Here is a 56,587-nt window from a genome sequence, read left to right on the forward strand (position 1 = left end):
CGGGGCGCGCCGCCGAACGCCGCGGGTGCCGCGCCCGGCGCGGGCGGCGCCGCCATGGCGGGCGCGGCACCGAAGCCGGCGGTGTGGGCCGAGAGCCGCGCCCGCTCCGCCCGCAGCAGGCGCTCCCGCTTCCGCTCCTCCTCGCGCCACCGGGCCAGCGCCTCCGGCTTCAGCGGGAAGGACTGCAACTGGACACCGCCCCACACCTCCTCGCCGGTGACCTGGCCCTCGACGGTCGCGCCCAGCCCCAGTGGCACGGCCACGAACTGGCGGACCGTGCCCTTCCCGGAGTTGATGCCGTCCAGCCAGGGCTGCCGGGGCAGCACCAGGTAGTTCTGCGGGTCGCGAGCCGGCCGGTCGCTCCACGGGCGGCCGGAGACCGCGCACACCTTGCCGACCCCCACCTGCAACGCGGCCGGCTCTTTGGTGCCCGCGAAGCTCAGCCACATGGCCTCCCGCAGATACACCGGGAGCATCACACCGCCGCGTGCCCGCCAGGCTTCGGGCACCGACTCCGCGTAGTCCGCGACACGCCGTACCGGGAACTCGCCCAGGCCCGGCGGCAGGGCGTGCGTTCCCGTCTCCGGCAGCCGCAGCGTACGGATGAACCGCACCGCCGTACCGCCAGGCAGCCGCAAGGTGTTCCCGTCGATCCGCACGGTGGTGTCGGTCATCCGCGCGCCCCCTTCGTCTCCGTGGCCGACGGCGCGCACACCGCCGGCCGGTCCCGTCACAGAGAACGCCCGGCGGTACCCCGCTGGTTCCGGCGCAGCCGCTTCGGCACGCGCAGCCGCTCCCGCATCCGGGTGAGCCGCGGCAGGCGTTCACGCTGCTCGCGCGCGTGCCGGTCCAGCTCCTCCAGCAGCCTTTTCGAACGGTGCTCGATGTCCATCTCGTCGAGAATGCGGTTGACCTCGGTCAGCAGCGCGCCGTGCAACTGCCACTGACGGGCGTCCCGCCGCACCTCCTCCAGCAGCAGTCGGGCCAGCCGGTCGCGGGTCGTGGCGGCCTGCCGCAGCCCCGCGATGAGCCGCTCCTCCGCGGACTCCGCGCTCTCGCTGACGCTCGAGGTGACCAGCACCGAGAAGCTGACCACCGCGTCGGAGATCTCGGCCAGCAACTGTTCGACGGCGGCACCCGTCTCCGGCGGGAACAGGGGGTCCGGCTCGCGTTCCTTCGCGAGGTCGGTGAAGGTGCGTGCCAGCACCCGCAGGACGACCGTGCAGATCTCCAGGGTGTCCAGGCCGGTGCGCAGCACGACCCGGTGCAGCAGCCCCTCCCGCACCCGCGGGTTCAGCCGCAGGCTGTCCTCGGCCTGCCGGAGGTCCGCGTCCACCTCGGAGATGTCGTGATCGAGCCGGCGTGCCTCGTGCAGCCGGGCCGCCGCGCGATGGTGGGGGGTGCGCTCGGAGGCCTGCTCGCCCAGGCGCAGCATCAGCTGCCGCACCCGCCGGGCCAGCGACTCGATCGACTCACCGGCCTCCTCCACCCACACCGGAGGGGCCAGCAGGAGGTTGAAGGCGAGCCCGACGACGGCGCCGATCAGCGTCTCCACGATCCGCGCCCACGCGGTGTCCCCGTGGTGGGTCACCCCGAGCACCAGCATCGCGCTGATCGCCACCTCGGGTACGAACTCGTCCACGCGTACCAGGTGGCCGACGATCAGTGACGCCAGGATGAGCAGGCCCAGACTCCACCAGCTCAGTCCCACCAGCAGGCTGAAGAGGATGGCGACCACCACCCCGGTCACCACGGCGTTCACCCGGCGTACGCCGGTGGTGAGCGTGGAGAACAGGGTGACCTGGACGACGAGCAGAGCCGTCAGGGGGGCGGTGAGCGGGGCGGCTTCCGGGCTCAGCCGCAACGCGATGATGTAGGCGATCGTCGCCGCCGCCGCCGAACGCAGCGTCTGCACGGCCACGGGATCGCGCCGCTGCTTGACGAACTGCCTGGCCGGCGACACCCACTCACGAACCACTTGCATCCTCCGACGGTTCCCCGTCCCCGGACGCATCGAACGTGTTCAGGGAGGACCGTAGTCGGCCGGGTGATGAGCCGGGGCATCCACCGACCAGTGCTTACCAATGCCGACCGATGCCGCGACCGGGTGTCACACCTTGTCGAGGAAGGCGTGGAGGTTGCTCAGCGTGCGGGCGATCTGCTCCTCCAGGGTGAGGGTCTCCTCGAAGCGGGGGCCCGTCTCCGGGACCTTCTTGCCGCGCAGGTAGAGGGAGCAGGCGAGGTCGGTGCACATGTAGGCGCCGACCGAGTTGCCCTCGCGCCCGGCCGTGCCCGCCCTGCGCGCGGTCATCAGGGAGACGCCTCCGCGCGGATGGGTCGTCAGGCACAGCGAGCACATGCTGCGCTGCAGGAACCCGCGCCGGGCGGACTGGAAGCGCAGCGCCACCCCCACCAGGCGGCCCCGGTCCGCACGCTCGGTGACGAGGTAGCCGCGGTCGGGCGCACCCGGGTCCCGCCAGCCCAGGAAGTCCAGCTCGTCCCAGGTCCGCTCCCCGAGATCGTGGGGTACGAACAGGCGCTTGGCCTCACCCTTCGAACAGTTGACAAAGGAACCGCGGATGTCTTGTTCGGTGAGTGATCTCATGGGGTTCTCCCAGCCTGGCCTTTCTGAACCTGGAGGCTCTGGTTTCCGGCCCAGGGTAAGGATCCCGAAGGAGCGTGAGCCAGCGCTTTTCCCCGAGAGGGCCTCGCCGCGGGGCCGCGCGGGGCAAAGTGCGGGGGGCTGTGGCACGGTGACGAGGGCCGACAGTGTTGGTTCACAGTTAGTTCACTACATTAACTAAGGGTGGGGGGAAGTCGCGCCGATCCGGTCCTCGACGGTATGTTGCAGGTCGGGCAGTGTTTCGGGAGGAGCCATATGGCGGGGCGGAACGGGCGCACGGTACGCGACCTCAGACGGGCCAACCGTACGGCCGTGCTGCAGCGGCTCTACTTCGACGGCCCGCTCAGCCGCTTCGAGCTCGGCCCGGCGACCGGCCTCAGTTCCGGCTCGGTGAGCAATGTCGTCGCCGACCTGATCGGTGACGGCCTGGTCGAGGAGGCGGGCAGCGTCGACTCCGACGGCGGCCGCCCGCGCACCCTGCTGCGGGTGGCACCGGTCAGCGGCCACATGATCGGCGTCGATGTCGGCGAGACCCGGGTACGGATCGAACTGTTCGACCTGACCCTCACCGAACTCGCCCGGGCCGAGCGCCCGCTGGAGCAGCAGCGCTACGAGGTCGAGGTCATCGTCGACCACATCCGCGCCGGAATCACCGAGGTGCTCACCACCGCCGACCTCGACCCCGAGCGGCTCCTCGGCGTCGGCATCGGCGTCCCCGGCATCGTCGAGCACACCCCCGACCGGGGCGCCGTCGTGCACGGGCAGACCATCGGCTGGGACGCCATCGAGCTGGAGTCCCTGCTGCGCAGCGGTTCGCCCCTGCCCGAGGGCGTCCGCTACTTCATCGACAACGGAGCCAAGACCCTCGGTCAGGCCGAGATGTGGTTCGGGGCCGGACGCGGCGCCCGCAACGCCCTCGTCGTCCTCTTCGGCTCCGGCGTCGGCGCCTGCCTCGTCACGCCCGAGGTGGAGCACGGCCGCGCGGTCGAGTGGGGGCACCTGACCGTACGGGTGCGGGGCCGCCGTTGCCGCTGCGGCGCGCTCGGCTGCCTGGAGGCCTACGCGGGCGCCGAGTCGCTGCTCGCCCGGTGGCGGGAGGAGGGCGGCCGGGGCCCCGGCGGAACCGACGAGGAGACGGCGCTGACCTCGATGCTCGCCGCCGCCTACCCCGCCGACGGCACCGCCGCCGACCCGGTCGCCCTCGCGGTGCTGGAGGAGACCGCCGAGTACCTGGGTGCCGGCCTCTCCGACCTGATCAACCTCTTCCAGCCGGAGCGCATCCTGATGGGCGGCTGGGCCGGCCTTCAGCTCGGCTCCCGCTTCCTGCCCGCCGTGCGCAGGCACGCCCTGTCGTACGCGCTGCGCCACCCCGCTGAGAACGTGACGATCGAGCTGGGCAGTCTCGGCCCCGACGCCGTCACCGTCGGCGCCGCGATCCTGCCGCTCGCCGACTTCTTCACCTGCGGCGGACGGCGCCCCGATCCGGATCCGCAGTCCCCGCAGCCCGCCTGGCGCAGAGCGCTCCAGGAACGGGCGCCGCGCTGAGGTTTCGCAGCTCACAGCGCAGGTACCCGCGCGGCAGCCCGAGCGACGGCGTACGGACGCCCGTACGCGACGGCCGTACGTGACGGCGTGCGGAGGAAGGGAGAGGACCATGGCCGACCACCGCGACGAAGGACCGGACGAGAGCGGTCAGGGTGTCCCCCGGGACCTGCCCGACCAGCAGGCCGGTGCGGGCGAGGACCCCTGGGAGGTCGCACCCGCCGCCGCCGAGGAGGAGTCCGCCGGACCGGACGCGCCCGGTGAGCGGCAGCCCGACGTCCCCGACACGGACGAGGCCGGGACCGGCCGCCGGGGCGCGCCGCACTCGGCCTCCGCCAACCCGGACCAGCCGGTACCGGACGAGCCCTCCGCCTGACGCGCGGCAGGCCTGCACGGCCACCGCCGTACGGGAAGAACGGGGAAATGCGGGAGAATACGGTGGAATGCGAGGAATGCGAGGAATGCGAGGAAGATGGAAGCCCCGGCCGTGACGGGGGAATCACGGCCGGGGCGGTCAGGGGGTGGGCATGGGCACGGGCGGCGGTCGCCTCTCGGCGGACGGCTCCACAGAGCTTCAGTCGAACGATCGTCCCTGTGGGCGGAAGGTGAGGCCCGGGGACACTGTTCCCTCCGCACCCACGCCTCCTTCAACGGGGAACGGCCTCCGGGTGTTCCGTCCGCATGTCCGGTTCGGGGTGATGTGTGTCACCTCGAACCGCGCTCCCGGGCGCGGTCGCAGCCGGGAACCTGCGGGTCGAGCAGCCTCGGCGCGCACGCGTCGGTGTCGACACTCCGGGGCTCCCGGGTACGGCTGTCGGACTTCCTGTCTGCCGGGTGACTCCCCGAACCCGCGTTCGTCCGGTTTGCGTCCTACCCTTTGAGGCATGACGGAAAGCTGGAGCCTGTACATGACCCATCCACGGATCATGGTGCTCGGCGTACAGCCCGGTACGCCGCCGTTCCGGATCGTGGAGATCGACGGAGAGGTGATCGGCGAGGCAAGAGCGATCACGGACGTGCTGCGGGCCGCCGCCGCGTTCGGGATCACGGTCCATGATCTCGACGACCCGGACACGGTGCGCTGGGTGGGCGGAGACAAGTTCACCTGGACCGTTCGCCGGTAGGCGTGAGGAGAGCGACGCCCTCCGCCCCCGAGGCCGTGGTGGCGCCGCCCGGGTCACACCTGTTTCTTGCTCCTCGGCTCGGCCTCGGGCAGCGGCTCGGCCTTGCCCCTGGACTTCGGCTTCCCCTTGGCGCTCGGCCTCGCGTCGGCCTTCGGCCTCCGTGCGTGCACGGCGCGGCTGAGCCGCCGTCCGAGCAGCAGATACCCGATCAGTGCACCGCTGGTGTTCAGGATGACGTCGTCGATGTCGAAGGCGCGTCCGGTGATCATGGCCCCCTGCGCGAACTCCACCATGAGCATCACGCTCCCGGTCAGCAGCAGCACGCGCAGGAACCCGCGGGTGCGCGGGGCCACCACCGGCGCGAGGAGACCGAAGGGCATGCCCAGAAGGATGTTGCCGCCGACCTGGCGCACGGCGTCGCGCAGCGCGGGCTGGTCGAGATAGGCCCGCAGGGAACGGCCGGGACGCAGATTGGTGTGGATCAGCGCCTCCGAGGCAGGGGAGGGCTGCAGGGTGAGCCGGGCCAGCATCATCGCGAAGACGACCATGAAGGTGAAGGCGCACAGCATCGCGAGCAGCCGGATCGGAAGGGGCAGCGGTCGCGGCCCGCCGTTTTTGCTCCTGGCGCCGGGAGCGGTCCCAGGACCGCTGCCCGGCGTGCGGCGCCACCCGAAGAGCCGGTGTGAGGCAGTGCGGGGCATTCCGTCCTCCTATGGTAAACTGCTCTGCTGGATCGGTCAGTTACCCGGCTACACGACCATCAAGCCGACCCTGTGCCGGTACGGCTCAGTCGCCGTAGGCGACCTTCACCTTCTTGAACCCCAGGGAGCGCAGCAGCCCTTCGAGTATCTCCGTGGTGTTGCTCTCGGCGCGGGCGGTCAGCCCGCTCTCCTTCGCCGCGTCACCGATGTGCCGTACCGCGAGCTTCTGGACGGCCTGCTCGCTGTTGGGGTTGTCCGAGAAGAGGTCACCGAGCCGGTCGAGCAGCCCGCGCTGCTTGGAGACGGCGTAGGAGCGCTCGGGGTCGAGTGCCGGAGTGCCCAGACGGGCGTGCGGCAGCCGCAGGGTGGCGGACGTACGGTCCTCGTCGACCCGTACGTCCTCCTTGCCGAGCTTTCCGAGGTCGACATAGGCGTCGACGGTGCCCGCGCCCACGTACAGGGTGCGGCTGCCGCGGACCGCGTCGGGCAGGAACCTGGCGTCCTTCTCCAGATCCACTACGACCTGGAAGTTGCCGGTCGCCGCGTCGTACCGGCTGATGTCCTGGATGGACTCCAGGAGCGCGGGACCGGAGCGGTCCTGGGTCTCCGTGCCGAACAGGTCCTTCAGGCCCGGCAGTACGCTCAGCCGGACACCGGCGAACAGCACGGCGAGCACCACCACCACCGCGGTCAGTGCCTTCGCCCAGCCCGGTATGCGCCCGGGGAGGCGCCTGATGGGAGTCGTCATGGTGACGGCCCTCCTTCCTACTGACCGAATGCCCCCCACTTCCCCTGACAGACAGGGAAGTTGAGGTGCGGGGGGACAGCGTCGGGAGCACACGGGGGGCGCACGCCGTAGCGGCGCGGCGGGCTGGGTGAGGGCTCGTGGCCAGTAGCATGAGGCTCCCGGCCGACAGCTCATCGGAGGATCCGACCGTGCGAGACATCGCCGTGTTCAGCGGCAGTGCCCATCCGGAACTGGCGGCGGAGGTCTGCGCGCATCTCGGTGTACCGATCAGCCCGGTCCGCGCCAGCCGGTTCGCCAACGACTGCCTGGAGGTGCAGCTGCTGGCCAACTGCCGGGAGCGGGACGTGTTCCTGATCCAGCCCCTGGTCAAACCGGTCCAGGAACACCTCGTGGAGCTCCTCCTGATGTGCGACGCGGCCCGTGGGGCGTCCGCCTCCCGGATCACCGTCGTGATGCCGCACTACTCCTACGCCCGTTCCGACAAGAAGGACGCCCCGCGCATCTCCATGGGCGGACGCCTGGTCGCGGATCTCCTGGTGGCGGCAGGCGCGAGCCGCGTCCTGGCGATGACCCTGCACGCACCGCAGGTGCACGGCTTCTTCTCGGTGCCGGTGGACCACCTGCACGCACTGCGTGAACTGGCCGCGCACTTCCGCCAGTACGACCTGAGCCGCACCACCGTCGTCTCGCCCGACCTGGGCAACGCCAAGGAGGCAGCGGCGTTCGCCCGGCTGATCGGGGCGCAGGTGGCGGCCGGGGCGAAGCAGCGGTTCGCCGACGACCGGGTGCGGATCAGTTCCGTCATCGGTGAGGTGGCCGGGCGGGACGTCATCGTCCTGGACGACGAGATCGCCAAGGGCAGCACGGTGCTCGAACTGCTCGACAGGCTAAGGGAACTGGGCCCGCGATCCATTCGCGTGGCCTGCACGCACGGCCTGTTCGCGGCCGGCGCGCTCAAACGCCTGAGCGAGCAGCCCGACGTGCTGGAGATCGTGTGCACCAACACCGTTCCGGTGCCCGCCGACGAGCACACGGACAAGCTGCGGGTCCTGTCCATCGCCCCGGCGCTCGCCGAGGCGGTGCGCCGCATCCACAACGGTGAGTCGGTCAGCGCCCTGTTCGACGCCCCGCCGACCGCGTAGCGGCCCGGACGCTCACATCGGGCCGGGTGCGGCCCCGGGGTGTTCCAGGGCCGCGTCCAGGGTGGGCCGAGGGGGCAGCAGCCCGGCCAGGCCGGTGATCCGCAACAGGCGCAGGGTCAGCGCGTGGGTGCACACGAGGTGCAGCCGGCCGTGCTGGTCCAGCACCCGCTGCCGGGCGCGGTACAGCAGGCGCAGACCCGAGGCGTCCAGGAACTCGATTCGGGTCAGATCGAGCACGATGCGGCACTCGGGGTCCGAGGTCGCCGCATCGAGGTGCGGGACGACCTCCGCCTCCGCGGCTATGTCGATCTCGCCGTGGAACTCCAGCACGGTGTGTCCCCGGTCCTGGTGGACGCGGAGATACCGGGTAGGCGGTGCAGGTTGGTGCCGCACCACGCCATCGCCTCCAGCCTGCTCCATGCGCGGTGGGATCGGCCCAACGCCGCTCCCTGCCTTGCAAGTTACCCTTGGGCGGGCGGATGCGGGCATGTTTGAATGTCATATGTCTTCGAATTGCGGCCACGTTCTTCCGGGTGGCGACTGCTGTCGGATCCAACTGCCAAGCAAGTAAGGCCACTTGTGGATCCTCACCTCTCCTCCGGAGCGTGACGGAACCCTCACTTCCACCACCCCCCGAACTTGATCCTTTTGTGGTGGGAACCGATAAGCTCCTTGACAGCGCTGCGAGTTGAAGCGATCGCGCCGCGCTCGTTCGCGGTCCGTACCCCTGAGTGCGATCCCTTGCACACCCCCCTGTTCGATCGTGTTGCTTCGAAGGATGCAGATGGAACTCGCCACTCCGCCACCGGCGGCGCGGCCTCCTGTCGCCTGGTACAGCTGGTGGTTGATGCCGCTGGGCCTGGGCGGCGGGACGGTTGCCGCCACGTTCATGAGCTCGGAGCGAATAACGACGGCCGTCGCCGGCGCCGCCGCCACGGCGGCCGGTGCGATGTGCGTACGGCTGTTGCTCCGCACCCGGACCCGACTGGCCCGGACGGAGCACACCCTCCGTGCCGCACAGGCCGACCACGAGGAGCGGTTCGCCGAGCGGAACGCCGCACACGAACGGCTCCTCGCCGACCGGAACACGGCACACGAGGACCGACTCGCAGCCCAGGCGCAGTCCTTCGAAACGCGGATCGTTGAGCAGGCCGAGCGCCACGACGCCTGGCTGGCCGAACAGGCAGCCGGTCACGAAGCGCGGATCGCCGAGCAGCGTGAGGCCCTGCGGGAGCAGTCGGCGCACCAACTGGCCGCGGTGACCAGGCTCGCCGACGAGCAGTTGCCGGAGGCGATCGAGCGGCTGCGCGCCGGTGACGCCATCGACGACGTGCTGCCGAGCGTCGACCGGAGCGCCGAGGTCGGGGTCGAACTCCAGACCGAACTGCGCAGGACCCTGCGGATCGCCCTGATGGCGCTCGAGGAGGAGTTCGACCGCTCCACCTCCGCCGAACAGGCCGTCATCAGCATCGGCAACCGCATCCACGTACTGACCAGCAAACTCCGGGGCCGGCTGCACGAACTGCAGGGCGAGCACGGCCGCCTCCCGGTCGTCGCCCGAGGCCTGATGGAACTCGACCAGGAGATCGGTCCCGCCGACTGCCTCGCCGCCAGCGTCGGTGTGCTCGGCGGTTCGGACCGGCCGGGCAGGCAGTGGCAGGAGCCGCAACGGCTGCTGAGCGTGATGCGCGGCGGCATCGGCCGGATCAAGGACTTCCACCGCGTCCAGCTGCGCCGACTGCCCGAACTCGGCGTCGACGGCGGCCTGGTGGACCACCTCACGCTGATCTTCGCGCATCTGCTGGACAACGCGGCGCGCTACTCGCCGCCCACCGAGCCCGTGGTCGTCTCCGGCAAGGAGGTCCCGAACGGCGTCGGCATCGAGATCCAGGACTCCGGCAAGGGCCTGAGCGAGGAGAAGAAGCGCGAGGCCGAACACGCCCTCGCGGGCACCGCGCCCGGCGCGGGGATCGGCGGCATCACCGAGGACGCGAACATCGGCCTCAGGGTCGTCGGCGTCCTCGCCCGCCGCTACGGCATCCGCGTCACCTTCGCGGACTCGCCGTGGCTCGGCACCTCGGTGGTGGTCGTCGTACCGCACAAGTACTTCAGCCCGCTGCCCACGGCCGCCGCGGCGCCGACCGCTCCCGCGCCGAAGACCCCCGCCGTCCCGTCCGTCCTGCCGTGGACCGCGGTCACCGACGACGGGGAGGCCGACCGCCGGCCGGCCGAATCCGCCGTGTCCCCGGAGCCCGACGGAGAGCCGGCCACCACGCCCGGCGGACTGCCCCGCCGCCGCAGCGCCAGGCGGACCGAGGCGGAGCCGCAGCCGACGGGACGGCCCGAGCGCGGCGGGCCGAGCACCGTCACCCCCGTACCACCGGACGCGTCCTTCGTCGGCCTCGCCGCCTTCGCCACCGCCGGCCGCGACATCGCCGGACGCGACAGCGCGGCACACGACGCGGGGGCGCACGATTCCCGAGAACGCGACACCGGCGCGGCGCCCGAAGCGGCCACCACCGGTGACACCCCCGCAGGACGCGAGTCGTCCACCGAGCACCGCACCGAGGAGAGCGACCACACCCCATGACACAACAGGGAAACGACGTGAGCTGGGCGCTCCGTGATCTCGTCGAGAGCATCCAGGAGATCCGCTTCGCCCTCGTGGCCTCCAGCGACGGCAAGGCCATCACCTCCTTCGGGGCGGACGACCCCGACGACGTGGACCGCTTCGCGGCCGTGGTGGCCGGTCTGCAGGCGCTGGCCCAGCCGGTCGCCGAACAGTTCCCCTCCTACGCGGGGCAACTGCGGCTGGCGATGATCGAGGTCGACGGCGGTCACCTCTTCGTGGTCCGCGCCGGCGTGGAGACCTACCTCGGCGTCCTCGCCCGGGAGGGCCTCGACCAGGGCCTGCTCGGGCACCAGATGAGAGACCTCGCCCGCAGAATGGGAGAGCTCCTCGGCACCACTCCGCGCCTGGAGGAGCACTCTGGATGAGTGCTCCCCGCCGGCCGTCGGACCCGTCCGGTCTCGAGCGTTACTACGTCCTCACCGGAGGGCGCAGCGGACCGGGCGGTTCGGCGGCGAGTCTCGACGTGGCGACCCTCGTCGTCTCCCGCTCGGCCCCCGTCCCGGGGATGCAGCACGAGCACGAGGAGATCGTCCGGCACTGCCGCGATCCGCTCTCGGTCGCCGAACTCGGCGCCCACCTCGGACTGCCGTTCAACATTCTCGCCGTGCTGCTGTCGGACCTGCTGGACGAAGGCCACGTCGAAGCCCGTGACCCCATGCCGGCCCACGACGCCGGCCGCGGGCCCGACCTCGCGCTCCTTGAGGAGGTACTCAGTGGACTTGAAAGGCTTTGAGCAAGCCGGTCGGCATACGGCCGGGGACACCCGCTCGGTGAAGGTGATGATCGCCGGCGGCTTCGGTACCGGAAAGACCACGATGGTCCGGTCGGTCAGCGACATCAAGCCGCTCACCACCGAGGAGACCCTCACCCAGGCCAGCGCCGCCGTCGACCACCTCATCGGTGTCGCCGACAAGGCGGAGACCACCGTCAGCCTGGACTTCGGCAAGATCGGCATCAACGACAGCCTGGTCCTGTACCTGTTCGGCACGCCCGGTCAGGAACGGTTCTGGTTCCTGTGGAACGGACTGTTCAAGGGCGCGCTCGGCGCCGTCGTCCTGGTGGACACCCGGCGGCTTGCCTCCAGTTTCCGGGCGATCGAGGAGATGGAACGGCAGAAGGTGCCCTTCGTCATCGCCCTCAACATCTTCCCCGACTCCAAGCACTACCCGGTGGACGAGATCCGGGACGCCCTGGACATCCCCGAACACATCCCGGTCGTGGCCTTCGACGCACGGGACCGGGCCGCCAGCCGCGATGTGCTCGTCACCCTCATCCATCACCTGCGGGAACGCTCGGCCGTGGCCCTGGAGTCCCGATGAGCGACCCGACCGAGAACACCCCCGGCGCGACCCGCGGCTGCCCCGTCGCCCACCACGGCGCGGACCTCGCCCGGCTGTACGGGCAGGAGGCCGCCGGTGACCCGGGCGGCGTCCACGAGCGGCTGCGCAAGGAACACGGGTCGGTCGCGCCGGTGCTCCTGGAGGGCGACGTGCCGGCCTGGCTGGTGCTCGGCTACCGGGACAACCGCCGGGTGCTCGACAACCCCCGCCAGTTCACCCGGGACGCCCGGATCTGGCGGGACCGGCGTGAGGGGCGCGTCGCGGACACCTCACCGCTGGTCCCGATGCTCGGCTGGCGCCCCGACTGCGTCTCCCAGGACGGCGAGCCGCACCGCAGGCTGCGCGGAGCCGTCACCGACGGACTCCAGGCCGCAGCCGGCCGCGGTGTCCGACGGCACGCCACGCACTTCGCGAACAAGGAGATCGACGCCTTCGCGGATTCGGGCAGCGCCGATCTGGTGAGCGACTACGCCGACTACCTGCCGATGCTGGTGCTCACCCGCGTCCTGGGGCTGCCCGAGGCGGAGGGGCGCGACCTGGTCGAGTCCTGCGCCCAGGTCCTCAAGGGCGGCGAGGACGCCGTCACGCACGACAGCCGCATCCAGGAGATCCTCGGGGCGCTCGTCGTGCGCAAGCGGTCCGAACCCGGCAGCGACCTCACCACCGCCCTGCTGGCCCACCACGCCGGGCTCGACGAGGACGAGGTGGTCAGCCACCTGCGACTGGTGCTGATCGCCGGCCACACCACCACCAGCAACCTGCTGGCCAGGGTGCTCCAACTGGTCCTCACGGACACCGCACGGCTCTCCGGGCTGATCAGCGGTCGGCTGAACGTCTCCGCGATCGTCGAGGAGGTCATGTGGAACAGCCCGCCGCTGGCCGTTCTGCCGGGCCGGTTCGCCACCAGCGACCTGGAACTCGGCGGTCACCGCGTCCGCGAGGGCGACCTGCTGGTGCTGGGCCTCGCGGCGGGCAACCAGGACCCCGAGATCCGCCCGGACGCCGGGGTGTCCGTGCAGGGCAACCAGTCGCACCTGGCGTTCAGCGGCGGGCCGCACGAGTGTCCGGGCCAGAACATCGGCCTGGCCGTCATCGAGATCGCCGTGGACGTCCTGCTGCACCGGCTGCGGGACCTGCGCCTGGCGGTACCGCCGGGGGAGCTGTCCTCGACCGCCTCCACCTGGGAGACCCGGCTGGACCGTCTGCCCGTCGAGTTCAGTGTTTGACGCCGACGGTGCCGCCGGTGCCGCGACCGCCGACCGGGCCGGCCACCGTGACCGGTGGTGCTGCGCGGCCCCGCCACGGGGCCGCGCAGCACCACCGGCTCACACGGTCAGCAGGTCGTCGACCGAGCCGCGGCCCGCCTGTTCGGCCGTGGCCACCGCTCCCTCCTTCGCCGCCGCGTAGCGGCCGCTGGTCAGGGCCCACTCGTAGTTGCCCTCGATCCAGTGCTGAATGGCCTGTACACCCTTGTCCACCCGGTCGCGTTCCTCCGTGTCGAGCCCCAACTCGTCGCACATGTCGGGCACCCGCGACTCGAGGAGGAGATACTCGTCCAGGCAGGCGGTCGTCATGCGGTACGCCTCGGCGGCGGCCTCCTCCCAGGAGCAGCCGCGCTCCCGGTGCAGTACGGCGATCAGGTTGTGGCCGTCGCCGCGGCGCCGCTCCCGCTCGAAGGAGTGGATGTCGTTCATGAACCCGATGGTGTCCGCGGCCAGATCACGCATCCGCTCCATCAGCGGATGCGCCATCGCCCGTGCCGGCACCTCGAAGCCGCGGCTGCGCTCACCGGCGTCGATGCTGTGGTGGATGCCGACGGTACGGCGCCGGAACACGGTGTACTCGTCGAGGCCGAGCGTCCCGGCCAGCCCGCGGGCCGCCAGGTCGACCTCCTCGCAGTGGGCCACCAGGAACCGCCCCCAGGACGCCGCGAAACGGGTCTGCCAGGTCAGGGACATGCCATCCGAGAGGCGTTCCCAGACCTGAGCCCAGGCCACCGTGATCGGACAGACCACCCGAGGGGTGCTTCCCGCCGGCCGCAGCGGGGTGACGATCAGCTCCCGCGCCACGTCCGCTATCAGGTCCGCGCGGTCCGGCCGACCGGAGTCGAACTGGTCGTCGAAGAGGAAGGCCAGGGAGAACCAGTTCATCAGGACGACCATGTCCTCGGCCGAGGCGTACGGATAGGTACGGGCGGCGGCCTGCGGCAGGTCCCAGGAGCGGTACTCGTCGAACCCGTCCCGGCTGCGGACCAGGCCCATCTCCCACACCCAGCGCAGATGGCGCGCGCGGGCGTACTCCAGATGCTCGCTGACGGGGGTGTTGAAGGGGAGATCGAACCGGACGTCCTGAGACATGTGCTTCCTTTCGGGAGACGGAACGCAGAGTCCCCCAGCCCTGCGGGCGGGCCGTCCTCGCGACCGCCCGCACACTTGAACTCGGCTTCACGGAACGAAAGTTGAACCGGGAAGCGGTACGAAGCTGCCCAGATCCCAAATGATCTACACCGGGCGCCCCTCGTGATGTCTGTTACTTCACAGGTCACTTGAGGTGCTTACCGGCCCAAACACCCCTGAAGTCACTGGACTTGGTGCCCGGATTGAAACCGTCGAGCGGGGACAGGTGCCAGGTACGGGCCGGGGTGCCGCCCCGGGCCCGGACGGATCCGGACCCCGCGGAGGAAGACATGGCACTGGTACATGCCGGAGTGGTGGTGCTCGACTGCGCCGAGCCCGAGAAACTCGCCGAGTTCTACCGGGAACTGCTGGAGGCCGAGGTGGCCGACGCCAACGCCAACCGGGTGGAGCTCCGGGCCGCCGACGGCTTCCGGTTGGCGCTGCGCCGCGACGTCAACACCACCGCCCCAAGCTGGCCACGCCCCGAGAACTCGCTCCAGGCGCACCTGGAGTTCGTGGTCGAGGACCTGGATGCCGCGGAACGCCTGATCGTGGGCCTCGGCGGCCGTGCGGTGGAGACGAAGGACGTCACCGGGCCCCGGGAGGAACGCGGCTGTGCCGACCCGGCCGGGCACTCCTTCACCCTGCGCCGCGGGGTACCGGTGGGGCCGAAACAGGGCTGACGGACGCCTCCCACCCGGCCCCGGTGCCCGGCGCGCCCGGGGCCGGGCACCGGGGAGCAGAGGCGGGGTGCGACCTCAGTCAGTCACGTCCGCCCTTGTCCGGGACCGGCCAGTAGCCCGTCGAGCGCTCGATGGCCTTGGCGCCCGCGCGGTCCACGGCACTGCGCACCGCCGCGAAGATGGCGCCCTGGATCGCGGCGGCCAGCAGGATCTCGCCCCAGCGGCGGTCCCGGTCCAGCGCGTCGGGCGCGTTGTCCTCGTGCCGGATCACCTTCCATGTCTTCTGGAAGGCGATCCCCGCCAGGGTGCCGCTCGTCCAGCCCAGCGCGAACCCGATGGGCTTGTACGCCAGGGGCAGCTTCTTCTTCTTGGTCTTCTTCGCCACGTGGATCTCCCAGGTCGGTTCCAGCGTTCAAGAGTCCCTGTGACCACGTTCCCCGTTTTGAGCCGTGGGCACGGCCCCACCGCACCCGACCGGGTGCCTCGAAAACGCGAGAGGCGCGAGAGGCAGGGTGGAGAGCCCCGCCGCGACGGGGGAACGCGGCGGGGCCCGACCTGCGGGTGCCCGTCGACCGGGGCGTCATGCACGGCGGAGCGAAGAAGATCCCGGAGCTCCGGGTGGGGAGCGGCCCGAGGGCCGTGCGGTGCCGGCGGACCGGACGAGTGGCCAGGGTTTCGGGTGATCGAACAGCCCGGGGAACCCTTCCCCCACCGTCCTCGTCCGCGCCGCCGCGGTCCAGGCGCGGGCCGCGGCGGCGGTGCCCCTTTCGGGACACCGGGCATCGAACCGGATGATCGGGCGCGTGAAATCAAGTACCTCGAATCTCATTGACACTTTGTCAAAAAGCTTTTATTCGTGGGAGAAATGCGCGAAACCGCGGAGTCCCTTGTTCCTGCTCGTTGACCTGTGCAAAAGTGGGTCGTACCGGCGTGCGGACAATGTCTTTTGTCCTGGTGTGCGCGTGGCCGCTCCCCGCAGGCCGATCGGCTCCAGAAGAGCTGTTCCGGGCGGGTGTTCGAGATGTCGAATCCCGTACGGACGGGCTCCCGTCGTATCGTCGGTGAGGCTGCGGGCCCGCTGGTACGGACTTTATTCCGCGCATCCTCGAGAGGACTGCATCCGTGAAGGACACCGGTCTGTCGTATTCCCGGGTTCCGGCCCATTCGTCCGAGGTGACGGACGAGCAGCTGGCCGCCGAGCTGAGGAAGTGGACGGGTGCCACACCGGCGCTGCACCCCGCCGGTGAACTGCTCGACCGGCACTGGGAGTCGGTCTTCGGCTACGCCCGACTGTGCACCGACGGCCCGCGGTCCGCCGGGATGCTCACCACCGCCGCGTTCACCCGGCTCTTCGGCGAGACCCTGAAGCACAACGGGCCGGGTTCCGCGTGGCGACCCCAACTCCTCGTCACGGTCCGCAGGATCGCCGCCGAGTGGATCGGCGACCACCGGTGCGAGATGCTCCGTCCCGACCTCACCGCCGAGTCCGGTGACGAGCGACGGCCGGCCACCCGGCTGCTGCCGCTGCCCGAACGGCGTTTGCTGTCAGGGGCGTTCCAGCGACTGCCGCAGTCGGCACGCTGTCTGCTGTGGCACGTGGAGGTCGAGTCCGAACCGCTCCACGTCCCTGCCGGGTTGCTCGCGCTGGACGAGGAGGGTGCCCGCATCGAACTGCGCCGCGCCCAGGACCGGTTGCGCGACGAAGTCCTCCAACTCCACGGCGAACTGGCCCCCGACCAGGAGTGCCGTCGCTATCTCCGCCTGCTCGAGGTGACCTACCGGCGAGTGGGCACCGAACTCGACCCGGATCTGCGCACACACCTGGACAGCTGCGTCCACTGCCGGCACGCCGCGGACCAACTCGCCTGCTTCACCACCGGACTCGGCACGGCCCTGGCGGAGGCGGTCCTCGGCTGGAGCGCACGGGAGTACGTGGAGAGCAGGTCCCGGGCGGCCTACGCGACCGACGAGCCGACGGACGGGTCCACGGGCGGTGGCACGGCGGCCGAGGAGCGGCCGTCGCCCGAGGGCGTCGTCGGCACGGCCTTCCCCGGTCCCGCAGACGGGCCCTCGGGCACGACGGACGAGTCGTTCACCGGCCCGGCGCCGATCCCGCCCCTCCCCACCGAGGAACCCCGCACCGCCCCCGCCGTGCCCCCGGTCCCGAACACCGCCGCGCACCCGGCCCCTCGTCCCGCTCCCCGCCCCGGGCGACGTGCGGCACCTCGCACCGGTTCTCGCGGTGCCGTGCTCCGCGCCGGTTCCCGCGTCGCCCGGAAGGCCGCCCGCCGGGCCGCTCGCCGGCGCAACCTCGCCGCGGGCATCCTCACGGTCAGCGGGCTGATCGTCCTTCCGCTGGTGCTGTGGACCTCGGGCGGCTCCGACGCCTCCGCGCGGGGCGACGACCGTCCCTCCGAAACCCCCGGTGCCGAGGAGGGCACCCCGTCGCCCGCCGACCCCTCGCGGTCCGGCTCCGGCGAGGTGGTGAAGGGTGCCCTGCGCGGCCGGCTGCACAACACCGCCTCCGGCCTGTGCGTCGGCGTGGTCGGCGACCGTGCCGTGGCGGGAGCCGAGACCGAGCTCACCGCCTGCTCGGCGGGCGAGGTCCAGCAGTGGACGTACGAGACGGACGGGCTGCTGCGCAACGCCGCGGAACCGGACCTGTGCCTCGATTCCCGTCTCGGTTACTCGGTGCGGCTGGCCCGGTGCACGGGCTCGGCACGGGCGAACGCCGACAGCGCGCGCTACGACTTCACCGTTCAAGGCAGCCTGGTGCCCCGCTCGGGCCAGGACCTGGGGCTGGCACCCGCGGCGACCGACGGCTCGGGCGCCCTCGTCCTCAAGACCCGCGACGACTCGGACGCCCAGCGCTGGGCGATCCACGCCTCGGCGCCCGACCCGCGGAAGAAGGTCGTCGACCGGGGCGCCGACGGACCGCGACGGTGAGGCGTCCGCCGCGGGCGGACGCACGCACCCGCGTCAGGGGCCGGTGCCCTCGCTCAGTACCGTGACGAACACCGCGGAGAAGTCACCGGCGACGGGCACGGCACCGGCCGTCCAGGGCACCTTCAGGGAGTCCCGCTCGTCCGGCGGGGTCACCAGCAGCGCCGCAGGGGTGGCCGTGCGGGCCCCGCTGATGCCGGGCGCGGAGAACCGCAGCCCCGCCCACGCGCTCTCGCCGGGCTCCAGTGCGACGCGCGCGGCGTCACCGGGGGAGCGCTTCGGGTCGGGGCCGAGCTGCCTGCCGGACGCGTCCACGAAGGCGGCGCCGGGATAGCCGTACAGGGTGCAGGAGCGGGAGGAGACGTTGGTCAGTACGACGGGGAAGTTGCGCTGACCCGCGCCCGGATCCACGCCACCGACCCGGGCGCGCAACTCGGAGGTGTGGCAGCGGGCCGTGGCGCGGTCGGCCGTCCTCGCGGAGGCGGTGACGGCGGAGGCGGCACCGGCGTCCGAGGCCGTGGTGACGCCGGAGGCCGCGGTGCCGGTGCCGGTTTCGGTGCCGCAGGACGCCACCGCGCCGAGTACCGCCAGCGCACTCGCGAGGACAGCCGCCCGACGCACGAGGGTCCCGCCCCTGATGGTTCGAAAAGCGCTCACAGCTCCTCCTGTTCCAGCAGTCCCAGTTCGGCCCAGATGGTCTTGCCCTCGGCGGTGTGCCTGCTGCCCCACCGCTGGGTGAGCTGGGCGACCAGGAGCAGCCCCCGTCCACCCTCGTCCCAGGTCTTGGCGCGCCGCAGGTGCGGGGCGGTGTGGCTGGTGTCGGACACCTCGCAGATCAACGTCGCCGCGTCGCAGATGAGCCGGAGCCGGATGGGCGGGGCGCCGTAACGGATCGCGTTGGTGACCAGCTCGCTCACCACCAGCTCGGCGGTGAACGACGCCTCGGTCAGGGACCAGACGCCCAGCTGGTCCAGGACCTGTTTGCGGATCGGCGCGACCAGCGCGGGGTCGGCCGGGATGTCCCAGGTGGCGACCCGGGAGGACGGCAGCCCGCGGGTCCGGGTCAGCAGCAGGGCCGCGTCCTCCGTCCTGCTGCCCGGACCGAGCAGGGTGTTCAGGACACGGTCGCAGGCCCCGTCGAGCGATCCCGAGGCCGCGTCGGACAGGGCGTCGGTGAGCGTCGGCCGAGCGGTTTCCGTGTCGCCCGCCGGGCCTTCGGTCAGCCCGTCGGTGTAGAACGCCAGCACGGAGCCCTCGGACAACTCCAGCTCCACGGACTCGAAGGGCAGACCGCCCAGGCCCAGTGGCGGTCCGGACGGCAGGTCGAGCAGGCGGGCCGGCCCGTCCGGCGGAACCAGCACGGGCGGCGGATGCCCCGCCCGTGCCAGGGTGCAGCGCCGGGACACCGGGTCGTACACCGCGTACAGGCAGGTCGCGCCGACCTCGCCGCGACCGCTGTCGGCGGCCTCGTCACGGTCGCCGACAGCGTCGCCGGCCGACTCGTGGGCGAGGTGCAGGACCAGGTCGTCGACGTGGGTGAGGAGTTCGTCGGGGGCCAGATCGATGTCGGCGAGGGTACGGACGGCCGTACGCAGCCGGCTCATCGTCGCGGAGGCCTGGATGCCGTGGCCGGCGACGTCCCCCACCACGATGGCCACCCGCATCCCGGACAGCGGGATCACGTCGAACCAGTCGCCGCCCACGCCGGAGCGCGCGGCCGGCAGATACCGGGAGGCGGAGTCCACCGCGGCCGTCCGGGGCAGGCCGCGGGGGAGCAGGCTGCGCCGGAGCGTGCGGGTGGTCTCGCGTTCACGGGAGTAGCGGCGGGCGTTGTCGATGCAGACGGCGGCCCGTGCCGTGACCTCCTCGGCCAGCAGCACGTCGTCGTGGGTGAAGGACTCGGGGTGCCGGAACCGGGTGAACACCGCGACGCCGAGCGTGGTACCGCGGGCCTGGAGGGGGACGGACAGCATCGAGTGGACGCCGAGCTCCCGGACCTGCCGGGCGTGGGTCTCGTCGGCCGCGAGCCACGGGTTGAGATCGCCCGAGGGCACCGAGGCGACGACGCTGTGACCGGCGATCAGCGAATCGGCCTGGGGGGCGGCGGCCGGGTAGACGATCACCTCGTCCGTGTCGGCGATCGACTCGAAACCGACCGGGTCGTGGGACCGGTGGGCCACCCGGCGCAGAGCGACCGGCAGGGTCGGCGGATCGGTGACTTCGGCACCCAGGTCGTTCTGCTCGAGCAGGTCGACGCTGACGAAATCGGCGAGCGCGGGCACACAGACCTCCGTCAGTTCCTGCGCCGTCCGGGTGACGTCGAGGGTGGTGCCGATGCGAATGCTGGCCTCGTTGACGAGCTGCAGCCGTGCCCGCGCGCTGTACTGCTCGGTGAGGTCGTGGGCCGTCACGCATACGCCGGCCACCCGGCCGCCCTCATCGGTGAGGGGCGCGATCCGGGCCAGCCAGGCCCGTGCACGACCCACCCCGGCGGCACGTACGCGGGTCTGCATGTCGTGTCCCCGGCCGCTTTGCAGCACCTGGCTCATGTGCCGCTCCAGCTCGAAGTGCCGGGGCTCGCCGCCCAGCTCGGTGGGCCTGAGCCCGCGCAGCTGGCGGGCCGGCAGCCCGAGGAGGGCCGCCATCGCGTCGTTGACACCGCGCAGGCGCAGGTCCCGGTCGAAGACCGCGGTGGCGCACGGGGACTGGAACATGGCCGCACGGAGCAGCGGGTCCTCGGCCGGATCGGTTTCCCCGGACCCCAGCGGTGTGACGGCCAGCCAGTCGCCGGTGCCGCCGGCCTCCCGCCGGACGCGGTGGGCGAGCACCCACACGGTGACGGTGCCACCGTCTTGGTGCCGAAGTGCGAGCGTGCCGCTCCAGAGTGTGCCCGACGGCGGTGGGGGCGGGGCCGCGCCGGCGGCGAGCAGGTCGGCCGCGGGGCGGCCGACCACCTCCTCGGCGCTGTGGCCCAGCAGCAGCCGGGCACCTTCGTTCCACCGTACGAGGGTGCCGTCGGAGGCGATGACGGCGCGGGCCGTCACCGGATCGTCGAACGGGTCGTCCGGCCTCATCGTCGCCACTCCATCGCGCACACTCACCGTGAACTGGTGGATCGCCAGAGTTCCAGCCTAGTGCGTCAGAGCCGGACGTGGCCCGGTACCCCGGTCGGCCCGGGACCGTGAGACCGGGGCGGGAGTGGCGGGTGCGGCACCCGAAGCGGTCGCCGGGGGCCGGCTCCTCGCGGTGTCCGCACCGGCGCCCAAGGTGCCGTCCCGTTTTGCGTACCGGCGCCTCCGGCCCGCTCCCGCCTGTCCGGACGGTACCGGTTCATAACCGCTCTGAGCTGCTGGTATTTACGATTGAGTACCTGAGCGGTACCGTGAGGGCATGCCTGCTCTCAATGTGGAGTTCAGTGACCGCGAACTCGAGGACCTGCGGCAGATCGCCAAGGAGCGCGGTACATCGATGAAGGCGCTCGTGCGCGAGGCTGCCGCGGCCGACATAGCGCGCCACCGGGCGCTGCAGGAGGGCGCGGAGGCGTTCCGTCGGTTCTTCACCTCCCACGCCGACGAATTCGCCGCCGCCTTCCCGGACGACGAACCACGCGCCAAGGGCGAGGGGCGGGCCGCCTGACCGATGGGACCCGTCCTGCACATAGACGTGCCCTGGCTGCTCCAGCGGCACGAGGAGGTCCTCCCGGACCAGCCCACCATCAACGACTTCTCGGCGCTGGTCGCGGCCGTCGCCCGGCACCGCGTCGACCCGCCCCGGCTCGGCGTGAACTCGGACCCGGCCTGGCGGGCCGCCGCCCTGCTGCACACCCTCGCCCTGCTCCGGCCGCTGCCGTCGGCCAACGCCCGCTTCGCCTGCGCGACGGCCGTGGCGTACATGTTCGTCAGCGGAGCCGGCATCGACCCGCCCTACGGTGCGATCGTCGACCTGGCCCGCGATCTGATGTCCGGTACGGCGGACGTCTACGCGGCGGCGGACCGACTGCGGTCCTGGCAGATCTGACACCGCCGCGCGGAATGCGGAGCGGGGAAACCGCCGGGGGAAACGCCGAGGGAAACGCCGGGGAAAACGTGCAGGTGGAAAGCCGGTGGGAGGGGCGCCGGCCGGGCTTTTCGTGTCGACTTCCTGTCAACGGGCGGAGGTTGCCCAAGTGCCTTGTTGGCCATGTGCGGGTGTGCGAGAGTGAGCCACCCGCGAGGGGGGTAAAATCCGGGGTCGCACGCGCGTTGACGAACCGGATCCGTTTTCACCGTCGGTGAATTCGCGTCCTCCCGCGCAAAGCCGCCAAGAGGTACGGACCACTCGTGGACTTCCCTTTTGGGCGTCAGAACTTCTGTGTCACCTGCGCGTGGGAAGGAACCACCTCAGTGCCCACCCCTCACCCCCGTCGGCCACCGTATCCCCCTCCCGGCGGGGATCCGGGGGAGTCCGACGAGGCCCTCGCCACGCGGCTGCGAGGCCGCCCGGAGAGCGAGGCCGCCCGGTCCGTGGCATTGCTGACGGCGCGTCACTGGACGTCCATGCACGACTACGCGACCGTCTGCCTCGCCTCGTCGGGGCCGACGGCCGCCATGGTCACCGCGGCGGCACAGCACCGGGTCCTGGACCGGATCGCCCTCGGCGAACCGGCCGTCGCGCTGCGCCCGGTGCTGCTGGTGGCCGTGCGGGACACGGTCCGGGAATGGGCCGCCGACGACCGCACGGCGGACGCTCTGCCCGACCTGCAGAAACCCGCGGGCGGACGCGGCATGCGCGCGGCGAAGACGATGACGCCGGACAACCGCACGCTCGCCGAGCGTTCCTTCCGCTCCCTGCCCGCCCTCGCGCGCTGCGTGCTCTGGCACGTGGAGGTCGAGGCGGAACCCATATCGGTCCCGGCCGGTCTGCTCGGCATCGATCCCGACATCGCGTCGGGCGCGCTCGAACAGGCGCGTGACACATTCCGTCAGGGCTGCGTCCGCGCCCATCAGGAACTCGCGCCCACGAAGGACTGCCGGTTCTACAACCGACTCCTCGACGTGCCCCTCCGCCGGGGCGGGACGCTGCTCCCCGATGTGCAGCAGCACCTGACGGACTGCCGCTACTGCCGGAACGCGGCCGAGCAACTGAGCCATTTCGAGGGCGGTCTCGGCGCACTCCTCGCCGAGGCGGTCCTCGGCTGGGGCGCCCGCCGCTACCTCGAATCCCGCCCCGGCCGGGCGACACCGGGCCCACGCGGCGACCGCGCCGCCCGCCGCGGACACCGGGGCGGCGGTGGAGGGCCCGGCGGCAGCCGGCACCGCCTCCTGTCCCGGATTCCCGCACCCGCCCGCCTCACCGGCCTGGGCCTCCCGGACGCGGTGCGCTCCACCCGCACCCTGCTCACCGGCCTCGGAGCCGTCTCGGCCGGCGTGCTGGTGAGTGTGCTCATCGCGGGGCCTCCCCCGCCCGGCGGCGGCACCGATCCGACGGGCGCCACCAGCGCGGCCGGCGGCGGAGGAGTCGTACCGACCGAGTCCCCGCCGGGCGTGGCCGGCCTGCCCACGGGGCCGGAGCAGACCCTCCTGCGCAACGCCGCCTCCGGTCTGTGCCTCGACACCCGTGGCGAGCCCCGAAACGGCGTCGGCACCCGGCTGGCGCCGTGCTCCTCGCGGTGGAGCCAGCAGTGGACCTACGAGGACGACGGACTGCTGCGCAGCGTGGCCGACCCCGGTCTGTGCCTGGACTCGCACAAGGACGCCGGCGTCGTCGTCCTCGCCACCTGCGCCGAGGAGAGCGACGGCCGGGGCGACGACGTGCGCTACGACCTCACCGTGCAGGGCGAGTTGCTGCCCCGCTGGGACGAACAGCTGGCGCTCGCCCCGGCCGGCCCTGACGCGAACGCCGACATCGTCGTCAGGGTGCGGGACCGGGCCGAGGACCAGCGCTGGGTGACCGAACCGGTGGAGTCGGCCGAGAGCTCCTGACGTGAACCGCGAACCGTGAACCGTGTGCCGTGACAGTCCACCGCCCCGGCACACTCCACTCCACCACCCCGGCAGGGGAGGTCGAGGTCCGGTTCGGCGATCAGACGGCGGATGAATCACGAACACAAGCTGTCGAGGAATGGTCGGCCGACGGCGGGATCGGCATGTTTCAGGCCTATTGCTGAGCGATGGAAATTCGGCCATCTGGCCACTTCGCACACGCGGCACCCCTGTGATTACAGGGCTCGCGGTTCCACTTTCCGTGACTTCACGCCACTGATTCAATACGCAAGGTTACCGAAACCGGCAGGGTCGACGTGTGTTTCCGCGGCGGACTCGGCAGACTCCCGCTCGCCGGTCCGGCACCACCGAGCACGGTCCGGCACCTCGTCGAAACGAGCGGAAGGATGCACACAATGCGGAACACCGCGCGCTGGGTCGCCACCCTCGCCCTGACGGCCGCGGCCGTCTGCGCACCTCTGTCCCACGGCGCGTCGGCCGCCCCGAGCGGTGCCCGGTCCGCGCTCTACGCCCCGTCGGCCCTCGTGCTCACCATGGGGCGCGGCGAGAGCGCGGCGGCCGTCACGCCGGAACGCGCCGTCACCCTGACCTGTGCCCCCGAGGCCTCGGGCACCCACCCGGCCGCGGCCGCGGCGTGCGGGGAACTGGCCGAGGTGGGCGGGGACCTGCGCGCGCTGACCGCCGCGGAGGGAGCGTTCTGCACCAAGCAGTACGACCCGGTCGTGGTCACCGTCGACGGCGTGTGGCAGGGGCAGCGCGTGTCCTACGAGCGCACCTTCCCCAACGAATGCGTGATGAACGCCCACGGTTCGGGCGTCCTCACGTTCTGAGACCGGGACCGCACGGTTCCCGTGACCGCGCGGCGGTCGGAGTACTGGGGAGTACCGACCTCCTCGCGGAACGTGCGGTCTCGCACAAGGGGGCCGGCGGGCGGAGTGGGGCCGCCCGCCGGCCTCCGGCGTTTTCGGACACGTCCTCTCCTTGCCGGGAAGCCGGGAAGCCGGCTTCAGAAGCATGTCGGGCTTCATGCCCGCCGCCGCCCGCCGGCCCACTTGCTCGCCGATCAGCGGGCCGGCGTCACGCCATCTGCCGCCGCACCAGTTCGTGCAGCCGCCCGGCCGGATCGGCGAGCAAATGGGCCGGCGGGCCCTGCTGGACCACCTTGCCGTGCTCCATCACCACCACCCGGTCCGCGTCCAGCACGGTCGACAGCCGGTGCGCGATGACGACCCGGGTGGCCCGCAGCGCCTTGGTGCTCTCGATCACCGTGCGCTGCGTCTCGTTGTCCAGGGCGCTGGTCGCCTCGTCGAAGAAGAGGATGCGCGGCCGGCGGATCAGCGCCTGGGCGATCATCAGCCGCTGCCGCTGGCCACCGGAGACCGCGCCGCTGCCCGAGACGATGGTGTGCAGCCCCATCGGCATCCGCCGGATGTCCTCGGCGAGCCCCGCCATCTCGGCCGCCGCCATCGCCTCCTCGGGCGTGTACGGCTCGGTGCCGCAGATGACGTCCAGGATGGAACCGGTGAACGGCTGGGCGTGCTGGAGCACCACACCGCACTGCCGGCGCACCGCCGACCGGTCGAGCGCGGCCAGGTCCTGACCGTCGTACAGCACACTTCCCGACAGCGGCCGGTCGAAGCCGATGAGCAGCCGCAGCAGTGTGGACTTGCCGCAGCCGCTGGGGCCGACGATTGCCACGAACTCTCCCGGCCGCACCTCGAAGGAGACATCGTCGAGGACCAGCGGACCGTCGTCCGAGTAGCGGAAGGAGACCCGCCGTGCCTCGAGCGCCCCGCTCAGCGGGCCCGGCCGGGTGCTCGCCGCCCGCACCTCGGGCGTCGCGTCCAGCACCGGCCGGATCTGCTCGAACAGCGGCAGCGCGGCCACCCCGGAGACGAACGCGCCGGTCAGCTGGGTGACCGAGGTCAGCACCATCGTCACCGCCGTGTTGAAGGTGAGGAACTCGGCCGCCGTCATCGAGCCGTGCGCCGGGCCCGCCAGCAGCATGAACATCGCCAGCGTGCACAGCGGCAGGTAGACCGCGCCCAGCACCGCCGTCAGGTTCTTGATCCGGCCGGCCTTCTGCTGGAGCTCACGGCTGCGGGCGAACTCGGACGCCCACGCCCCGTACGCGTAGTTCTCCGCCGCCGCCACCCGCAGCTTCGGCAGGCCGCGCAGTGTCTGGAAGGCCTGGTTGTTCAGCTTGTTGGTGAGCACCACCAGACGCCGCTGCCACCGCACCTGCCACAGTCCGAGCCCCGTGAACACCGCGGCGATGACGACGAGCATCCCGATCGCGGCCAACGCCATCGGCACGCTGAACCACAGCAGCAGCCCCAGGTTCATCGCGCCGACGGTGACCGACTGGGCCACCGTCGGCCCGACCCCGGCCAGCAGCCGGCGGATCGCGCTGATGCCCATGGCCGCGCTCGCCAGCTCACCGGTCGAGCGCTCGGTGAAGAACGACGTCGGCAGCCGCAGCAGCCTGTCCCACACGGCCGGCTGGAGCGTGGCCTCCACCCGGCCCTCCAGCCGCAGCAGGGTGAGGTTCTGCAGCAGCATGAAGGCGGCGGCCACCACACTGCCGATGATCACCGCGAGACACACCTGCGCGATCAGCCCGGTCTGCGCCTTCGGCACGAACTCGCCGAGCACCTTGCCCGTGGCGATCGGCACCAGTGCCCCGATCGCCACCGTGACCAGACCGCTGAGCAGCAGCCACGTCAGATCGCCGCGGGTGCCCGACATGCAGAACCGCACCAACCTGAGCGGGCTGAGCCGCCGCTCGGGCAGCGGGCGGTAGAACATCACCGCCTGCGGCTCGAACTCCGCGGCGTTCGCCTTCTCCACCGGTGTCTCACGCCCCGTCGCGGGATGCACCGCGACATATCCGCCGCGTCGCCACAGCAGCGCCACCGGCGCGCCGGACAACGCCCGGTGACCCACCAGCGGACCGACGTCGTCCCGCCACCAGCGGCCGTCCAGCCGTACGGCACGGGTGCGCAGACGGGACGCGACGGCGATCTGCTCGACCGGATCGAGACGATCGCCGCCGGTGCCCGACCGGGCCGGCTCGGCGAGCGAGATCCCGGCCGCCCGCGCGACCAGCTCGCAGGCCGCGTACGTGGCGTCCGCGTCGGCCGCGGTCGTCCCCTGTGCCGACCGCTTGCCGATGGCGGCGAGCAGCGTCCGGTCGGCCTGGGCGCGAACCGCCTCACCGGCCTTGATGCCCTCGGCGGTGCGTGTCTCGTGGGTATGCTCCAGCTGCTCGATCCAGCGGTCCAGCGTGGTCATCAGCCGGTACTGCTGGTCGACCAGGCTCTGCCACAGCGCCGGGTCCATCAGCAGGTCCGCCGAGGCCTCGGCGCCGTACAGCGAGCCGTACTGCACGCTGCCCGGCGGCACCTGCATCCAGAACACGTCGTCGTCGCTGGGCGCGGCGGCCCGCTCGGTGGCCATCGGCGCCTGGAACAGCACCGACAGACTGCGGCCCACACCGAGGGCGAGGGCGTACTCCAGCGGGCTCGTGGTCGGCGGGACGTACTGCGGATTGCCGTACTCGTCGTACGACCAGGTCTGGGTGTCCGCCGCCTGGTACAGCTCGCGCAGGCCGATACGGTGCACCACGCAGTCCCGCAGCGGCCGGGCCACCAGGGTGTGCCGCGGTCCCGCGCCGGGGCCGAGCAGCAGCGAGCCCGCCTCCAGCCGGCCCAGGTGGTGCCAGTGGCCCCGCTCCTCGGCGTCGACGGCGAACAGGTCCACCGCGCCGGACGCGATCAGCCACAGCGTCTGCGGCCCCGCCAGATCCAGCCGGTTGAACCCGGCGCAGTCCGTCCGCGTGCCCAGCGAACCGAGCGCACCCAGCACGAGGTCGCCCCCGTGCCCCTCCTGCTCCTGCACGGTCGTCGTCATCTCACCGCTCCCTGACCAGCGCGGCGTACGCGCCCCCGCGCGCCACCAGTTCCTCGTGCCGGCCGCGCTCCACGACCGTGCCGTGGTCGAGGACGACGATCTCGTCGCTGTCCCGGACCGTGCTCAGCCGGTGCGCGATCACCACACAGGCACAGCCGCGCCGGCGCAGGTTGTCCATCACGACCAGCTCGGTCTCGGCGTCCAGCGCGCTGGTCACCTCGTCCAGCACCAGGATGCTCGGCCGCCGCACCAGCGCCCGCGCGATCTCCAGACGCTGGCGCTGCCCACCGGAGAAGTTCCGGCCGTCCTGCTCGACCCGGCTCCGGATGCCGCCCGGGCGGCGCGTGATCACGTCGTACAGGGCCGCGTCCCGGAGCGCCTCCTCCACCGCCTCGTCCGGGATCGACGGGTCCCACAGCGCCACGTTGTCGCGGACGGTGCCCTCGAAGAGGAACACCTCCTGGTCGACGAAGGAGACGGACGCGGCCAGCGCCCCGCGCGGAATGTCCTCGATGCGCTGCCCGTCGATCCGGATCACGCCCTCCCACGGCGTGTACAGGCCCGAGATCAGCCGGGACACCGTGGACTTGCCACTGCCGGAACCACCGACCAGCGCCACCTGCTGCCCCGGCCCGACGGTCAGGTCGAAGCCGGTCAACAGCGGTTTGTCCAGCGGGTTGTAGCCGAAGGTGAGGTTCTGCAGCTCGACATGGCCGTGCAGCCGGCGCGTGGACTCCCCGGCGCCGGGGCGGCCGTAGAGCGGGTCGGCCCGGAAGTTCTCCACGTCCTTCAGCCGGGCCACGTCCGCCGCGAAGTCCTGGATCCGGCCCGCGACACCGTTGAGCCGGGTCAGCGGCGCGGTGAACCGGGTGACCAGCGCCTGGAAGGCGACCAGCAGACCGACCGAGATGTACCCCTCGACCGCGCGCACACCGCCGATCCACAGGATCAGCGCGCTGTTGAGCGTGGCGAGCGTCGGCGCGACCACGCCGAGCCAGGCACTCGGCACACCGAGCCGCTGCTGCTCCTCCAGCGTGGTCGCGTGCTGCCCGGCCCACTTGCGGAAGTAGCCGTCCTCGCCGCCGGTCGCCTTCATCGTCTCGATCAGCTGCAGGCCGGTGTACGCCGTGTTGGTGAGGCGTGCGGTGTCCGCGCGCAGTTTCGCCGTACGGGTCGCGCGCAGCCGGATGACGATCCGCATCGCCAGGACGTTGAGCAGCGCCACCCCGATCCCGACGAAGGTGAGCTGCGGGTCGTAGGTGTACAGCAGCACCGCGTACAGCAGGACGACGACGGCGTCCACGCCCGCCGCCGACAGGTCCCGGGACAGCGTCTCGGCCACGGCGTCGTTGGACTGCAGGCGCTGTACCAGGTCCGCCGGGCTGCGCTGGGAGAAGAACGTCACCGGCAGCCGCAGCAGATGCCGCAGGAAGCGGGCGCTGGACAGGGTGGAGGAGACGAGCCGCCCGCGCAGCAGGTTGGCCTGCTGGAGCCAGGTCAGCACCAGGGTGAGCAGCACACAGGCGCCCATCGACGTGAACAGCACGCCCAGCATCGACGTCCGGCCGCCGATCAGGAACTCGTCGATGAAGGTACGGCTGAGCCCGGGCACCGCCGCGCCGACCGCCACCAGCAGCAGGCTCGACAGCACCACGGCGGGCATGGTGCCCGCCGTGCCGCGCAGCCGGGCCGGCATCGCACCGAGGACGCCCGGCCTGCGACCGCCCCGGGTGAAGTCCGGCCCGGGCTCCAGGGTCAGGACGACACCGGTGAAACTGCCGTCGAACTCCTCCAGCGGCACGAAACGGCGGCCCTTGCCGGGGTCGTTGACGAACACCCCGCGACGGCCGAACCGACGGCCCATGCCGTCGTAGACGACGTAGTGGTTGAACTCCCAGAACAGGATGGCCGGCGCCGTCACCTCGGCGAGGGCGGCCAGATCCATCTGCATGCCCTTGGCGGTCAGCCCGTAACCACGGGCCGCCTTCAGCAGGTTGCTGGCGCGCGAGCCGTCCCTGGAGACACCGCAGGCGATCCGCAGCTCCTCCAGCGGGACATGGCGGCCGTAGTGGCCGAGCACCATCGCCAGGGAGGCGGCGCCGCACTCCACGGCCTCCATCTGGAGCACGGTGGGCGTACGGACGGTCTTCCCGCGCGCCTTGGGCACCTTGCGCCGGGGCGGGGCGGCACGGCGCCGGCCGCGGGTCTCCTGTGCGGTGGTCACGGCAGCAGCCAGTCGACGGGACGTTCGTCGGACAGCCGGACGGAGCCCGAGGCCAGGGTCATCGAGGTCAGGGGGAACGGCGGCCCCTGGGCGGAGGACCACCGGTAACCGCTCTTCGTGGCGGACGACTTCACCAGTTCGACCGTGACGGCCACCGGCCTGCCCTTCTTCGTGAACTGCTGGCCCAGCTGGCTGTCCCCGAGGAACGCGGTGATCTGCTGGGCGGACTGAGCGGAGCGGTCCACCGACTTCACCTCGCCGCGCAGCACGCCGTACTCCTGGCTCGGCACCGACTGCACGGTGAGGTCGACCGCGGCGCGCACGGGAATACCGGCGGCGCTTTCGGCGGGGACGTAGACGGTCGCGTACAGCGGGTCGTCGGCGTCGGCGACCTTCTCCACGGCGGCGACGTTCGCGCCGGTGGTGATGATCTGCCCGACGCTGGCGGCGAGTGTGGTGATCCGGCCCGCGTCCAGGGTGCGGACGACGGTGTCGCCCTGCTCGGTACGGACCTTCAGGACGGGGGAGTTCGCGGGCAGCCGCTCGCCCTGCTTCACGAGGACCGCGGTGACCTGTCCGGCGAGGGGGCTCTGCAGGACGTAACTGCCCTGCCCGTGCGTCAGGACGGCGGGCGCGGACACCGTGGAGGTCACGGACCCGGTCACCGCCCACACGGAGGCGGCCGCCATGGCGACCACGGTCACGGAGAGGACCAGCCAGCCCTGCGGCCGGGCGAAGCGCACCGGGAGATCGAGTTCCTCGGGCGACTGGAGCTTGGCGAGGGCCTGTTGGCGGAACTGCACGGGACTTCCCTCACCTGCGTGAACTCTGCGAAGGACGGCGGGGTGCGGCTCGGCTGAGCCGGCGGAGCGGCCGACCGGGGGTTCCGGGGCCTGTCGTGACGTCCCGTCCGCCGGGGCGACGGGACCTGGAGCAACACCGAGCCCCGGAGCCGGGGGGAGGCTCCGGGACTCAGTGGCACAAGGGCGCGATCAGAGACCGGCGACCAGGTTCATGACCGGGGCGGTGTTCAGGCCGGTGGCACCCTCGACCGTGCCGACGGCCGTGTCGGCCAGGCCGGAGACCGGGGCGATGCCGTCCACCGCGCCCGTGACGGTGTTCACGGCGTTCACGGACAGGCCGCCGGAGACGTTGTCGAGCTCGGCGTCGGAGATCTCGACGGTCTCGACCTGGGGGGTGGAGTTCATGATGGAACTTCCCTTCGTATGGATATGGCACAAGGGGGAGAGCGGCCTCCTCTGAGGACAGGGGAAAGCCGCGACCGCGAGCGCCGGACCCCGGCGCCGGATGCCCGGAACGGCCTTGCGGTGCGATGGATCAAAGCACGCCCCGGCTCCGGGCTTCCAATCAAACAAACCTCCCACCAGCGAACTTGCGGCCTTGTGGCGTCCAAGAGTGCAGAGAAGGGCACGGCCCGGTGGCGACTTCTTCACATGGCTCACGGCATCGACCCGTCCCGCCGCTTGCGCCCCTCGGACCGGAATCCGGCACACCGGCCCCAAAGGTGTGAGGGGGACGGCCGGCCCGTGGGCGACTCCCGGCTCCGGTGACCGCGCTGGGCAGTCGCTGTGCAGATTCGCTGAAGCCGGGATTCCGCTCTCCGTTCACGACGGAGGGTGCGCACTCGGTAGCGGCGCGTACCGCTTCCGGGTGGCTGCCCAAGCGGTCGGCAGGGTGCATGAGTTGGCCGATTCCGCGGTGTGAACCCGGTGTCCGCAAAAGGATTTGAACGCACTGCCGAACCCGTGCGTACCAACAGCCATCCAGGCGCCGACAGCCGCCGGACGGCGGCACGACTCCGGTCCCCCCAGGAGGTCGAGAAGTTTGAGTCACAAGCGAATTCCGAAGCGCAAGGCCGCGATAGCGGTGGGCGGTGTGGTGGCGCTCGGCGCTGCCGCGCTCCTGCTCCCCAACGCCAACGCGTCACAGGACGGCGCGACGGACGACGCCGCGGCGGCGGCGCCGGCGCCGCCGAAGACGCTGCAGGCCACGGACGCCTCGGATCTCGCCTCGCAGCTCGCCGGGCTCCTCGGCGACGCGTTCGCCGGTTCCTACTACGACGGGGGCAAACAGCAGCTCGTCGTCAACGTCGTGCCCGGCGACAACAACAACGTGATCGTGCAGGCGAAGAAGGCGGGCGCGACCGTCCGCGAGGTCGACAACAGCATGGCCGAGCTGGAGGCCGGCGCGCAGACGCTGAAGACCGAGGCGACCATCCCCGGCACCTCATGGGCCGTCGACCCGCGCACCAACAAGATCCTGGTCACCGCCGACTCCACGGTGACCGGCGACAAGTGGGACAGACTGGAGTCCGCCGTGCGGGACCTCGGCTCCGGCATGGCGACCATCAAGAAGTCCGCGGGCACGTTCAGGACGTTCGCCTCGGGCGGGGACGCCATCTTCGCCGCCAACTCCCGCTGCTCCCTCGGCTTCAACGTCACCGTGGGCGACGGCACCCCCGCCTTCCTGACGGCCGGTCACTGCGCGCTCGGCGGGCAGCAGTGGTCCGACCAGCAGGGCGGCGCCCCGATCGCCACCATCGACCAGGCCGTCTTCCCCGGCGAGGGCGACTTCGCGCTCGCCACGTACGACGACCCGAACACGCAGGCGCCGAGCGACGTCGACGTGGGCGGCCGGACGGTGCAGATCACCGAGGCCGCCGAGGCCACCGTCGGCCAGGAGGTGTTCCGGATGGGCAGCACCACCGGGCTCGCCGACGGCCAGGTACTCGGTCTCAACGCGACGGTGAACTACCCGGAGGGCACGGTCACCGGTCTCATCCAGACCGACGTCTGCGCCGAGCCCGGCGACAGCGGCGGCTCGATGTTCACCCAGGACGGCCTCGCGATCGGCCTGACCTCGGGCGGCAGCGGCGACTGCACCGTCGGCGGCGAGACGTTCTTCCAGCCGGTCACCACTGCCCTGGCCGCGGTCGGCGCGACCCTCGGCGAGGGCGGCGCGGGCGCCGGCGTCGGCGTCGGCGACCAGGCGGGCGGTGAGGACGCCGGTGGTGGGGACGCCGGCCAGGGAGCCGGTGACGGAGCGGCTCAGGACGCCGGCCAGGGAGCCGGTGACGGTGCCGGGCAGGGAGCCGGCTACGGGGCCGACCGGGACGCGGAGGACGGTGACGGTCAGACCGGGACCCACTGACCGGGACCCACTGACCGGGACCCGCCCGACCGCACCGGGCGGAGCGCCCACGGTGCGCCGCCGCCCCGGACCCCCGCCACGCGACCGTGGCGGGGCCCGGGGCGGCGGCGCACAGGGCGGGCTCAGCCCGGCGCCGGCACCCTGAGCAGGAGCAGCGCGACATCGTCCACTCGGCCCTCCGGGCGCGCATCGTGCCGGACCAGGGCGTCGGCGAGGACGTCCAGAGGACGGTCCCCGAGGACGGTGAGACGGCGGCCCAGACCGGCCACCGCGTCCTCGAAGTCGGTGCCGGGGGATTCCACCAGCCCGTCGGTGTAGAGGACGAGGAGCGACCCGGGGGAGAGGTCCACCTCGGTCGCCGGATACGTCGCCGAACCGTCGATGCCCAGCAGCGGGCCACCGGCCAGGTCCAGCGCCCGCACCCGGCCGTCCGGCCTCCTCAGCAACGGCGGCGGATGGCCCGCCCTGGACATCACGGCCCGCCCGCGCGCGGGATCGAGCCGCAGATACAGGCAGCTCGCGAACAGCTCGGAACCCAGCTCGAGCAGCAGCCGGTTGGTGCTGCTCATCACCTCCTCGGGCGGCTGTCCGACCGTCGTGTACGCGCGGACCGCGGTGCGTACCTGCCCCATCAGCCCGGCCGCCGTCACGTTGTGCCCCTGCACGTCCCCGATCACCGCCGCGGCCGTCCCCCGCGACGGCACCAGATCGTAGAAGTCGCCCCCGATCTCCATGCCCTGAGTGGCCGGCAGATAGCGGGCCGCCGCCTCGATCCCGGTCAGCGACGGCAGCGTGTGCGGCAGCAGCGCCGCCTGCAGCCCGTGCGCCAGCCGGTGCTTGGCGTCGTAGAGCAACGCCCGCTCCAGCGCCTGGGCGATCAGCCCGGCCAGGCTCGTCAGCACCGCCCGCTCCTCCGTCGTGAAGCGGTGCGGCGAGGCGTAGGCCAGCACGCACGTCCCCACCGGGCGCCCCGAGGCGATCAGCGGCAGATAGGCCCACGACGAGAAGCCCGAGGGGTTCACGATCAGGACCGGGTACAGGCGCTCCAGTTCTTCCCGGGACTCGAAGAACGCGGGCACACCGGTGCGCAGCACCTGACCGCCGGGGGTCGGCTCGGACAGCGGCATCCCGTCGTACCGCTCGACGACGGGCGGATCCGGATACCCGCGGTGCCCGAGGACGAGCAGCCGGCCCGCCCGTGAGCCGAGGATCACCAGTCCCTGACTGCCCACCGCCGGGAGGATCTGGTCCGCGACCAGCTGCACCACGTCCTGCACGCCCACCGCCTCGGTCAGCGTGCCGGCCAGGCTCAGCACCTGGGAGATGGTGACGAGCCGGGCCGGAGCGGGGCCCGGCTGCCGGGCGGCCCGGTTCGTGTCCGCCGCGGTACGGGCCCGGTTGATCCGGACGCTGAGCCCCGTCGTACTCGGATACATCCGGAACGACAGCCACTCGTCGGGCGGGCGCAGCGCCACGAACGACGTGGTGTGCTGGCTGAGCAGCGCGGCCCGGTAGTGGTCCTCGTACACGGGATCGTTCAGCCACGGTACGGCCGCCCACAGATGGGCGCCGAGCAGCCGGTCGACCGGGATGTCCAGCAGGTGCGCCGCGGCGGCGTTGGCGAAGCCGACCCGCCCGTCCAGGTCGAGCGAGCACAACCCGTACGGCAGCCGGGCCACCATCCGCGCCGCCTCCACCGTGCCGAGCGTGTCGGCCAGGCCGCTCACCAGCGGCGCGGCCAGCAGGTCCGGCTCCGAAGGAAGCGGCAGACTCTCCTCGGCGGCCCGCTCCAGCCGCACCGCGAGACGGTCGCAGGCGGCGGTCAGGTGAGCACGCTCCCCCTCGGACAGCTCCGGCGGGCGGCCGCCGGGCCAGGTCACGAACACCGCGCCGTACGCCCTGGTCGCGGTGGCCACCGGCAGCGCGGCCAGCGAGAACTGGTACGGCAGCACCACGGCGATCCGGGGATAGCGCCGCGCCATCTCCTCCTCGCCGCCCACCCAGACCAGACGCCGCTCGCGCACCGCGTCGGCGACCGGGATCGGCGCGCTCAGGGCCACCCGCTCCCAGGGCGCCGCGAACGCCCGGGGGAGCCCCGCCACCACCGCCATCTCCAGCACCGGCCGGTCCGGCGCGACCAGGTACACCCCGCCGGAGTGGGCATGCACCTCGTCCATCATCGCGGTGAGCGTCAGGGAGAGCAGCGGACGGCCGACCGGGGCCCGCACACCAGGCCGCACCCGCGCGGAGGACTGCTCCTCGGACACGCCGACCACCTCCTCGTTCGGCCGCGTCGCCCGCCCCGAGAACCCAATCTCCCCCCTGCGGGCCCGCCCCGCACGGCGAGCCGCGCGGCACCCGGCCCGCTCCGGCGCGCCCCCGCGGGTCCGTCCCGGTCGGCGTCCTGCCGGACCGCCGGAACGCGACGGGGTGCCGCAGGGGCTGCGCGGGACCCGTACAAGCGCTGTAATGGCCAACGTGGTCGGTGAGGGCGCTGCGGGACGCAGCACGAGAACGCTGCGCGCGGAAGCCGCCCTGACGGCGATCACCGCCGAACCGGAGACGTCCGACCGGTTGCGCCGGGTCCTGGAACAGGCCCTCGTCTTCGCCGGCGCCGCCCTCGTCGCCGTGTACACGTCCAGTGCGGAGGGTGAGCAGCTGCTCCTGGTCGAGTCGGCCGGGATCCCGCGGACCCTGTGCGGGGTGCGCGACAGCTACGCCGTCGCCGGGCGCTCCCCGGCCGCCGAGGCCGTACGCGGCGGCCGGCCGGTGTGGCTCGGACCGGCGGAGCTCGCCGCCCAGGCCCAGGCGCGGCGCGTACCCGCTCGTGACTTCTCCCTCGCCGCCCTGCCCGTGCGCCACGACCCCGGGGGCTGTCTGCTCGCCGTCAGCGAGCGCCCCGGCGGCTTCGACCCCGAGGACCGGCTCTGCCTGGGGCTCGTCGCCGACGCGGTCGCCTCTCCCGGGCCGCGGGCCGCCACCGACGGCGGCGAACCGCCGCCGGGCGCCTTCAGCCTCGCCATGGACACCGGACGGGTCCGGCTGGGCGACGACGTCCTGGACCTGTTCGGCCTCGGTCCGGACGACTTCGACGGCCGGGTGGAGACCCTGATGGGGCTGACCGTGCCGGAGGACCTGCCCTCCGTGATGTCGGTGGTCGAGGCCGACCACCTGACCGTCGGCGAGCGCGAGCTGGAGTTCCGGGTGCTGCAGCCCACCGGCCCGCCGAAGTGGCTCCGGCTCCGCGGCCGGCTGCTGCCGGGCGGAGAGGGCCGTCCGGCCCGCCTGGTGGGCTCCGTCGCCGACGCGTCCACGCTGCGCTCCGACGTCACCGACGTGGCCCGGGTGCAGCGCCTCGCCGCCGCACTCGCCACCGCGGTCACCGTCCGCGATGTCGGCCGGGCCGTGGTCGCCGCCCTGCGCGGGCCGCTCAGAGCCGACCGGATCGCGGTCGCCGAACTGGAGAGCGACCGGCTCGTCGTCACCGTTCTCGACCCGCCGGAACCGGACGCCTGGCCGGATCTGTGGCGCGCGGAGTGGCGCACCGAATGGCCCGAGGCGCCGGTGCGCACCATGCCCGCCCTCGCCGCCGTCCTGCGCGAGGGCCGGCCCCGGATCTGGCCCGCGGGCAGCCCGCTGGAGACCTCCCTCGCCGAGGTCGGCCCCGGCGGCCTCGCCGTGCTGCCGCTGCCCGCCGGCAACCGGATGGCCGGCGCCTGCCTCATCGGCTGGGACGCCCCGCACGACTTCGGAGCCGATGAACGCGCCCTGCTCACGGCCGCCGCCGGCCTCGCCGGACAGGCCCTGATGCGGGCGCGTGCCTTCGACGCCGAGCACGAGCTGGTCGGCATGCTCCAGCGCCAGCTGCTGCCGCGCCGGCTGCCCCGGCTGCCCGGCGCGGTCGCCGTCGCCCGCTACCTGCCCAGCACGGTCGGCCTGGAACTCGGCGGCGACTGGTACGACGTGATCCCGCTGCCCGACAACCACGTCGCCCTGGTCATCGGCGACGTCCAGGGGCACAGCGCGGGCGCCGCCACCCTCATGGGACAGATGCGCACCGCGCTGCGCGCCTACGCCGTCGAGGGGCACGCGCCCGACGTGGTGGTGTCGCGCGCCAACCGGTTGCTCATCGACATGGAGAGCGACCTCTTCGCGACCTGTTGCTATGTCGACGTCGACCTGGAGCAGGGCTCCGCCTGGTGCGTACGTGCCGGGCACCTGCCGCCGGTGCTGCGGCACCCGGACGGCCGCGCCGAGATCGCGGAGGCGGAGGGCGGCCCACCGCTCGGCGTCATGACACAGGCCGACTTCCCCATGAGCCCGCTACGGCTCCAGCCCGGCACGACCGTAGCCCTCACCACGGACGGCCTGGTCGAGTCCCACGAGGCCGACATCGACGAGGGCATGGACGACTTCGCCCGTCGGCTCGCCGCCGCCGACCCGGCCCACCTCGGGCTCGTCGCCGACACCCTGCTCGGCAGGGCCGCGCGCAGCGACGACGTCGCCCTGCTGCTGATGCGCTACGACGGCATGGCCCTGCGCCCGCTGCGGGAGAGCTGGACGGTGTGGCGGGTGCCCCAGGCGGTGGGCCACGCCCGCCGCTTCACCCGGCGCACCCTGCGCTCCTGGGGCGCTACCGAGGACCTCGACGCCGCCCTGCTCGTCGTCTCCGAACTGGTCACGAACGCCCTCGTGCACACCGAGGGACAGGTCCGTCTCGACCTCACCCTCGTCGGCGACCGGCTCCGCCTCGCGGTCGCCGACGCCTCGCCGCGCAGTCCCGTCAAGCCGAGCAGCATCGGCTGGGAGGCCACCGGCGGCCGCGGCATCCTGCTCGTCGAGGCGGTGTCGGCGGCCTGGGGGACGCTCCCGGTCAGCGGCGGCAAACAGGTGTGGGCGGAACTCGTCCCGCGCCGGTGAGCGCGTGGCGTCACCGGTCGTCGACAACGGTCCCGGCGCCCGGGTCATCCCTTCGAGTGACACGGCCGACGGGCGCGACCCGGTTCCGGGTCCACCGTCGCGGCCCGGAGCCACGGCCCGGAACCACGGCGAACGGACGGCTCTCGTTGGGGATTTCGCAAGGAACCGTTAAAAGAAGCGACGTTCCGTTCGCCGCGCACCACTATGGTGAGTCAGATGAAGGCTCTCGTGCTCTCCGGCGGCGCCGGAACCCGGCTGAGGCCGATCACCCACACCTCGGCCAAGCAATTGGTGCCCGTGGCCAACAAACCCGTGCTCTTCTACGGGTTGGAATCGATCGCGGACGCGGGTATCACCGAGGTCGGGATGATCGTCGGTGACACGGCCGCTGAGATCGAGAACGCGGTGGGCGACGGATCGAAGTTCGGCCTGCAGATCACCTACATCCCCCAGGAGCAGCCGCTGGGACTGGCGCACGCCGTGCTGATCGCCCGCGACTGGCTCGGCGACGACGACTTCGTGATGTACCTCGGCGACAACTTCATCGTCGGCGGCATCACCGGCCTCGTCGAGGAGTTCCGCAGACACCGGCCCGACGCGCAGATCCTGCTCACCCGGGTCGCCGACCCGCGCTCCTTCGGTGTCGCCGAACTCGACGCGGGCGGGCAGGTGATCGGCCTGGAGGAGAAACCCGAGCGTCCCAAGAGCGACCTCGCCCTCGTCGGCGTCTACCTGTTCACGCCCGCCGTCCATGAGGCGGTGCGCGCCATCAAGCCGTCCTGGCGCGGCGAACTCGAGATCACCCACGCCATCCAGCATCTGATCGACTCCCGCGCCGAGGTGCGCTGCACCGTCATCCAGGGCTACTGGAAGGACACCGGCAACGTCGCCGACATGCTGGAGGTCAACCGGTCCGTCCTCGAAGGGATCGAACGCCGGATCGACGGCGACGTGGACACCGCTTCCGAGACCATCGGCCGGGTGGTGGTGGAGAAGGGGGCCCGGATCAGCAACTCGCGCGTCGTCGGCCCCGCCGTCATCGGCGCCGGCACCGTCGTCAGCGACTCCTACGTCGGACCGTTCACCTCCGTCGCGGAGAACTGCCGGATCACCGACAGCGAACTCGAGTTCTCCATCGTGCTGCGGGACTCCTCGATCGAAGGCGTCCGCCGCATCGAGTCCTCACTGATCGGCCGTCATGTCGAGGTGACCCCGGCCCCCAGCGTCCCCAGCGCCCACCGACTCGTCCTCGGAGACCACAGCAAGGTGCAGATCCATTCATGAACCTCCTCGTCACCGGAGCCGCCGGCTTCATCGGCTCCCGCTACGGTCCGTACGCGGCTCGCCGCCGACGCGCCGAGGAGCACCGTGCTGGACGCGTTCACCCACCGCCCGCGCCACGACTTCACCACCGGCCTCGCCGAGACCATCGCCCGGTACCGCGGCAACCGCGCCTGGTGGGAGCCCCTCAAGCGGTGCGTCGCGGAGCAGTCATGAAGTGGCTGCTCACCGGGGCGGGCGGGATGCCCGGCCGGGGCACCGTCGACGAACTGACCCGGCGCGGCGAGCGGGTGACCGCTCCAGACCAAGCCGCCCTCGACCCCACCCGGGCCGAGGCCGTCGAGCGGGCGTTCACCGAGCACCACCCCGACATCGTGGTCAACCGCGCCGCGCGCACCGCCGTCGACGACGCCGAGAGCGACGAGGAACGCGCCACCCCCTGTCCCGAGGACCACCCGACCGCCCCGCGCACCGCCTACGGCCGCTCCGAACTCGCCGGCGAGCGGGCCGTGCCGGAGGAGCTGCCCGGCGCGAGCGCCGTCGTGCGCACCGCTTGGCCGTACGGGGTCCACGGCAGAAGCTTCGTGCGGACGACGATCGGTCTCGAGGCGCGCCGCCCCGCCGTCGACGTCGTCGACGACCGGCGGGGGCAGCCCACCCGGAGCGTGGACGTCGCCGAACGCATAGCCGACCTCGGCCCTCGCCTCGGCGACGACGTGCACGGAGTCCTCCACACCACCGGCTCCGGCGAGGCCACCTGGTACGAGCCGGTCGGGGAGGTGTTCCGGCTGATCGGCGCCGTCCCCGAGCGGGTGCGGCCCACCACCGGCGCGGCCTTCCCCCGGCCCCCCCCGCGCCCCGCGTACAGCGCCCTCGCACACGGCCGCCGGCAGGACATCGGTCTGCCGGCACCGCGCGACCGGCGCGTCGCCCTGCACGAAGCACTGCCCCGCATCCGCAAGGAGAGTCCCCTTCGTGAAACGCCATGAGTTCCTGCGGGAACTGCACAAGGCCAGCGCCAACCGCAACTACCTGGAGATCGGCGTCAACGACGGCCGCAGCCTGCGCCTGTCACGCGTCCCCAGCATCGCGGTCGACCCCGCCTTCAAGGTCGTCTCGGAGCTGAAGTGCGACGTCCACCTGGTGAAGGCCACCAGTGACGACTTCTTCGCCCGTGACAACCCGCTGGCCCACCTCAAGGGCGGCCGCCACCCGCTGCGCAACCTCCGCCGCGGCCGCAGCCCCATCGGACACTGGCGGCGCACCACGCTCGACCTGTCGTTCATCGACGGCATGCACCTGTTCGAGTACGCCCTGCGCGACTTCATGAACGTCGAGAAGCACTCCGACTGGGCCAGTGTGATCGTCCTCGACGACATGCTGCCGCGCAGCGTCGACGAAGCGGCCCGGGACCGGCACACCACGGCCTGGACCGGTGACGTCTACAAGATCACCGAGGTGCTGACGCGCTACCGGCCCGACCTGGTCACCGTCCTGGTCGACACCCAGCCCACCGGCCAGCTCGTGATCTTCGGCGCCGACCCGGACAACACCGTGCTGCACGACAAGTACGACGAGATCATGGCCGAGTACAAGGTGCCCGACCCGCAGAAGGTCCCCGAGACGATCCTGGAGCGGGCCGGCGCGGTGCCGCCCGAGGCACTGATCGAGGCCGGCTTCTGGCGCCCGCTCACCCAGGCCCGCAACCGCGGCCTGCCGCGGCGCCTGGGCTGGGAGCCCCTGCGCCGCGCGCTCGACCAGGTCGGCGTCAGCCGCTGAGTCCCCTGCCGCGCAGCTCCTCGTGGCGTGCGCGGCAGGCCCCGTACGAGGGCAGCAGGCCGAGGCGCTCCGCCTCGGCCTGCGGGGGCGCCTGCTCGTCCTTCGACGACAGCACCGGGTCGATGCCCTCCGGCCCGGAGATTCCCGGCGCCGGGCCCCGCGGACGCACCCCGCGCGGCACCCCGCGGCGCGACACCGAGCAGTCGGCCTGCGCCAGGGACAGGTCGCAGCCCGTCGCCTCGCGGAACTCCCCACCCAGGTACCACTCGTGGGAAACGCCCCGGTCGTCCGGGAAGACCTCGGGCTCCGGCACCCGGGCCCCTTCCGACTCCAGTGCGCGCACCGTCATCGCCTTCCGCCGATCAGCGGAGCCACCCGCCTCCGGGCGGCGCCGAGCACCCGCCGCGCCCTGCGCACCAGCTTCCGTACGGCACCGGGGCGCGGAATCGGCACCACCAGCACCCCGTTCCCGCCGGTGCGGAGCGCGAACGGCAGCCCCTCGAAGCGTGGTTCGGCGGCGTCCGGGGCCAGGCAGAGCGCGACCCGCCAGACCCCCCGGGGGAGCCCCGAGGGCAGCGTCGTCTCCAGCCGCGACCCCGGCCGTTCCGGCTCACCGGTCAGCGTGCCCGGCGCGTACAGGGTGCGGCCGCCGGACGAGAACCGCAGCCGCACCCCGGTGCCGTCGCCGACGTGCAGCGGCACCCGGGCGCGCAACCGCGACCCCGAGACCGTCACGTCCGGCCGCCGCACCTGGCCGAGACCGAGCCGCCTGCCCCGGACGGCGACGTCCAGGGAGAGGTTGCCGTGCGGCTCCGTCCAGTACGGCAGGAACGCCCGGCCCGCGGCGACGCCCGCGTACGGCTCGGGGCGGTCGGCGCGCGGGGCCGGGCCGAGCCGGCACTCCTTGGTCCAGCCGCCGAGCCTGACCCGTACGACGGCGTCCCAGGCCCCGCCACCGGGGAGCGTGCCCGGGTCGACTTCGGCGGTCGCACGCAGCACCAGCCGCACCCGCTCGCCGTCGTCGACGGGCACCGTCTCCCGGGTGAACTCCACGGGCTGGAAGTACTGGGCGGAGCTGGCCCGTTCACGCAGCAGCAGATCCGCCGTGGCCTGGTCGAAGCGGGCCGCGGTCTGAGCACCGACCCACGCCACCGCCTCCTCCACGTTCTTCGGCGTGTCGGTCAGCGGAGCAGGAGCGGCATCGGCGGGGAACGTCATCGGCGCGCCCGCGGAGACGTACTCGGCAGTGAAGCCGAGACACAGCGAACCGCCCTCCCACTGCACGCCCGTGGGCGCAGCCGTCGGCGCGACCCCGGCCTCCCACTCGGCGAAGGCCACCACGTCGTCGTACCGGTCCGCCGCCGTCAGCGAGGCGACCACCTGCTGCGTCGGCTGCAGTCCGGCCGCGACAGCCGGGCCGAACCGCTCGACGACCACCTTGTGGATCTCCGCGAACAACTCCCTGCGGTAGTCGTCCGGCAGCGCCAGCAGCCGCCGGGCCCGCAGCCGCTCCACCATCTCCACCCGCAGCCATCGACGGAACAGCCTGTCACGCACCGGGCCGGGCTCGGTGTACCGCTCGACCACGTCGAGCGCCTCGCGGAGGTTCTTGAAGTAGCCCACCGGGTCGAAGCGCTGGAAACCGGCGTTCGAGGCGTCGTCGCGTCCGATGTGGTAGTAGCAGACGTAGTCGCTGAGCACGGAGACGTTGGCCGCCCGCAGATACGCCTCCGCGACGAAGACGTGGTCCTCCAGGCGCCGCCGCCCTTCCGGGAAACGCAGCCCGATGTCGTCGAGGAACGCCCGGCGGAACATCTTGTGCGGGGTGAGGCTGTCGATCAGCGGCGCGTTCTCCACCGTGGCGCGCGGATGGTTGCGGCGGAACAACTCCACCGGCACACCGCGGTTCTTGCCGGCCATCTTGCCGACGACGACATCCGCGCCGTTGGCCACGCCGTAGGCGTACATCCGCTCCAGGGCCTCGTCGCCCAGGTAGTCGTCGTTGTCGACGAACATCACGAACTCGCCCCGGGCGGCGGCGATCCCGACGTTGCGCGGCTTGCCGGGCCAGCCGGAGTTCTCCTGGTGGATCACCCGCATCCGGGGGTCCCCGGCGGCCAGCCGGTCGAGCCGTTCCGGAGTCCCGTCGGTGGAGCCGTCGTCGACGAAGATCGCCTCGTAGGAGTCGGGCGGCAGCGACTGCCGTTGCAGGGAGGAGACGCAGTCCTCGATGTGGATCCCCGGGTTGTAGACGGGAATGATGACGCTGACCTTGACCGGCATATGGATTTGTGGCCCTTCGGGTCGCTTGTCGTCGAACGGGCGGCTTGTTCTGCGCTGCCCGATCGTAACTCCGCGGCCACCGTGGTCTCACCTTTCAAACGCCGTCGAGACCGTGCCGTGATCGCCCCTTCCGGACCGCGCCGATCGGCGTGGCCGAGCGCCCAGTTGGGCGTGGCGACACACGCCGCGCCGAGCGCGGCCCGGGGGCGGGCCCCAGGGCCTGTCCGGCGGATCATGCCGCAGACGCGGGGTCCGGCACGCACTCCCCCAAGCTCTTCGAGCAGGGGCCCCAGCCGCGTTGTCGTCACTCTCCCCGCGCTCGGCTGCTCCCCCACTCTCGGCTTCGCTCGAGCGGGAGGGACCCCCATGCGCGGGGGCACCCCCATCGCCCCGCTCACCGGCGCTGATGAGGGGGCCGTCGCTTTCCTGCGACGTGATCCGCCGGACAGGCCCTAGTGTGCTGAACGTGCGACTGCTCCTGATGTCCGACACCCACCTGCCCCTGCGGGCGAAGCGGCTGCCCGAGCCCCTGCTCGACGAACTGCCGCGGGCCGACGTCGTGTTCCATGCGGGGGACTGGGTCGACACGGCCACGCTCGACCTGCTCGAGAGCCGCAGCCGCCGGCTCGTCGCCGTGTACGGGAACAACGACGGGCCCGAACTGCGCGCCCGTCTGCCGGAGATCGCGTACGCCGAACTCGACGGCCTGCGCTTCGGCGTGGTCCACGAGACGGGTCCGGCGAGGGGCCGGGAGGCCCGGTGCGCCGCACGCTTTCCCGACCTGGACGTACTGGTCTTCGGGCACAGCCACATCCCGTGGGACTCCACCGCCGCCACGGGGCTGCGTCTGCTCAACCCGGGTTCACCGACGGACCGCCGCCGACAACCCCGTCACACTTATCTCACCGGCACGCTCACCGACGGCCGGCTCGGCGATCTGGAACTGCACCGGCTGCCACCACGCCGGTGACGTCGGCTCCCGGGGTGTCCGCATCGGTCGGGCACCCCCGTGACCGGGGCCCTACGGGCCGGGCCGCTTCGCTTCGGTGGAAGCGGCCCGGACGCTGCGAGTAGTTGCTCTGTCACGGACCTCCTTCCCGCGATCGGAGGTGATACGAGCCCGCTTACCCACCCCGGCCGGGTTCACACACCTTTTTTGTCTCATTCCTCGAGTTTCTCGAGTTTCTCGAGTTTCTCGAGTTCGTCAGGTTCGTCAGGTCCGGCGTCGCCTGCGGCGGGTCACTCGTCCCAGGCCTGGATCATCGTCTGCTCGGTGATCTTGCCGTCCCGCAGCGAGATCATCGATTCCGAGAGCACCCGCACCCCGTCGGGGTACTCGCAGCTCTCGCTGTACGCGGCATGATCGCCTTGGACGACGCACCGCTCCAGCCGGTGCGTCATGTCACGGCTGTACACGTCGTCGAGCATGGCGGCGATCTCGTCCCGGCCGTGCAGGACCTTCGGGTGGCTGGGCTGGGTGTTGCGGTCCACGATGCGCAGTTCGGCGTCGTCCGCGTAGAGCGAGACCATGGGTGCCGACGACTGCGCCTCGATGCCCCGGCGCAGTGTGTCGGTGCCGAAACCGGCTTCTGCCGAGGTTGTCATGACGGCCTCCTTGGAGGGCCCGGCCCGGTCCCGGGCGGGCCGCACCGGGCCTCTCCTACGAGACTCCTCCGGCCCTGTGGGCGCCGCAAGCCCGGCCCGAGCGCGACAGTCGCCGGGAGGGCTCACCCGCTCGTCGCCAGGAACTGCGTCGCCGCCAGCTCCGCGTACAGCGGATCGGTGGTCACCAGCTCACGGTGGGTCCCGACCGCACGGACCCGGCCGGCGTCCATCACCACGATCCGGTCGGCCATCGTCACCGTGGACAGCCGGTGCGCGACGACCAGCACCGTCGTCGTACGGGCCACGTCGGCCACGGTGTCCCGCAGCGCCGCCTCGTTCACCGCGTCGAGCTGCGAGGTGGCCTCGTCGAGCAGCAGCAGTCGAGGGCCGCGCAGCAGCGCGCGGGCGATGGCGACCCGCTGGCGTTCCCCGCCGGACAGCTTGGTGCCGCGGTGTCCGACCAGCGTGTCGAGCCCGTCCGGGAGCCTGGCCACCAGTCCGCCGAGCCGGGTCGTCTTCACCACCCGCGCCACGGCGTCGTCGTCCGCCTCCGGGTTCCCGAGCAGCAGGTTGTCGCGGAGGGAGCCCGACAGCACCGGAGCGTCCTGTTCCACATAGCCGATCGAGGACCGCAGCTCCGGCAGCTCCCAGTCGGCCAGATCGCGTCCGTCGAGCGTGATCACGCCCGCGTCGGGGTCGTAGAAGCGTTCGATGAGGGAGAAGACGGTGGTCTTGCCCGCACCGGACGGTCCCACGAACGCGGTCATGCCCTGAGCGGGCACGGTGAACGTCACCCCGTGGTGGACGTACGGCAGATCGTCGGCGTAACGGAAACGCACGTCCGCGAAGGCGAGCGCGGCGGGAGCGGCGCCCGGTGCCGGCAGGGGCGCGGCACCGGCCGCCGGCTCGGCGGGCAGCCGCAGCGCCTCCTGGATGCGCGCCAGCGCGGCGCTGCCCGTCTGGTACTGCGTGATCGCGGCGACGACACTCTGGATCGGAGCCATGAGATAGAAGACGAACAGCAGGAACGCCACCAGCGTGCCGATGTCGATGGCGTCCGTCGCCACCCGCGCGCCGCCCACCGCGAGCACCGTGATGAACGAGACCTGCATCGCGAGCCCGGCCGTGTTGCCCGCCGCGGCCGACCACCCGGCGGCGCGTACGCTCTGCCGCCACGACTCCTCGGCGGCCTCGTGCAGCACGCGCTCCTCCCGCGGCTCGGCCCCGGACGCCTTCACCGTGCGCAGCGCGCCCAGGACCCGCTCCAGCGAGGCACCCATCACGCCGACCGCGTCCTGCGCCCGCCGGCTGGCCCGGCTGATGTGGGGCACGATCACGCCGAGTACCGTGCCCGCACCCACGATCACGGCGAGGGTGACCGCCAGCAGCACGGGGTCGACGAAGCCCATCAGCACGACGGTCGCGATCAGCGTGAGGCCGCCCGTGCCGAGGCCCACCAGTGAGTCGGTGGTGACCTGGCGCAACAGTGTGGTGTCGGAGGTGATGCGGGCCATCAGGTCGCCGGGCTCGCTGCGGTCCACGGCCGTGATGCGCAGCCGCAGCAGGTACGACGACAGCGAGCGCCGCGCCCCGAGCACCACCGACTCCGCGGTGCGCCGCAGCACGTACGACCCCAGCGCGCCCAGCACGGCGTTGGCGACGACGAGCGCCGACATCAGCAGCAGCGCGCCGGTGATGGCCCGGTCGGCCGACAGGTCGTCGATCAGCTCCCGGGCGACCAGCGGCAGCATCAGCCCGGTCGCCCCCGTCAGCAGGGACAGCGCGGCCCCGCCCAGCAGGGCCCACCGGTGAGGTCGTACGTATCCGAGGAGCGCCCGCCAGGCGGGCGGACCGGTCTTCTGCGCTGCGATGCTCACGTCGCTCCCTGGGCGTCGGACGGAAGGCTCAGGCTACGTCGCAGGGGGCGGGCCGTGACAGGGCGGGCGGACCCGCACAGGCGCCGCGACCTGCCACGGAGCCCACCGGCCGAGTCACCGGAAGGTCGCGTAGGGTCTCAAGGGGATGTACACCGGAAGATGAAGGAGCCAGCACCATGGCGCAGGAAGTGCGCGGCGTGATCGCACCGGGCAAGGACGAGCCGGTACGCATCGAGACGATCGTCGTACCCGACCCGGGGCCGGGCGAGGCGGTCGTCCGCATCCAGGCCTGCGGTGTGTGCCACACCGACCTCCACTACAAACAGGGCGGCATCAGCGACGACTTCCCCTTCCTGCTCGGCCACGAGGCCGCGGGCGTGGTGGAGTCGGTGGGCGACGACGTCACCGACGTCGCACCCGGTGACTTCGTCGTCCTCAACTGGCGTGCGGTGTGCGGCAAGTGCCGCGCCTGTCTGCGCGGACGCCCCTGGTACTGCTTCGACACGCACAACGCCAAGCAGAAGATGACCCTCGCCTCGACGGGCCAGGAACTCTCCCCGGCCCTGGGCATCGGAGCCTTCGCCGAGAAGACCCTCGTCGCCGCCGGACAGTGCACCAAGGTCGACCCCGAGGTCGCCCCGGAGGTCGCCGGCCTGCTGGGCTGCGGCGTGATGGCAGGCATCGGCGCCGCGATCAACACCGGCAACGTCGGCCGTGGCGACAGTGTCGCCGTCATCGGCTGCGGCGGCGTCGGCGACGCGGCCATCGCCGGGGCCCGGCTCGCCGGAGCGGCGAAGATCATCGCCGTCGACATCGACGACCGCAAGCTGGAGACCGCCCGCTCCATGGGCGCCACCCACGCCGTCAACTCCCGTACGTCCGACCCCGTCGAGGCGATCCGCGGACTCACCGGCGGCTTCGGCGCCGACGTCGTCATCGAGGCCGTCGGCCGCCCCGAGACGTACCAGCAGGCCTTCTACGCCCGCGACCTGGCCGGCACGGTCGTCCTCGTCGGCGTGCCCACCCCGGAGATGAAGCTCGAACTGCCGCTCCTCGACGTGTTCGGCCGCGGCGGCTCCCTGAAGTCGTCCTGGTACGGCGACTGCCTGCCCTCCCGGGACTTCCCGATGCTCATCGACCTGCATCAGCAGGGCCGTCTGGACCTCGGCGCGTTCGTCACCGAGACCATCCAGCTCGACGAGGTGGAGAAGGCCTTCGAGCGGATGCACAAGGGCGACGTCCTGCGCTCGGTGGTGGTGCTCTGATGGCCGCCCGTATCGAACACCTCGTCACCTCGGGCCAGTTCAGCCTCGACGGCGGCACCTGGGACGTCGACAACAACGTGTGGATCGTCGGCGATGACCACGAGGTGATCGTCATCGACGCCGCGCACGACGCCGACGCCATCGCCGAGGCGGTGGGCGACCGCCGGTTGAAGGCGATCGTGTGCACCCACGCGCACAACGACCACATCGACGCCGCTCCCGCCCTCGCCGAGCGGACCGGGGCCAAGATCTGGCTGCACCACGACGACCTGCCGCTGTGGAAGCAGACCCACCCCGACCGCGACCCCGACGCCTGGCTGGTCGACGGTCAGGTGATCGAGGCGGCCGGCGCCGACCTCACGGTGCTGCACACCCCCGGGCACGCGCCGGGCGCGGTCTGCCTGTACGACCCGGGCCTGGCCACCGTGTTCACCGGAGACACCCTCTTCCAGGGCGGACCCGGTGCCACCGGCCGTTCGTTCTCCCACTTCCCGACGATCATCGACTCGATCCGCGACCGGCTGCTGACGCTCCCGCCGGAGACCGAGGTCCGCACCGGCCACGGCGACTCGACCACCATCGGCGCGGAGGCGCCGCATCTCGAGGAGTGGATCGCCCGCGGCCACTGACGCCCCGGTCCCGGCGCCCCGCGGAAGACGCGCCGGGAAACCGGGAAACCGGAAAAGGCGACAGAGGATGTCCGGCTTACCCGTCACCCTCGTAGCGACAGCAGATCGCGGGTGACGGGAGGCCGGACATGGCGGGGCAGTGGGCAGCATCGTTGAAGGGCAAGGTCGCACTGGTCGCCGGGGCGACCCGGGGAGCCGGACGGGGCATCGCCGTCGAACTGGGCGCGGCGGGTGCCACCGTCTACGTCACCGGACGCAGCACCCGCGAGCGGCGCTCCGAGTACGGCCGCCCCGAGACCATCGAGGACACCGCCGACCTGGTCACCGAGGCCGGCGGCCGGGGCATCGCCGTCCCCACCGACCACCTGGACCCCGCCCGGGTCAAGGCCCTCGTCGACCGCGTCGCCGACGAGCAGGGCCGCCTCGACGTCCTCGTCAACGACATCTGGGGCGGCGAGCACCTCTTCGCATGGGACACCCCCCTCTGGGAGCACGACCTCGACAAGGGGCTGCGCCTGCTCCGGCTCGCGGTGGAGACCCACGCCGTCACCAGTCACCACGCCCTGCCGCTGCTGCTGCGCCGCCCCGGCGGGCTGGTCGTCGAGGTCACCGACGGCACCGCGGAGTACAACCGCGACACCTACCGGGTCTCCTTCTTCTACGACCTGGCCAAGACGTCCGTCCTGCGGATGGCCTTCGCCCTCGGTCACGAACTCGGTCCGCGCGGCGCCACCGCCGTCGCGCTCACCCCGGGCTGGCTCCGCTCCGAGATCATGCTCGACGAGTTCGGCGTACGGGAGGACAACTGGCGGGACGCCCTGACCCGCGTTCCCCACTTCGCCATCTCGGAGACCCCGCGCTACGTGGGCCGGGCCGTCGCCTCCCTCGCCGCCGACCCGCGGGTGTCCCGCTTCAACGGCACCTCCCTCTCCAGCGGCGGCCTCGCCCGGGAGTACGGCTTCACCGACCTCGACGGCAGCCGCCCGGACGCCTGGCGTTACCTGGTCGAGGTCCAGGACCCGGGCAAACCCGCGGACACCACCGGCTACCGCTGACGTCCCGCCCCTCCCCGGGTGGTCGCCCGGCGCAGTAGCGTTCCCGCATGACGACGGACACAGGGCGCTTCGCGGGATACGGCATTCTGATCACGGGCGCGGCACGCGGCATCGGGGCGGCGACCGCCCTGCGGTTCGCACAGGAGGGGGCGCGCGTCCTGGTCGCCGACGTGGACGGCGCCGAGGCCGGGCGCACCGCGTCGGCGCTCCGCGAGCGAGGCCTGTCGGCCGAGGGCGTCACCTGCGACGTGGCGGAGCGCGCGTCGGTCGAGGCAGCCGTCGCGCACGCCGTGGACACCTTCGGCTCACTCGACGTCCTGGTCAACAACGCCGCCCACTGCACACCGGACGCCCCCCTCTTCGAGGACGAACCGGACCGGGCCTGGGCCCGCGACCTCGACATCACCCTCACCGGCGCATACCGCTGCTGCCGCGCCGCGCTCCCGCATCTCGCCGCCTGTGGCCGGGGTGCCGTCGTCACCATCGGTTCCGTCAACGGCATCCAGGACTTCGGCAACCACGGCTACAGCGCGGCCAAGGCGGGTCTGGCCTCCCTCACCCGTACCCTTGCCGGTCACGCCGGGCCCCGGGGCGTCCGGGTCAACCTCGTCGCTCCGGGCACGGTGCGCACCAGGGCGTGGGCGGGCCGGGACGAGTCCCTCGCGGCGGTGCGCGGGCTCTACCCGCTGGGCCGGGTGGGCGAACCGGAGGACATCGCGGCCGCCGTGGCCTTCCTCGCCTCCCGCGACGCGTCGTGGATCACCGGCACCACCCTGGTGGTCGACGGAGGTGTCACGGCGGTCAACTCGGGATTCCGTCAGGCGCTGGCGGGGCCGGAGAGCTGAGCCGGACACCCGGTGCGGCGGGGCCCGGCTCACGGGCCGAAGGTCCGGGAGGTCAGAGGACCGGGGCGTCGCCGAAGTCCGGGGTCTCCAGCCTGGCGCCGCCCTGCAGCGCGGACCGGTGGGCGATGATCCCGTGCAGCGTGCAGCGTGCAGCGGGCGGCGACCCAGGCGTTCACCGGCGGCAGGGTGCGGGTGTTCACCGCGGTCACGAAGTCGTCCGCGAGGAAGTGGTGGCTGCCCTCGTGGCCGTTGGCCAGGTGGTCGAACGCGCGTGGGAGCCGGGCCCGGTCGTGCACCGCCGCCGAACCGGAGGTGAAGGCGGCGCGCAGTTCCGGCGCGATGTGCTCGAGGGAGGGATCGTCCGGGGACAGCGTCGGCTTGGGCTCCAGCAGTTCGGTGATGTCCTGGACCCCGCTCCTGTCCTGCCACAGCGCGACCGTGGCGAGCTGCTCCATGCTCGCCTCCGTGCCGAAGAAACGGAACCGCGATTCCCTGATGTGCGAGGGACAGCCGACCCGCCGGAACTCGTTCGTGCGGAACGCGCCGCCGCCCGCCACCTCGAACAGGGCGGTGGCGTTGGAGAAGTCGTTGTCGAACCGGCTGATCTCCCTCTCGAAGACGCCGTCCCCGCGGTCGTCCCTGACACCGGTCGCGCAGACCCCGACCGCGTGCGTCCGCCAGGCCCCCAGCACCCCGCCCACCGCGTGCGTCGGGTACAGCATCGGGGGAAAGCCGGCGGTGGCCTTCCAGTTGTCGCCGCCGCTGTACCGGTACGCCTCGTGGAAACCCAGGTCCATGTCGTGGACGTAGTCGCCCTCGGCGTGGAACAGCCGCCCGAAGGCACCGGTGGCGAGCCGCCGGGCCCGTTCGGGCAGCAGGCCGGTGACATGGGTGTCGCCGACGCCGGGTGCGCCTGGAACAGGGCGGCGAACCGGCCCGAGAACTGGCCGGCGCCGACGATACCGAGCGAGAACGTCATGGCGAGCGTGCCCTTCACCGGGAGTGAACGAGGTCGACCCGCGACGCATGGGCGGTGAGCGCGGCCGCGGTGCCGTGCGGAGTGCCGGAGAACACGATGCCGTAACGGTCCTCGTTCTGTGGGCACTTGTCCGACGCCGACCCGTTCACGCAAGCCGTCGGAAGAAGCGGGCGAGGCGGGCCGCGAAGGGGCGGGCGGCGGTCCGGGACGTGAACTCGCCCACGTTGCACGGCAGATGGACGTGATCAGTAACACTGTCCGGTGTGCCTGGTATGCCGGGCCTGCTCGTTGTTACTCACGCGGCTTTCACATCCGGGGGCCGTATGCTTCACAGCATGTCCACCACTCTTGAACCCTCCTCCGAGCGATCGGCTGCCGAGGTCAACGAGGAGATTCGGGCCCTGTGGCTCCGGTCGGGCGGGACACTGAGCGGCGAGCAGCGCGCGGAGTACCAGCGGCTCGTCCAGGAGTGGGCCTCGGCCCTCCCGCGGCGGGCCGAGGCGGCCTGAGCGCCGCACAGGCCCGCTGCCCCTCGCCCATGCTCCCACCCCCGAACGGGGCCTAGCCCCACGTCGCCGAGTAATGGCGCCGGTACGCCTTGCGGTCCTGCTCCGTGCGGATCCAGCGGGTTGCCACCAGTGCCACCAGACTGCCCCCGATGACCAGCGTGCCGGGGCCGACCGCACGCGGGTCGGCCAGGCGGGACAGCGCGGTCGACGTGGCGGCCTCCGTCGCCGACGAGCCCGGTGACGCGGCGTCCGGCGCCACCGCGCCCTGCGTCGCCGGCGGAGTCGCCGTGTCCGAGCCGTCGCCGGCCTTCGGGGCCACGATGAGATCCACCTTGAGCTGCGACAACGCCGTCGTGACCGGCTGGAAGAACGTCGTACCGCCCGCCTGCCGGCAGTCACCGCTGCCGCCCGACGTCACACCGAGCGCGATGCCCTCGGAGAACATCGGGCCGCCGCTGTCACCGGGTTCGGCGCACACGTTGGTCTCGATGAGGCCGCTGACCGTGCCCTCCGGGTAGTTCACCGTCGCGTTGAGCGCGGTCACCTCCCCGTCGCGCAGCCCGCTGGTGCTGCCGCTGCGGAAGATCCGCTGGCCGACCTCGGGGTCTCCCACCCCCGTGATCCGCACGCCCCGTCCGTCACCGATCGCCACCACGCCCGCGCCCTCGCCCGCCCGGCCGCCGTCGTACTCGATCAGGGAGTAGTCGTCGCCGGGGAAGCTGCCGCCGACCGTGGTCCCGACCTGCTGCCTGCCCCGGTCGTCGGCGAACCAGACGGATCCGTCGGGTCCGCAGTGCCCCGCCGTGAGGATGAAGTCCCGCTTGCCGTCGGTCACGTTGAAGCCCGCGGAACAGCGCCCGGCGGTCGACAGGATGGGCACGGCCCCGTTGAGCAGGGTGGTGAAGGTGCCTTCGGTGCGCTCCATGCGGACGAATCCGCCCACCCCTTCCGCGACCCGGGTCAGGTCGGACCAGTCGTCCGCGGACACCGTGCTGTCGCCGCGGACCACCACCTCGTTGGACCGGTAGTCCATGGACCAGGCCGTTCCGGGCACGCGTGGCGCCGAACGCAGAGTCCGCGTGGCCGACTTCAGGTCGCGCATGCTGTGGCGCACCATCTTCGGGTCGGCGCCGGCCTGCCGTACCTCGGCCGCCGCCTTCTCGTCGGTGACCGCGACGACCGTCCGCCCGTCGGCATCGAGCCAGCTGCCCGCCGTGCGGGAGGCGCCGAGCCGGGAGACGAGTTCGGCGCCGGGGCCGGTGGCCTCCTCGGCGGCGTAGGGAACCGTGTCCGGCTCCGGTGGCTCACTCGCGACGGCACGGGTCACCATCGTTCCTCCGAGGAGGAGTCCGCCGACGGCTGCCAGCCGTGTCACTCGCCGGACGACCCGTCGTCGTGCGTGCCTCATGCATGACTCCCGAACCAGAACAGCGCGGTGCGAACACCGCGGGGCCTCCCCTGAGTCGAGTGCCCTCTCTCCATACGCGCGCGGGCCCCGTCGTGTTCACCGCCGACGTGATCCGAAAACACGCGGTCGCGTCGCCCGGCTGTGTGCCCGCCGGACGGGCCCCGGGAGGGAGGGCGCGGGCAGGTTCTAGACTGCCGGGTATGGGCGGCACGTCGTGGGAGCAGCTCGGAGCGGGAAAGTACCTGTTGGTCACCAGCTACCGGCGCAACGGAACGTCGGTGGCCACCCCGGTGTGGGTGGTGCGGGACGGGGGCGCGCTCGGGGTCTGGACCGTCGCCGACTCCTGGAAGGTGAAGCGCATTCGCGCCCGCGCCGACGTCCTGGTCGGCCCCTGCGACATACGGGGCAACCCGACCGGCGACCAGCTCCCGGCCACCGCGGAGATCTGCGACCGGGCCACCACCGCCCGCTATCGCGAGCTGATCGCCCGCAAGTACGGTCTGACGGGGCGGCTGACGCTGCTCGGCAGCCGCCTGCGCCGGGGCCGGGACGGCACCGTCGGAATCCGCATCACCCCGACTGCCTGAACGGTTTTGAGCGGTGTCCGGTGGGGCGTCAGGTCCAGGCCCGGTAGGGCTCGTCGACCAACTGGAAGACCGGTTCGCCCCGTACGGGGTCCTTGGCCGTGGACAGCCGTACCCGGTCGCCGCCGTGGATGCCGATGGGCGGGCCCATGACCCGGCCGCGCACGACGAAGCCCTCGGCCATCTCGATCAGGGACACGTTCCGGGCCGCCGGCGTGTTGCGGTGCACCACCGTGGAGTGGCGGACCATTCCGACGCCCGTGCTGCGCTCCGTGCGCAGGTCGCTGCCCTGGCAGACGGGGCAGAGCAGCCGCTGGTACACGGCGGTGCCGCACCAGGTGCACCGCTGGAAGGTCATGGCCTCGACGGAGGCGGAGGTGCCGCTCTGCGATTCGAGCAGGCCCGTCGCGGAGCCGGCTGCCTGCTGAGCCACGTTTCCTGAGTGGTGATACACGCTGGTCAACTCCCTGCACTCGGCCGGAAATCCCACGTGCGCGGTCGCCCGGCACGCTCGTGCCGGTCTGTCGCAGCACCGCGCACGGCCACAGAGTATGGCACTCAGTGCCGCCAGTAAAGGCACTCAGTACCACAATCTTTGCATGTGGACGTGCCCGGTGTGCCCCGGCGCCGTACCCAGGAGCGGGTGCCGTTCATATGATCAGGGCGCCGTCGTCCCCGAGGAGTCCCGCATGGCACCCGCGCGTCCCCGCCTCCGAGCCCGCCCCCGTCTTCTGTACGTCACCGACCTGGCCTACCCGGCCCGTGGGCGCCGCTACGGCGACGAGGACGTCTTCCTCACCTCCCGGCTGCGCGAGGACTTCGACCTGGCGCTGTGTCACCCGCGGGACGCCGCCGCACTGCTGGACGGCTTCGACGCCGTCGTGGTCCGCAACAGCGGTCCCGTGCTGTCGTACCAGGACGCCTACCGGGCCTTCCGGGAACGGGCCACGGCGACCGGCACGCCGGTCTACAACCCGCTCACCGGCCGGGGCGACATGGCCGGCAAGCGGTACCTGCTCGAACTGAGCGCCGGCGGCTGCCCGGTGATCCCCACCGTCGACCGGACGGAGGACCTCGACCGGCTGCCCGCGGCGGACCGGTACGTGGTCAAACCCCTGCTCGGCGCCGACTCCATGGGGCTGCGCATCGTCGCCCGGGGCGCCGTGGACAGCCTCGTCGACGGCAGCGTCCTGGTGCAGCCGCACATCGACTTCGCCTACGAGGTCTCCTTCTACTTCGTCGACCACGACTTCCAGTACGCCCTGTACGCCCCGCGCACCGACCGGCGCTGGCAGTTGGAGCCGTACCGGGCCGGCCCGGGCGACCTGGAGTTCGCCCGGCGGTTCGTCGAATGGAACACCCTCGACCACGGCATCCAGCGGGTCGACGCCTGCCGCGCCCCGGACGGTGAACTGCTGCTGGTCGAACTGGAGGACCTCAACCCCTACCTGTCCCTCGACGCCCTGGACGAGGCGTCCCGGGAGACGTTCGTGTCCGCCATGACGGCCTCCCTGCACCGCTTTCTGCGTGCCGCGGGCTGAACCTCCGCCGCTTGCCTCCCGTATCCCTCCCCGTGGGCGGCTCCGCCCTCGTGCGGAACGGAAGGAGAGCGGCATGCCGACGCCGTCCGACCCAGGGCAGTCGCACGACGGCCCGCCACTGGAACCCGTCCGCGTCCTGCGACCACGCCGCACGGACGCGCTCGCGGAGATGTTCCGGGAGTTCGAACGGGAGAAACGGGAGAAACGGGAGGGGTGGGAGGGATGGGAAGGCGGGGGAGACTACGAGTCCGTCACCCTGCCCCGGCCGCCGACCGGTGCGGAGGACGAGACACAGGAACTCCCGCCGGTCGCCCCCGAGCCGGACGGCCGGCCACCGGCGCCCGCGTCCGGCCCGGTGCACGGTCCTGGGCGAAGCCCCGCACCCGGACCGGCGGCGCGGCGTGCCGCTGTGGCGGTCGCCTTGGCCGCGGCGGCGGTGCTCGGGTTCGGCGGCGCTGTCCTGTTTCTCGGCTTTCTGGGCTTTCTGGGCTTTCTGGGTTCTCCGGGTTCCCCGGGTTCTCTCGGTCACGACACCGACGACCGTGCCGCCACCGGCGCCCGCCCCTCCGCGAGCCCTCCGGTGAGCGCGCCCGCCACGCCGTCCGAGCCGGCTCCGGCAGGTCCCGGATTCCTCAGCGAGGGCGATGCCGGGCCCGAGGTGACCGAACTCCAGGAACGGCTCCTGCGCATCCCGGACGTCTACCGCGACGGTGCCACCAGCGGCCGCTACGACGCCACCCTGGCGGCGGCCGTCGCCCGTTTCCAGCTCTGGTACGGCATCCAGGGCGACGAGACCGGCGTCTACGGAGACGACACCCGCCTCGCGCTGGAGTCCCGTACGGGGTGACGCCGGGCGCCGGCCCCG

49 protein-coding genes and 3 pseudogenes are annotated in these 56,587 nt (G+C 72.2%); 30 read left to right on the forward strand and 22 right to left on the reverse strand.

Features of this window, described 5'->3' with window-relative positions; genetic code table 11:
* The 3 genes and pseudogenes from JL475_RS08640 to JL475_RS08650 form a co-directional block, all read right to left on the reverse strand.
* A pseudogene (locus JL475_RS08640) lies at nucleotides 1-674 on the reverse strand (hypothetical protein); the annotation flags it as partial.
* Nucleotides 675-730: 56 nt separating this feature from the next.
* A complete protein-coding gene (locus tag JL475_RS08645) occupies nucleotides 731-1,984 on the reverse strand; it encodes an aromatic acid exporter family protein (RefSeq protein ID WP_202276853.1) in 1,254 nt (417 codons plus the stop codon).
* 126 nt (nucleotides 1,985-2,110) lie between these two features.
* Complete coding sequence (locus JL475_RS08650) at nucleotides 2,111-2,605, reverse strand: FBP domain-containing protein (protein WP_202276854.1); 495 nt, start codon at nucleotides 2,603-2,605, stop codon at nucleotides 2,111-2,113.
* Between the two features lie 273 nt (nucleotides 2,606-2,878).
* Between JL475_RS08650 and JL475_RS08655 the strand changes: the two genes are divergently transcribed.
* The 3 genes from JL475_RS08655 (at nucleotide 2,879) to JL475_RS08665 (ending at nucleotide 5,289) form a co-directional block, all read left to right on the forward strand.
* Nucleotides 2,879-4,168, forward strand: a complete 1,290-nt coding sequence (locus JL475_RS08655) for an ROK family protein (protein ID WP_202276855.1) — start codon at nucleotides 2,879-2,881, stop codon at nucleotides 4,166-4,168.
* A 109-nt stretch (nucleotides 4,169-4,277) separates the two neighbouring features.
* Nucleotides 4,278-4,541, forward strand: coding sequence for a hypothetical protein (locus JL475_RS08660; RefSeq protein WP_202276856.1), 264 nt, complete (start codon nucleotides 4,278-4,280; stop codon nucleotides 4,539-4,541).
* Nucleotides 4,542-5,049: 508 nt separating this feature from the next.
* Nucleotides 5,050-5,289: a hypothetical protein gene (locus tag JL475_RS08665; RefSeq protein ID WP_202276857.1), complete on the forward strand. Its 240-nt coding sequence runs from the start codon at nucleotides 5,050-5,052 to the stop codon at nucleotides 5,287-5,289.
* Nucleotides 5,290-5,342: 53 nt separating this feature from the next.
* Here the strand turns inward: JL475_RS08665 and JL475_RS08670 are convergent, their stop codons facing one another.
* Together JL475_RS08670 and JL475_RS08675 are read right to left on the reverse strand one after the other, a co-directional pair.
* Entirely contained in the window at nucleotides 5,343-5,990 is a 648-nt protein-coding gene (locus tag JL475_RS08670) for a VanZ family protein (protein ID WP_202276858.1), read from the reverse strand.
* Between the two features lie 85 nt (nucleotides 5,991-6,075).
* On the reverse strand, nucleotides 6,076-6,738 hold the full coding sequence (locus tag JL475_RS08675; protein WP_202276859.1) for a DUF4230 domain-containing protein: 663 nt from the start codon (nucleotides 6,736-6,738) through the stop codon (nucleotides 6,076-6,078).
* Nucleotides 6,739-6,926: 188 nt separating this feature from the next.
* On the opposite strand from JL475_RS08675, the gene JL475_RS08680 reads away from it, so the two are divergent.
* Nucleotides 6,927-7,880: a ribose-phosphate pyrophosphokinase gene (locus tag JL475_RS08680; RefSeq protein WP_202276860.1), complete on the forward strand. Its 954-nt coding sequence runs from the start codon at nucleotides 6,927-6,929 to the stop codon at nucleotides 7,878-7,880.
* Between the two features lie 12 nt (nucleotides 7,881-7,892).
* Here JL475_RS08680 and JL475_RS08685 read toward each other — a convergent pair whose 3' ends face one another.
* Complete coding sequence (locus JL475_RS08685) at nucleotides 7,893-8,300, reverse strand: anti-sigma factor antagonist (RefSeq protein WP_202276861.1); 408 nt, start codon at nucleotides 8,298-8,300, stop codon at nucleotides 7,893-7,895.
* A gap of 364 nt (nucleotides 8,301-8,664) precedes the next feature.
* Here JL475_RS08685 and JL475_RS08690 point away from each other — a divergent pair, with 364 nt between their 5' ends.
* The 5 genes from JL475_RS08690 to JL475_RS08710 are packed head-to-tail and all read left to right on the forward strand — an operon-like array spanning nucleotide 8,665 to nucleotide 13,078.
* Entirely contained in the window at nucleotides 8,665-10,470 is a 1,806-nt protein-coding gene (locus JL475_RS08690; protein ID WP_202276862.1) for an ATP-binding protein, read from the forward strand.
* Nucleotides 10,467-10,877, forward strand: coding sequence for a roadblock/LC7 domain-containing protein (locus tag JL475_RS08695; protein ID WP_109378666.1), 411 nt, complete (start codon nucleotides 10,467-10,469; stop codon nucleotides 10,875-10,877). The genes JL475_RS08690 and JL475_RS08695 overlap by 4 nt, the downstream gene beginning before the upstream one ends.
* Complete coding sequence (locus tag JL475_RS08700; RefSeq protein ID WP_202276863.1) at nucleotides 10,874-11,245, forward strand: DUF742 domain-containing protein; 372 nt, start codon at nucleotides 10,874-10,876, stop codon at nucleotides 11,243-11,245. The genes JL475_RS08695 and JL475_RS08700 overlap by 4 nt, the downstream gene beginning before the upstream one ends.
* The gene (locus JL475_RS08705; protein WP_202276864.1) at nucleotides 11,226-11,831 is read left to right on the forward strand and encodes an ATP/GTP-binding protein; all 606 of its coding nucleotides are present in this window, start codon (nucleotides 11,226-11,228) and stop codon (nucleotides 11,829-11,831) included. The genes JL475_RS08700 and JL475_RS08705 overlap by 20 nt, the downstream gene beginning before the upstream one ends.
* A complete protein-coding gene (locus JL475_RS08710; protein WP_202276865.1) occupies nucleotides 11,828-13,078 on the forward strand; it encodes a cytochrome P450 in 1,251 nt (416 codons plus the stop codon). The genes JL475_RS08705 and JL475_RS08710 overlap by 4 nt, the downstream gene beginning before the upstream one ends.
* Nucleotides 13,079-13,177: 99 nt before the next feature.
* On the opposite strand, the gene JL475_RS08715 is transcribed toward JL475_RS08710, so the two are convergent.
* Nucleotides 13,178-14,209, reverse strand: coding sequence for a 7-epi-alpha-eudesmol synthase (locus tag JL475_RS08715; protein WP_202276866.1), 1,032 nt, complete (start codon nucleotides 14,207-14,209; stop codon nucleotides 13,178-13,180).
* Between the two features lie 329 nt (nucleotides 14,210-14,538).
* Here JL475_RS08715 and JL475_RS08720 point away from each other — a divergent pair, with 329 nt between their 5' ends.
* On the forward strand, nucleotides 14,539-14,931 hold the full coding sequence (locus JL475_RS08720) for a VOC family protein (protein WP_202276867.1): 393 nt from the start codon (nucleotides 14,539-14,541) through the stop codon (nucleotides 14,929-14,931).
* A gap of 79 nt (nucleotides 14,932-15,010) precedes the next feature.
* Here JL475_RS08720 and JL475_RS08725 read toward each other — a convergent pair whose 3' ends face one another.
* Nucleotides 15,011-15,316, reverse strand: a complete 306-nt coding sequence (locus JL475_RS08725) for a DUF4235 domain-containing protein (RefSeq protein WP_202276868.1) — start codon at nucleotides 15,314-15,316, stop codon at nucleotides 15,011-15,013.
* A 737-nt stretch (nucleotides 15,317-16,053) separates the two neighbouring features.
* Here JL475_RS08725 and JL475_RS08730 point away from each other — a divergent pair.
* On the forward strand, nucleotides 16,054-17,877 hold the full coding sequence (locus JL475_RS08730; RefSeq protein ID WP_202276869.1) for an RICIN domain-containing protein: 1,824 nt from the start codon (nucleotides 16,054-16,056) through the stop codon (nucleotides 17,875-17,877).
* Nucleotides 17,878-17,910: 33 nt separating this feature from the next.
* Here JL475_RS08730 and JL475_RS08735 read toward each other — a convergent pair whose 3' ends face one another.
* Together JL475_RS08735 and JL475_RS08740 are read right to left on the reverse strand one after the other, a co-directional pair.
* The gene (locus JL475_RS08735) at nucleotides 17,911-18,531 is read right to left on the reverse strand and encodes a DUF4232 domain-containing protein (RefSeq protein WP_307825000.1); all 621 of its coding nucleotides are present in this window, start codon (nucleotides 18,529-18,531) and stop codon (nucleotides 17,911-17,913) included.
* Complete coding sequence (locus tag JL475_RS08740) at nucleotides 18,528-20,948, reverse strand: SpoIIE family protein phosphatase (RefSeq protein WP_202276870.1); 2,421 nt, start codon at nucleotides 20,946-20,948, stop codon at nucleotides 18,528-18,530. The genes JL475_RS08735 and JL475_RS08740 overlap by 4 nt, the downstream gene beginning before the upstream one ends.
* Before the next feature lie 316 nt (nucleotides 20,949-21,264).
* Between JL475_RS08740 and JL475_RS08745 the strand changes: the two genes are divergently transcribed.
* The 4 genes from JL475_RS08745 to JL475_RS08760 all read left to right on the forward strand — a co-directional run bounded on the left by JL475_RS08745 (nucleotide 21,265) and on the right by JL475_RS08760 (nucleotide 24,685).
* Nucleotides 21,265-21,510 carry a hypothetical protein gene (locus tag JL475_RS08745; protein ID WP_202276871.1) on the forward strand — a complete coding sequence of 82 codons (246 nt, stop codon included), beginning with the start codon at nucleotides 21,265-21,267 and terminating at the stop codon, nucleotides 21,508-21,510.
* Between the two features lie 3 nt (nucleotides 21,511-21,513).
* Nucleotides 21,514-21,891 (forward strand): toxin Doc, encoded by a 378-nt coding sequence (locus JL475_RS08750; RefSeq protein WP_109378657.1) that lies wholly within the window; start codon nucleotides 21,514-21,516, stop codon nucleotides 21,889-21,891.
* A gap of 365 nt (nucleotides 21,892-22,256) precedes the next feature.
* The gene (locus tag JL475_RS08755; protein ID WP_202276872.1) at nucleotides 22,257-23,834 is read left to right on the forward strand and encodes an RICIN domain-containing protein; all 1,578 of its coding nucleotides are present in this window, start codon (nucleotides 22,257-22,259) and stop codon (nucleotides 23,832-23,834) included.
* A 416-nt stretch (nucleotides 23,835-24,250) separates the two neighbouring features.
* Nucleotides 24,251-24,685, forward strand: a complete 435-nt coding sequence (locus tag JL475_RS08760) for a subtilase-type protease inhibitor (RefSeq protein WP_202276873.1) — start codon at nucleotides 24,251-24,253, stop codon at nucleotides 24,683-24,685.
* A 247-nt stretch (nucleotides 24,686-24,932) separates the two neighbouring features.
* On the opposite strand, the gene JL475_RS08765 is transcribed toward JL475_RS08760, so the two are convergent.
* The 4 genes from JL475_RS08765 to JL475_RS08780 all read right to left on the reverse strand — a co-directional run bounded on the left by JL475_RS08765 (nucleotide 24,933) and on the right by JL475_RS08780 (nucleotide 31,199).
* Nucleotides 24,933-27,767, reverse strand: coding sequence for an NHLP bacteriocin export ABC transporter permease/ATPase subunit (locus tag JL475_RS08765; protein WP_202276874.1), 2,835 nt, complete (start codon nucleotides 27,765-27,767; stop codon nucleotides 24,933-24,935).
* A gap of 1 nt (nucleotide 27,768) precedes the next feature.
* The gene (locus JL475_RS08770; protein WP_202276875.1) at nucleotides 27,769-29,991 is read right to left on the reverse strand and encodes an NHLP family bacteriocin export ABC transporter peptidase/permease/ATPase subunit; all 2,223 of its coding nucleotides are present in this window, start codon (nucleotides 29,989-29,991) and stop codon (nucleotides 27,769-27,771) included.
* A complete protein-coding gene (locus JL475_RS08775) occupies nucleotides 29,988-30,794 on the reverse strand; it encodes an HlyD family efflux transporter periplasmic adaptor subunit (protein ID WP_202276876.1) in 807 nt (268 codons plus the stop codon). Before JL475_RS08775 ends, JL475_RS08770 begins: the two co-directional genes overlap by 4 nt.
* Nucleotides 30,795-30,983: 189 nt before the next feature.
* Nucleotides 30,984-31,199: a type A2 lantipeptide gene (locus JL475_RS08780; protein WP_202276877.1), complete on the reverse strand. Its 216-nt coding sequence runs from the start codon at nucleotides 31,197-31,199 to the stop codon at nucleotides 30,984-30,986.
* Nucleotides 31,200-31,836: 637 nt separating this feature from the next.
* Between JL475_RS08780 and JL475_RS08785 the strand changes: the two genes are divergently transcribed.
* Entirely contained in the window at nucleotides 31,837-33,162 is a 1,326-nt protein-coding gene (locus JL475_RS08785; RefSeq protein ID WP_202276878.1) for a S1 family peptidase, read from the forward strand.
* A gap of 122 nt (nucleotides 33,163-33,284) precedes the next feature.
* Here the strand turns inward: JL475_RS08785 and JL475_RS08790 are convergent, their stop codons facing one another.
* Entirely contained in the window at nucleotides 33,285-35,429 is a 2,145-nt protein-coding gene (locus tag JL475_RS08790) for a SpoIIE family protein phosphatase (RefSeq protein ID WP_202276879.1), read from the reverse strand.
* A gap of 202 nt (nucleotides 35,430-35,631) precedes the next feature.
* On the opposite strand from JL475_RS08790, the gene JL475_RS08795 reads away from it, so the two are divergent.
* The 5 genes and pseudogenes from JL475_RS08795 (at nucleotide 35,632) to JL475_RS08815 (ending at nucleotide 41,142) form a co-directional block, all read left to right on the forward strand.
* A complete protein-coding gene (locus JL475_RS08795; RefSeq protein WP_202276880.1) occupies nucleotides 35,632-38,082 on the forward strand; it encodes a SpoIIE family protein phosphatase in 2,451 nt (816 codons plus the stop codon).
* A gap of 216 nt (nucleotides 38,083-38,298) precedes the next feature.
* A complete protein-coding gene (locus JL475_RS08800) occupies nucleotides 38,299-39,366 on the forward strand; it encodes a glucose-1-phosphate thymidylyltransferase (RefSeq protein WP_202276881.1) in 1,068 nt (355 codons plus the stop codon).
* 102 nt (nucleotides 39,367-39,468) lie between these two features.
* A pseudogene (locus JL475_RS08805) lies at nucleotides 39,469-39,579 on the forward strand (dTDP-glucose 4,6-dehydratase); the annotation flags it as partial.
* On the forward strand, nucleotides 39,576-40,352 hold the full coding sequence (locus JL475_RS08810) for a sugar nucleotide-binding protein (RefSeq protein WP_202276882.1): 777 nt from the start codon (nucleotides 39,576-39,578) through the stop codon (nucleotides 40,350-40,352). The pseudogene JL475_RS08805 and the gene JL475_RS08810, both read left to right, overlap by 4 nt.
* The gene (locus JL475_RS08815) at nucleotides 40,339-41,142 is read left to right on the forward strand and encodes a class I SAM-dependent methyltransferase (protein WP_202276883.1); all 804 of its coding nucleotides are present in this window, start codon (nucleotides 40,339-40,341) and stop codon (nucleotides 41,140-41,142) included. Before JL475_RS08810 ends, JL475_RS08815 begins: the two co-directional genes overlap by 14 nt.
* Here JL475_RS08815 and JL475_RS08820 read toward each other — a convergent pair.
* Both JL475_RS08820 and JL475_RS08825 read right to left on the reverse strand, forming a co-directional pair.
* Entirely contained in the window at nucleotides 41,132-41,485 is a 354-nt protein-coding gene (locus JL475_RS08820; RefSeq protein WP_202276884.1) for a dTDP-4-dehydrorhamnose 3,5-epimerase family protein, read from the reverse strand. The two genes, JL475_RS08815 and JL475_RS08820, sit on opposite strands and share 11 nt — an antisense overlap.
* 2 nt (nucleotides 41,486-41,487) lie before the next feature.
* The gene (locus tag JL475_RS08825) at nucleotides 41,488-43,425 is read right to left on the reverse strand and encodes a glycosyltransferase family A protein (RefSeq protein WP_202276885.1); all 1,938 of its coding nucleotides are present in this window, start codon (nucleotides 43,423-43,425) and stop codon (nucleotides 41,488-41,490) included.
* A 466-nt stretch (nucleotides 43,426-43,891) separates the two neighbouring features.
* On the opposite strand from JL475_RS08825, the gene JL475_RS08830 reads away from it, so the two are divergent.
* Nucleotides 43,892-44,395, forward strand: coding sequence for a metallophosphoesterase (locus JL475_RS08830; RefSeq protein ID WP_202276886.1), 504 nt, complete (start codon nucleotides 43,892-43,894; stop codon nucleotides 44,393-44,395).
* Between the two features lie 269 nt (nucleotides 44,396-44,664).
* Here the strand turns inward: JL475_RS08830 and JL475_RS08835 are convergent, their stop codons facing one another.
* Nucleotides 44,665-45,030, reverse strand: a complete 366-nt coding sequence (locus tag JL475_RS08835) for a nuclear transport factor 2 family protein (protein WP_202276887.1) — start codon at nucleotides 45,028-45,030, stop codon at nucleotides 44,665-44,667.
* Between the two features lie 122 nt (nucleotides 45,031-45,152).
* On the reverse strand, nucleotides 45,153-46,907 hold the full coding sequence (locus tag JL475_RS08840) for an ABC transporter ATP-binding protein (protein ID WP_202276888.1): 1,755 nt from the start codon (nucleotides 46,905-46,907) through the stop codon (nucleotides 45,153-45,155).
* 176 nt (nucleotides 46,908-47,083) lie between these two features.
* On the opposite strand from JL475_RS08840, the gene JL475_RS08845 reads away from it, so the two are divergent.
* The 4 genes from JL475_RS08845 (at nucleotide 47,084) to JL475_RS08860 (ending at nucleotide 50,701) form a co-directional block, all read left to right on the forward strand.
* Nucleotides 47,084-48,172, forward strand: coding sequence for an S-(hydroxymethyl)mycothiol dehydrogenase (locus tag JL475_RS08845; RefSeq protein ID WP_202276889.1), 1,089 nt, complete (start codon nucleotides 47,084-47,086; stop codon nucleotides 48,170-48,172).
* Nucleotides 48,172-48,801, forward strand: a complete 630-nt coding sequence (locus JL475_RS08850) for an MBL fold metallo-hydrolase (protein ID WP_109378641.1) — start codon at nucleotides 48,172-48,174, stop codon at nucleotides 48,799-48,801. The genes JL475_RS08845 and JL475_RS08850 overlap by 1 nt, the downstream gene beginning before the upstream one ends.
* Nucleotides 48,802-48,929: 128 nt before the next feature.
* A complete protein-coding gene (locus tag JL475_RS08855) occupies nucleotides 48,930-49,856 on the forward strand; it encodes an SDR family oxidoreductase (protein ID WP_202276890.1) in 927 nt (308 codons plus the stop codon).
* 47 nt (nucleotides 49,857-49,903) lie between these two features.
* Complete coding sequence (locus tag JL475_RS08860) at nucleotides 49,904-50,701, forward strand: SDR family NAD(P)-dependent oxidoreductase (RefSeq protein WP_202276891.1); 798 nt, start codon at nucleotides 49,904-49,906, stop codon at nucleotides 50,699-50,701.
* A gap of 52 nt (nucleotides 50,702-50,753) precedes the next feature.
* Here the strand turns inward: JL475_RS08860 and JL475_RS08865 are convergent.
* A pseudogene (locus JL475_RS08865) lies at nucleotides 50,754-51,680 on the reverse strand (gfo/Idh/MocA family oxidoreductase).
* A gap of 323 nt (nucleotides 51,681-52,003) precedes the next feature.
* Here JL475_RS08865 and JL475_RS08870 point away from each other — a divergent pair.
* Nucleotides 52,004-52,189, forward strand: coding sequence for a hypothetical protein (locus JL475_RS08870; protein ID WP_109378756.1), 186 nt, complete (start codon nucleotides 52,004-52,006; stop codon nucleotides 52,187-52,189).
* A gap of 52 nt (nucleotides 52,190-52,241) precedes the next feature.
* Here the strand turns inward: JL475_RS08870 and JL475_RS08875 are convergent, their stop codons facing one another.
* A complete protein-coding gene (locus tag JL475_RS08875) occupies nucleotides 52,242-53,597 on the reverse strand; it encodes a S1 family peptidase (protein WP_202276892.1) in 1,356 nt (451 codons plus the stop codon).
* A gap of 200 nt (nucleotides 53,598-53,797) precedes the next feature.
* On the opposite strand from JL475_RS08875, the gene JL475_RS08880 reads away from it, so the two are divergent.
* A complete protein-coding gene (locus JL475_RS08880) occupies nucleotides 53,798-54,184 on the forward strand; it encodes a PPOX class F420-dependent oxidoreductase (RefSeq protein ID WP_202276893.1) in 387 nt (128 codons plus the stop codon).
* A gap of 28 nt (nucleotides 54,185-54,212) precedes the next feature.
* Here JL475_RS08880 and JL475_RS08885 read toward each other — a convergent pair whose 3' ends face one another.
* Nucleotides 54,213-54,635 carry a Zn-ribbon domain-containing OB-fold protein gene (locus JL475_RS08885; protein ID WP_202276894.1) on the reverse strand — a complete coding sequence of 141 codons (423 nt, stop codon included), beginning with the start codon at nucleotides 54,633-54,635 and terminating at the stop codon, nucleotides 54,213-54,215.
* Nucleotides 54,636-54,870: 235 nt separating this feature from the next.
* Between JL475_RS08885 and JL475_RS08890 the strand changes: the two genes are divergently transcribed.
* Both JL475_RS08890 and JL475_RS08895 read left to right on the forward strand, forming a co-directional pair.
* Entirely contained in the window at nucleotides 54,871-55,722 is an 852-nt protein-coding gene (locus tag JL475_RS08890; protein WP_202276895.1) for a hypothetical protein, read from the forward strand.
* Between the two features lie 73 nt (nucleotides 55,723-55,795).
* Nucleotides 55,796-56,569 (forward strand): peptidoglycan-binding protein, encoded by a 774-nt coding sequence (locus JL475_RS08895; protein ID WP_202276896.1) that lies wholly within the window; start codon nucleotides 55,796-55,798, stop codon nucleotides 56,567-56,569.
* Nucleotides 56,570-56,587 lie beyond the last annotated feature (18 nt).

It is taken from the genome of Streptomyces sp. M2CJ-2, assembly GCF_016757295.1.
Lineage (GTDB): Bacteria > Actinomycetota > Actinomycetes > Streptomycetales > Streptomycetaceae > Streptomyces.

Bases quoted from the DNA above. Each gene is read 5' to 3' on its own strand.
- JL475_RS08700 (WP_202276863.1), top strand. From the start codon at position 10,874: ATGAGTGCTCCCCGCCGGCCGTCGGACCCGTCCGGTCTCGAGCGTTAC.
- JL475_RS08835 (WP_202276887.1), bottom strand. From the start codon at position 45,030: ATGACAACCTCGGCAGAAGCCGGTTTCGGCACCGACACACTGCGCCGG.
- JL475_RS08795 (WP_202276880.1), top strand. From the start codon at position 35,632: ATGGCCAACGTGGTCGGTGAGGGCGCTGCGGGACGCAGCACGAGAACG.
- JL475_RS08695 (WP_109378666.1), top strand. From the start codon at position 10,467: ATGACACAACAGGGAAACGACGTGAGCTGGGCGCTCCGTGATCTCGTC.
- JL475_RS08870 (WP_109378756.1), top strand. From the start codon at position 52,004: ATGCTTCACAGCATGTCCACCACTCTTGAACCCTCCTCCGAGCGATCG.
- JL475_RS08825 (WP_202276885.1), bottom strand. From the start codon at position 43,425: ATGCCGGTCAAGGTCAGCGTCATCATTCCCGTCTACAACCCGGGGATC.
- JL475_RS08860 (WP_202276891.1), top strand. From the start codon at position 49,904: ATGACGACGGACACAGGGCGCTTCGCGGGATACGGCATTCTGATCACG.
- JL475_RS08875 (WP_202276892.1), bottom strand. From the start codon at position 53,597: ATGAGGCACGCACGACGACGGGTCGTCCGGCGAGTGACACGGCTGGCA.
- JL475_RS08645 (WP_202276853.1), bottom strand. From the start codon at position 1,984: ATGCAAGTGGTTCGTGAGTGGGTGTCGCCGGCCAGGCAGTTCGTCAAG.
- JL475_RS08720 (WP_202276867.1), top strand. From the start codon at position 14,539: ATGGCACTGGTACATGCCGGAGTGGTGGTGCTCGACTGCGCCGAGCCC.
- JL475_RS08880 (WP_202276893.1), top strand. From the start codon at position 53,798: ATGGGCGGCACGTCGTGGGAGCAGCTCGGAGCGGGAAAGTACCTGTTG.
- JL475_RS08800 (WP_202276881.1), top strand. From the start codon at position 38,299: ATGAAGGCTCTCGTGCTCTCCGGCGGCGCCGGAACCCGGCTGAGGCCG.
- JL475_RS08710 (WP_202276865.1), top strand. From the start codon at position 11,828: ATGAGCGACCCGACCGAGAACACCCCCGGCGCGACCCGCGGCTGCCCC.
- JL475_RS08850 (WP_109378641.1), top strand. From the start codon at position 48,172: ATGGCCGCCCGTATCGAACACCTCGTCACCTCGGGCCAGTTCAGCCTC.
- JL475_RS08685 (WP_202276861.1), bottom strand. From the start codon at position 8,300: ATGGAGCAGGCTGGAGGCGATGGCGTGGTGCGGCACCAACCTGCACCG.
- JL475_RS08660 (WP_202276856.1), top strand. From the start codon at position 4,278: ATGGCCGACCACCGCGACGAAGGACCGGACGAGAGCGGTCAGGGTGTC.
- JL475_RS08780 (WP_202276877.1), bottom strand. From the start codon at position 31,199: ATGAACTCCACCCCCCAGGTCGAGACCGTCGAGATCTCCGACGCCGAG.
- JL475_RS08665 (WP_202276857.1), top strand. From the start codon at position 5,050: ATGACGGAAAGCTGGAGCCTGTACATGACCCATCCACGGATCATGGTG.
- JL475_RS08810 (WP_202276882.1), top strand. From the start codon at position 39,576: ATGAAGTGGCTGCTCACCGGGGCGGGCGGGATGCCCGGCCGGGGCACC.
- JL475_RS08745 (WP_202276871.1), top strand. From the start codon at position 21,265: ATGCCTGCTCTCAATGTGGAGTTCAGTGACCGCGAACTCGAGGACCTG.
- JL475_RS08765 (WP_202276874.1), bottom strand. From the start codon at position 27,767: ATGACGACGACCGTGCAGGAGCAGGAGGGGCACGGGGGCGACCTCGTG.
- JL475_RS08760 (WP_202276873.1), top strand. From the start codon at position 24,251: ATGCGGAACACCGCGCGCTGGGTCGCCACCCTCGCCCTGACGGCCGCG.
- JL475_RS08655 (WP_202276855.1), top strand. From the start codon at position 2,879: ATGGCGGGGCGGAACGGGCGCACGGTACGCGACCTCAGACGGGCCAAC.
- JL475_RS08740 (WP_202276870.1), bottom strand. From the start codon at position 20,948: ATGAGGCCGGACGACCCGTTCGACGATCCGGTGACGGCCCGCGCCGTC.
- JL475_RS08855 (WP_202276890.1), top strand. From the start codon at position 48,930: ATGGCGGGGCAGTGGGCAGCATCGTTGAAGGGCAAGGTCGCACTGGTC.
- JL475_RS08715 (WP_202276866.1), bottom strand. From the start codon at position 14,209: ATGTCTCAGGACGTCCGGTTCGATCTCCCCTTCAACACCCCCGTCAGC.
- JL475_RS08670 (WP_202276858.1), bottom strand. From the start codon at position 5,990: ATGCCCCGCACTGCCTCACACCGGCTCTTCGGGTGGCGCCGCACGCCG.
- JL475_RS08895 (WP_202276896.1), top strand. From the start codon at position 55,796: ATGCCGACGCCGTCCGACCCAGGGCAGTCGCACGACGGCCCGCCACTG.
- JL475_RS08675 (WP_202276859.1), bottom strand. From the start codon at position 6,738: ATGACGACTCCCATCAGGCGCCTCCCCGGGCGCATACCGGGCTGGGCG.
- JL475_RS08750 (WP_109378657.1), top strand. From the start codon at position 21,514: ATGGGACCCGTCCTGCACATAGACGTGCCCTGGCTGCTCCAGCGGCAC.
- JL475_RS08690 (WP_202276862.1), top strand. From the start codon at position 8,665: ATGGAACTCGCCACTCCGCCACCGGCGGCGCGGCCTCCTGTCGCCTGG.
- JL475_RS08890 (WP_202276895.1), top strand. From the start codon at position 54,871: ATGGCACCCGCGCGTCCCCGCCTCCGAGCCCGCCCCCGTCTTCTGTAC.
- JL475_RS08650 (WP_202276854.1), bottom strand. From the start codon at position 2,605: ATGAGATCACTCACCGAACAAGACATCCGCGGTTCCTTTGTCAACTGT.
- JL475_RS08845 (WP_202276889.1), top strand. From the start codon at position 47,084: ATGGCGCAGGAAGTGCGCGGCGTGATCGCACCGGGCAAGGACGAGCCG.